Raw genomic sequence first — 57,671 nt, forward strand, 5'->3', positions numbered from 1 at the left:
GCATCCTTAACCGTACCATCGGGGTAAACTAGTTTACCATTAGGTAACTTAAAATCCAACTCTGGAATTAGTAAAAAGTCCTTGGGTTTGCAATATTCATTCAAAAGATTTTGAAAAGCCACACGAATAGAAGTTTCTTTACGGGAACCGCCAAACTGAATAATTTTGGCTACTTCTGCTTGGTACTGGCTAATCAAAAGTCTGGACATGGGAAACTAGGGGATATACAAGGGCAGAAATTTCAATATAAAGGATAGCTGTTAGTGATTTAGCAGACAGTTTATTAAAATTTATACAAGTGTAAATAACTTTAAGTTAGAATAACTGTCAGTTTGTCATCTACCCTAGGGTAGAGATAAACCCCCTTATTTACTCTCATTAAGTTTGACTAAAGTCGGATCAATCCCACTGAGTATGGAATATAACATTTTAAATAAAGTTAACAATCATTGCCTAGAGTATTATATGTAACCCACTAGTCCACTTTTAGTGGACTTTCGCTATCAGACGGGGAATAATGGCTGTTGATGCTCTCCCCAGTCAACAGCGACTTACCCTGGAAGCGGGTAAACCAATAAACATACAAAATATTTCGTCGGAAAATGTGCAAACGAGACAAAAAGGAATACCGCCCCTAAAAAAACCTCTTAATTACTTTGTTCTGCTATTACATATTCAATAGCCAAGTATGTGGTAGTTTATTTTTGCACAAGCTCCTTAATTTCCCAATCCACGGCAGCTATGACACTTAATTTATACTTACTGCGACATGGAGAAACTACTTTTAGCCAAAGTGGTAATTTTTGTGGTCAAACTGATGCAGATTTGACTACAGCAGGAATGGAAATGGCGGAGAGTTTTGCTAATGTTTATCAAAAATTGGACTGGTCAGCGGTTTATGTTAGCCCCATGAAGCGCACAATAGCAACGGCCAAGCCGTTTTGTGATGCTGTGGGTGTCAATATGCAGTTGCGTGACGGATTGAGGGAAGGTAGTTATGGCGAATGGGAAACTAAAAGTAAATCCTTTGTGCAAGAGAATTACTCAGAAAACTATGTCAAATGGTTAACAGAACCGGCCTGGAATGCGCCCCTAGGTGGAGAAACGGCGGTAGAGATTGCTAACCGTTCTATGTCGGTAATTGCTGAAATTCAAGAAAAACATCCTCAAGGTAATGTTTTAGTAGTTTCCCATAAAGCTACAATTCGGATTATGCTTTGTAGTTTACTGGGAATTGATTTAGGACGCTATCGCTATCGGGTCAATATTTTAGTTGCGTCGGTAAGTATGCTTAAATTTGATGTTAATGGTCCTTTGTTGGAAATATTAGGCGATCGCCATCACATACCCGATCATCTGCGCTCTCGTCCGGGAACTTAATCACAGGGTCTGGGTATAAGTTGACCTTGAAATCATACTCACTTACAAAGTGCGATCGCCGATCCTGTAGGGTGCGTTAATGAAATGTAACGCGCCATTTTTTTTATTGATGCAGCAAGATTGATGGCGAATCACTATGAAGTAAGAAAAATTGCATGAATGGTTTTTTCTTCGATGAAAATTTACCAGTTACAGCGCATTTTATCTGAGTAGGTACAAGGGCGGGCAGGATGCCCACCCCACAAGATTTATGATATTAAGGTGTGTACTTTATTTACTTGAAAAGTGCTGTAGATCCCCCCTAACCCCCCTTAAAAAGGGGGGAACTAGAGTCAAAGTCCCTCTTCTCAAGGGGGATTTAGGGGGATCTAAAAATATTTGATACACTAATCATGACTTTTAAAACATCCTCTTAGATATAATTGAAGCATTTAGATAATTTTTGCGATTCTTCAGTGCGATCGCCGATCATGAAATTTGTACTTATTCCTTTGTAAAAATAGAAATAAATCCTATAATTTGTCAGGTTTAATTGACAATAATATGTTATATTAAATAGCGTGATGACCGCTACATAAATATCAGTTGATATGATTGCTGAACATATCCTGGCTAAAGAATTCACAAGAGTCGTAACTCAATATTACCCAACACTTGGGGAATTACTAGACGGGTGTCATGTGAAAGTTATCACCTGTTTTTGGGGACGACCAGCTAGACGTTTGCAATATATAGGAATTTATTGCTGTGAAGAAATACTCCCTCATGTGCAAGCGCGAAAACATATACTCAGAGAACTAGCACATAATATGGGGCTAGTGGAAGTAGTCTGTATGAACGCGAAGCGACTGCTACGCGATCCCATGTCCAAGCTCAAGCAGACCAATCCCCGGTTGTGGTTGGAATTGCAATGGGTGACAACTAAATAGCGATCGCCAAAAATGAAAACCGGAATTTTTTGCAATTACGAAAACCATGATCAAAATACTAGTCACAGCATCTGGGAACAGGTAGCGCTAGTAAAAGAGGCGGAGAGTTTAGGTTTTGATTCAGCTTGGGTAAGTGAACATCATTTTAATGAGTTCAATCTCAGCTCATCTATGTTGGTGTTGATGGGACACCTTGCGGGACTAACTTCAACTATTCAATTAGGTACAGCAGCAGTATTATTACCATTTCATAACCCGATCCGAGTAGCGGAAGACATTGCTACTCTCGATAATTTGTGTAATGGTAGATTATTATTTGGCGTGGCTAAAGGTGGGCCGTTTCCCCAACATAATAAGCATTTTGGTACACCCATGGGGGAATCTCGCGCCAAAATGTTAGAGGCGATCGCCCTCATTCAAAAGCTGCTGTATGATGCTGATGTCTCATTTAACGGACAGTATTATCAATGCGATCGCTTGACAATTACCCCCAAACCCTTGCAGCATAGAATCCCAGTTTACATAGCCACTGGTGATGATCAAGGTATACAATTTGCGGCTGAAAATTCCTTTGGCTTAATGGGGGGGCCGCCATTCTCCTTAGAGAGATTAAAAAATACCGTCGCTAAATATCGATCTGTGAATCCTAGTGGTGCTGAGAAACTAGTATTAGCACGGTTCTTTTATGTTGGTAAAACAAACGATGAAGCAATCAGCGCCGCATTACCATTCATCCGTAAATTCAGCCAAAAAATGCAAGCCAACACGGCGCAAATCATCCAGAAAGGCTCAAATCCTCACCAAAAACCATTTGACCGCACAAATATTTGTTTTGATGAAGACTACTTAATTGAGAACTCAATTATTGGTGATGTGAGGACTTGTCGCGACAAAATCACCAGATTTCAGGACGAGTTAAATCTCGACACACTAGCGCTCAAACCCTCCTCCTTTGTTTTGCAAAACAACTTAGAGAGTTTGCAGCGTTACAACCAAGAGGTTCGGAATTATGTCTAAACTACACCAGCTTCCTCCTGATGATTTACCTCCCAGCGAGGTGACAAAACAAGATGGAATGCTGCATTTAGAGTTAGAGCGGTCTACTGGTATATGCTTTTTTCAGGCCTGCGATCGCATTACTCAAGTACTCTTATCTAAATGTCAATGGTATCTCACCAAGAATAGTACCACCCTCACACTAATCATTGACTGCCCTGACATAGTATCTTACTGGCATATAGTCAGTAATATTCCCCAGTTAGGAAACAGGCTAGAACGGTTTACCAGTGATGCCAAAATTCGCGTTTATCCTCCCTTTGGCAAAGGTACACCCTTTGAAATCAGGGTAAATGAGATTTCCGCTTATCGGGATTGGCTCTAATACCCAACCTGTCACATCATATTCACCCTTCCCCGCCCTCGGGGAGGGAATTTAACTGAGTTCAACAGAAACTGGGAGAAAATCAGCAACAGTTGCTGATAACCACCCATACCAACTTTCTAAACCCATACCAGTAGTAGCAGAAACCTGGAAAACCTGAATTTTAGGGTTAACCTGTCGCGCATACTCAATACATTTTTCCACATCAAACTGTACATAAGGCAATAAATCAACCTTAGTGAGAATCATAATTTCACTAGCGCGGAACATATGGGGATATTTTATTGGCTTATCTTCTCCCTCAGTCACCGAGAGAATCACTACCTTAGCTTGTTCTCCCAAATCAAATAAAGCTGGACATACTAAATTTCCCACATTTTCAATCATCACCACAGAATTGAGAGGGGGGTTTAACTGCTGTAAACCCCTAGCAATCATAGCAGCTTCTAAATGACAACCAGTACCAGTATTAATCTGCACAACCTTACAGCCTGTTTCCTGAATCTTTTGAGCATCATTAGCTGTTTCTTGGTCCCCTTCAATCACACTAATAGGTAACTGGTGTTTTAAATCTTGAATCGTCCGGGTGAGGAGAGTGGTTTTTCCAGCACCAGGAGAACTCATTAAATTTAAAGCTAAAATATTCCGTCCTTGAAACCATCCCCGATTCTGGGCTGCTAACAGATTATTTTTAGCTAATATATCTTGTTGTAAAGATATAGTTGTGCCATGAATTTTAGCATGAATTTGAGACTCTTCACCCTGATGATCATGGGAATGGGTAATTACACTACCATCAGGTAAAGTGTGAGTATGAGTGTGGTGATGATTATGTTCCACCTCACCTGTGGCTAAATTAGTGATTGTAATGTGAGCATTATCAGAGCAACCGCAGGTTACACACATAATTCCTCTATTTCTATTTCTTTAATTTTGAGTTCTTCACCGGTTATTAAATCTAATTCCACGCTACCACAGCCACATATACCAAAAGGTTTATTTAAACTTATTTCCGCTTTGCAAGTACGACAGCGTGCTAAACCAGGGATTATGTTAATTTCTAATATGGCTCCTACTAATACTGTACCTTGAGTACAGATGTCAAAACAAAACTCTATAGCTTCCGGTAAAACCGCCGAAAGTGCGCCAATTTCTAAAACTACGCGGTTAACTTTTGCCCCTTGGGCCTGTTCGCTCACAATGGCGACAATATTTTGTGTAATTCCTAATTCGTGCATATTTTGATCAGAGTTGAAACCACAGATACACACAGATAAAAATTAACAAATTCTCGGTAATTGTTCCCCCACTAACATATCAACAATTCTTTGAGTCCCAAAAGTTGTTTGTAATAAGACAACTCCCGGAGGTGAAGCAATAACCTCACCAATTATACAAGCATCTTTCCCAGCGGGGTGGGACTTCATCGCTGATAATACAGTTTCTGCGTGATTACCCCCTACCACCACAACTAATTTACCTTCATTAGCTAAATATAAAGGGTCTAAACCTAAGATTTCACAAACTCCTTGTACCTCTTCCCGTATAGGAATAGATGCTTCATGGACACGAATACCGACATGAGAACTCAGAGAAAATTCATTTAAAACCGTCGCTAAACCGCCCCGTGTAGCATCCCGCATGGCGTGAACTTCAGGACAAACATTAAGAATAGTTTCTACTAAACTGTGTAATGGTTGACAGTCACTTTCTATATTAGTTTCTAATGCTAATTCCCCACGGGCGATTAAAATCGCCGTACCATGATTTCCCAATTCACCATTAATAATTACTACATCTCCCACTTGGATATTATGGGCAGAAATGTTAATTCCTTCAGGAATTACCCCAATACCGGTAGTGTTAATAAATAGTTTATCCGCCGCGCCACGATGCACAACTTTAGTATCACCTGTGACAATTTGCACGCCAGCTTTTTGGGCGGCTAATTTCATACTCCCAACTACCCGGCGCAGGGTTTCCACAGATAGACCTTCTTCTAAAATTACGCTACAACTGAGGTATAAAGGTTTTGCACCACTAACGGCTAAGTCGTTAATGGTACCATTAACGGCTAATTCCCCAATGTCACTACCGGGAAAAAATAAAGGGTCTACTACATAGGAATCTGTGGTAAATGCCAGTCTATCACCTTGTGCTGTAAGGTTAGCTAATTTAACGCTGGCTTGGTCTTCTAGTTGTGCAAGAATTTGATTATCAAAACTGCTAACAAAAATATCTTGGATTAAATCCCGCATGGCTTTACCCCCGCTACCGTGGGCGAGGGTAATATGAGTATCTCTAAGTTTAGTTTTGGGGGGGTTTTGGGTTTTGTTGTTGGGGGAAATATTCATATTTAAATATTGAGTCAGCAGCAGTATGATGATTCTGCTATGGGGTTAAGGCGATTTTTTCGGCTTTTTTATTCATGGTAGCCAGTCTGCCATATTTGTAATAGGCTGCACAGGCTCCTTCGGAGGAAACCATACAGCTTCCTATGGGTGTTTCTGGTGTACAAGCTGTACCAAATACTTTACATTGCCAAGGTTTTAAGGTTCCTTTCAGGATTTCTCCACATTGACAGGCTTTGTGGTCCCTGACTTTTAAGTTAGGAATAGTAAATTTTAGTTCTGCGTCAAATTGGCCATATTCAGGACGGATTTTTAAGCCTGATTTAGGTATCTCCCCTAAACCCCGCCAATCAAAGTTTTCTCTGACTGCAAAAACTTGGTTTATGGCTTGTAATGCTACTAGGTTTCCCGCTGGTTCTACTAATCTGTTATATTGATTTTCAACTTCGCAACGATTTTCTACTAGTTGCTGTAGGAGCATCCAAATTGATTGGAGTATATCTAAGGGTTCAAACCCGGAAACTACTATAGGTTTATGATATTTTTGGGAAATAAATTCATAGGGTTCTGTCCCAATTACCATACTCACATGACCAGGGCCAATAAATCCATCTAGTTGTAAGTCGGGGTTATCTAGTAGGGCTTCGAGGGCGGGAATTACCAGCACATGATTAGAAAACATACTAAAATTAGTGATGTTCTCCGCTGCTGCTTGTAAGATGGTGAGGGCGGTACTGGGGGCGGTGGTTTCAAAGCCTAGGGCAAAAAAGACTATCTCTTTATCTGGGTTGTCTCTGGCGATTTGTAAACTATCTAATGGGGAGTATACCATGCGAATATCTGCGCCCCTAGCTTTGGCTTGCAATAGGCTAGTATGGGAACCAGGAACCCGCATAGTGTCGCCAAATGTGGCGAGGATAACGTTATCATGTTGGGAGATGGCGATCGCATCATCTAATCTTCCCTTTGGCATCACACACACAGGACAACCGGGGCCATGTATCAGTTCTAAGTTATGGGGAAGGATATCTTCAATACCATATTTAAATATAGAATGGGTATGTCCCCCGCATACTTCCATGATTTTAATAGGTTTTTCTAGCTGCTGACCAAGTTTAGTGATTTGCTTGGTTAAAGCTGCGGCTTTTTCAGGTTCTCGAAATTCATCAACGTATTTCATAAAAGTATTTTTGCTGATAGCGTAGCGTGGCGTAACCCGTAGACCTTTAATTACTCACTGCTTGAGCTAGTTCTGCTAGTAGTTGTAATGTTTCTTTTGCTTCCTCCTCATTAATCCGATTCATCGCGAAACCAACATGAACTAGTACCCAATCACCGATACATTTTTCCGGGGGATGTTCTTCATTAACAATACAAGCAATATTAACTTGACGTTTAACTCCACCGATATTAACGATAGCTAACTTATGGTTAATATCGCTGATTTCGATAATTTGACCGGGAATTCCTAAACACATTGTTTTTTTCTGTAACAATAACCATAGGGTAGCCGTACAACCTTACTTTGGGGGAAATTAACCTCAACAGCATTTTAAGGAACATTCATTAATTGTGCTGCTGTAATCACCCCCTGTCCCAATGATATATTGCCATCATTGGCAGGAAATAAATTATGTGTCAGTACATGGATACCTAAGTTTTCTAAACCTGCCTTTACCTGTGCTAATAAGATACAGTTTTGAAATACACCCCCTGTTAACGCCACCTGATTAATTACATTTTCGTGACACAGATGTTTAACTAAATTGACAATAGTTTGAGATAAACTTTGATGAAATTTCCTAGCTATATCTGATGGCTTAACTTGTTTGTGCAGGTCTTGAAGTAATTCTGGCCACATTGGTTTGGAGTCTATATAGTAAATACTATCGGAAAAATTCACCTCAAAAGGATAAATTAGAGTTTCTTCATAATTATTTAAACTCAGAGGATTAACTAAAGCCTCCATGGCGATCGCCGCTTGTCCTTCATAGCTGCATTTTTCGGGAAAAATACCCATAGCAGCTGCTACCCCATCGAATAACCTCCCAACGGAGGAAGCGAGAGGGGAATTAATTCCCTGTGCTAGAGCTTGATTAATCAGCTTTAAAGGCTTTTGCTGTAAAAATTTGATAATTTCCAAGTCAGAATATTCTTGTTGACAAGTCTCCCAAATATCAGCGCTGAGTAAATGGGCGTAGGTGTTACGCCAAGGTTGGTAAATAGCCTTTTCACCCCCAATCATAGCTACAGGCTTAAAAGTTGCTAATCGCTGAAATCGGCGATAGTCTGCTAACAGAAATTCTCCCCCCCAAAATGTACCATCTTCTCCATAACCCAAACCATCTAAAACAATACCTAAAACTGGGGGTGCATTTAAAGGAATACCATTTTCTGCCATACAAGCAGCAATATGGGCGTGATGATGTTGGATCTGATGCAGTTTAACTTTATTCACAGGTGCGACTTCCTTACCCAGTTTTGTCGCCAGATATTCAGGATGTTTGTCAACAGCGATCGCTTGTGGTTGATGTTCAAATAAATTTAAATAGAGATTGAGGGTATCATGATAGCTATAAAAAGCCCCTGCATTTCCTAAATCCCCCAAATGCTGAGAAACAATCGCCTCATTTTCCCGCAACAGACAAAAGGTATTTTTTAACTGACTACCCATTGCTAAAATCGGCGGTACCTGCTCAAATCCTGGGGGTAACTTCATCGGTGCTGGTGCGTATCCCCTAGCTCGGCGAATGATTTTTACTTGATCATCAACCACCCGCGCCACAGAATCATCAACTCGGTTGACAATTTCCCGATTGTGTAAGAGAAAATAATCAGCTATTTTACCTAACTTTTCCCTAGCTTCCCCATTGTCAATACATTGTGGTTCATCAGCAATATTCCCACTGGTTAACACAATGGGGCGATTCATCCGCCGTAAAATTAAATGATGTAAAGGCGTATAAGGTAACATAAAACCCAGGGTATTTTGCCCTGGTGCAACTGCAGGCGCAATGGGAAACTGAGGAATTATCTGCTCATCTTCATTTTCCCATTGTTTCTGATGTAACAAAACAATAGGCGCAGCGGGACTCTGTAATAATTCCCTTTCCCTGGGGTTGACTATACAATATTGTTCAATAATAGAAATATCCCGCGCCATTAAAGCCAAAGGCTTATGATCACGGTGTTTACGTTGACGGAGTTTTTGCACAACCCCCTCTTGAGTTGCATCACAAGCCAGATGAATACCACCCAACCCCTTAATAGCCACAATCTCCCCTTTTTGCAGCAAAGTACAAACAGCATCCACATCATCAAGCATAGAAAACATGGAAGCCGTCACAGGTTGACCATCAGCGCGTTCTAACCAAGCTGTGGGTCCGCAAGTATGACAAGCTACAGGTTGGGCATGAAAACGGCGATTTTCTACATCATTATACTCCTGCTCACATTCTGCACACATAGGAAACGCAGACATACTGGTATTGCATCTATCGTAGGGAATCCCACGAATAATACTGAACCGGGGACCGCAGTGAGTGCAATTAGTAAAAGGGTAACGAAAAAACCGACTAAAGGGGTCAAAAATTTCTTGTTGACATTGGGGACAAGTGGCCGCATCAGGAGCAATTTCAGTTTTAATAGAACTGCTGACACTGTGGGAAATCACAAAATCAGGAAAACTCCAATTACCCTCATAAGGTGTGCGAATCAACTCCTGAATTTTTGCCAAAGGAGGACATTCAATATATAACCGCTCCACAAAGTCAGCGATCGCCCCCTCACTTCCAGACACCCGAATTAAAACCCCATCACCATCATTACAAACTTCACCACACAACCCCCCAGCTTTAGCTAGACGATAAACAGTAGGGCGAAATCCCACACCCTGAACAGTACCACGAACTCTAATTTCTTCGGTTACCACATCTTCCATGGTTCTTTTTTTGTGCATGAGGATTTAAAAAACTCTTACTGTAACCGCCACAACAAAACCCGATTATTTCCAGAATCAGCAATTACCACAGTATTACCGCAAACCTTCACCCCATAACACCAATTTAAACTATCTCGCCCTGGTAAACCAAAATTACGGTTTTCACCTTTACTCTGAAAATTTCCTTGTCCGGCGATCGCATCAGCCATCGCCCCCTGCAATAATAAAGATTCCCGTCTTTTCCATCCTAACAACCGGGAATTAGCAGTATCAGCAACCAGCAACCAATCATTACCAACACCTACACCATAAGGCATACTCATACTACCAGCACTAGGAAAATAAACACCTTGATTCATTTCCACAACATCAAAGCTTTTTTGTCCCAAAACCACCGCACAAGGCGCATTATTTTCTGTAGGTATTCCGTCCCAAATCATTACCCGATGATTACCCGCATCAGCCACCACTAAATTATCATCCCAAACCGTAATATCATGACACCAGCGCATACTCGCAGCAGTAGGAGCACCCCCCCCATTTTCATGGCGTGATATCAGATCTGGTTGTCCCAAAACTAAATCAGCTGGTTGACCATTTTCTGTAGGTAATTCATGCCAAATTAATAACCGCCGATTTCCCGTATCAGCCACAAATAACTTACCTTGATGATAGAAAACACCATAGGGCCAGTGCATACTATCAGCTGCTGCTGAAGTACCTCCATTGGGTTCACAATGGCTAAAATCAGCTTGACCTAACACTAAATCTGCTGGTACATGACTATCTTCCGGGACATTATACCAAATCAATACCCGATGATTCCAAGCATCAGCCACCGCTAACCCGGTACCACAAGCACAAATTCCCGTAGGAACACTAAAAGTATTTCTCCCCGGTGAACTTTTAGCATTTTGTCCCTCATGCTCAAAATCCGGTTGTCCAATTACCCAGTCAGCTGGTTGACTATCTCTAGTGGGTAAATTTCGCCATCCTAATAAGCGGTGATGTCCTGTATCGGATACCCATAATGGACCGGTTGGAGATAATAAACAAGCACCACGGGGGCCAAACATAGATACCGGACTAGGTACTATAGGCACTGCTAATATTTCTGGTGTAATTATATCACCTAAAATCACCTCAGCACCATGAGGGGATAACAGTAATAACTGGGACGCAGGATTAATAATATTGATGGGTATATCCATTAACCACAGATCAAGATTGATAAATACAGGGTATTTTTTTTGAGGGAACAGGGAACAGGGAACAGGGAACAGGGAATAGGGAATAGGGAATAGGGAATAGGGAATAGGGAATAGGGAATTGGTGTGTACTTCATGAGAATGTAAAAACTGCTGATATTAAAGAGAATATTTAGGCAATTTTACAAACACTTTATCGGTTTTAATGTGTACTGGATAAGACTGTAATGGAATATCCGCAACAGTTAAACATTCACCAGTTTGTAAGTTATACTGAAATCCATGAGATGCACAAGTGAGAATGTGATTATCTAACTTACCTCTATCTAAAGGAGTTGCTAGGTGTGGGCAAGCATTCAGGTAACAGTTAACATTTTCACCATGACGATATAAAATCAGGGAATTCTTGCCTATTTTACCTGTCAATATTCCAGATGGGGGAATTTGATCCACTGTTGTCACTTTCACCCAAGTCGCTGTATCCTCCGGATAAAATGCACTATTGACAGCGGTAGCACTATGATTAACAGCAACAACTTTAGTAATTTCGGGACAATGATTTTTTATCGCCTGTTCCACACTTTGACTTAAGGTTAAATTGGAAGTGGGACAGCTGCTACAAGTACCAATTAATTTAACTTCTACTGTATCAGGTGCTTTCAGTGCTGAAAATTCTACATCCCCGTTATGGCTTTTTAAGCCTGGTCGAACTTCTGCAAGAGCAGCTTGAATTCTGTCTATTAAAGGTGCTTGTGGCGGTTTAATTAGTTCGTGGTACAGCAGAACTGAATATACTATGTCATCATCTACTGCCTGCCGCAAGGCCGATATTGATTCTTTTTTGACGGTTTTAATTAAACTGGTCAGTGCTGCTTTATGTAAATCTTCAATCGCTCTTTTTAGTCCTACAGCTACACACCTTTGGCTTTCATCCCATTGGGATATAATCGCTTCAAATCGGTTAATCTCTGTAACTAATTCTTCCAGCTTGGTCATGAGATATTGGTTGATAGTTGGTAGTATTTGGCTGACTTGGTGATATAATTATTAGCCAAGTTATCAATTTTATTATAGGCTCAGTATTTTCCCGCCCTCTCATTTAAATAAAATTTGCTGCAATTAACTACTAACCGCAGGGTATACAGATGAATACATATAAGTCATGATTCATCTGTATTTGATTAATTGCAGATAGTAGATTTATTTCATTTTGAAATCTTTCAATAAATATGGCATCATGGCACCTGTAATTAAACTAGATACTGTCACTGCTAGGTAAAAAGGGAGTGCAGTTTGAGATAATATCAATATGAGAGAACTAATACCTGAAGCCATAAGAATTTTTTGGAAAAAATCCCATGGGTCACGCAGAAGTTTACCTTTGAAAAATAATTTGGCAGATAGCCATCCCAGTTCTAACATTATGCCTCCTAATAACTGCTGAATAGGTTGAGTAGAGCAAAACTTAATAATATGGCGGGAATCACACCAGCAGGGGCAAATAATGCCCCTAAAGTGGCTGAAAATTGATAGCCAATATCTTTTCCAGCTAATATCATGGCACTAATAGCACCACTAAACATTGATATAGCTGTAGCTATCAATATCCAGGTAATTTCTGTGGTTAGGTTTAAGTTACCATCTGCTAAGTTGGTTAGTATTTCTGTCATGGTGATTCGGTGATAGGTGTAAGTAAATTCCCAACTAATCCATAGTTACGCGCATTTGTGCTTCTATATCTTGTATAGCTTGCGTAACAATTTCTGCTTGTTCTTGCTGTTCGTGTTTGGTGAAAATTGCCCAAGCTTCTTGATAGTAATTATATGCTTGGAGGAGGTTTTGAGGATTCCCTGATTCTGGCTTTTCTACATCGTCGGGTAAGTTGAATAAGGCGTTGGCTTTATTCGATATGGTGTTGGCGTATTCTAGGGGGGTGTCTATGGGGTTACGGACTTTGAGGGCTTCGTCATAAGCTGCGATCGCCCGTAAGTTATTATCCACAGGATGGGAACTGACTAAATATTGCAAAGCATTACCCAAATTGTTTTGCAACATGGCATATTCACGAGGATGGTCAATTAAGTTAATGTGCTTTAATGCTACTTCAAAGGATTGTACTGCTAACCCTTGGCGTAGGTATTCTTGTTGTGAAGCCATGGGCATAGACAAGTAGGCGATCGCAATATTATTGTATAAAATTGCGTATTCCTGTGGGTAATTATCCCAAGTAAACACCTGCAAAGCCTGATGATAGGCTTGGATACTGTCCGTCATCCGTGCCAGATTGAATGGTACTAACGACTGCAAAACCAGCCCCAGATTCATCTGTGCCTCTGCCACTTCTTCCGGTAATGCTAATTGCTGTAAAATTGGCAAAGCCTGCTGATAATTTGCTTTGGCTTCTAGCAGCAGTTGAGAACCGCCATCAGGTATACTTTGTAACGTCCCTGCCATCCCCACCAAAGCCCTGGCTTGCAATAGGGGGTATTCCTCACCACACATCTGATAGGCTCGGTAATATAGACCCATTGCATTGCGTAAATCTTGGGCGGTTTTGGGCTGCTTATGAAAGCCTTGAGCCATTTCAATCAGCATCTGGATTTTTTCTGCTACTGTGGCCGACTCCGAGCCAATAGCTGCGATCGCAGCTTTTACTGCTGAATCTGTAATAGTGGGGTTCATAACTGCCGTGATTTGGTCAAAGCCCATTAGTGGGTAAATTTATCAACTCGGCGGATGTACACAGGTTTAAAATCCCATAAATCAACACTTGGCAATTAAGCCCAAAATCAAATCCAAGTAGGTAAGAATGAAATCGGCGCTATAGCATTTCCCATGCTCGTGAGGTACAAAGTTTTTTAGTTTTAGGGAGCAGGTAACGAATTAGTGTGTACTTCATTAGACACATCAAAAAGCTATAGATTAGATTAATCTATCTGGAAAATTTAGAAAATCAATTCTTTTACCATAAGGCATCTGTTGAGCAAAATCAACCGGTAAATTGCCAATATTGATATCACCTTTAAACACCTGAAATATTTATAGAATTTCCCATGATCGTGAGGTACAAAGTTTTTTAGTTTGAGGGAACACCGGAACAGGGAACAAGGAATAGAGAATAGGGAATTGGTGTGTACTTCATGAGCCTGAAAAAGGCTTTAATTTACAAACCCTTTGATCTGATTTAAGCAGAAAATGACGGGCACCGATGCCCAACCCACAAGATTTATGATATTTATTTACTTAAAAACTGCTGTAAAAGGTATTTGTACGTTGGTAACTTCAAGAGTATATTATCTTTTGATGAAGAAAAAATAATCAATTCAAAAATTAAATTATAATAATAAATATTGATAAACAGGTGATACTCTACAAGTCTCATCACCTCCATCAGTGCATAATCAACAATACAAAAATGTGTAGCTAATGACTAACGTACTATGGCTGCAAGGTGGTGCGTGCTCAGGTAACACCATGTCATTTCTTAACGCCGAAGAACCGACAGTGTGCGATTTAATTGCCGACTTTGGTATTAAGGTACTTTGGCATCCCTCCTTGGGACTGGAACTAGGTAACGACTTACAAACCCTCCTCTGGGATTGCATCCTAGGCAAAATTCCCCTAGATATCTTAGTCTTTGAAGGCAGCGTTGTAAATGCCCCCAATGGTACAGGGGAATGGAACCGTTTCGCCGATCGCCCCATGAAAGACTGGTTAACCGACCTATCCCAAGCGGCTAAATACATTGTAGCAGTCGGAGACTGCGCCACATGGGGGGGAATCCCAGCCATGTCACCCAACCCCAGCGAATCAACAGGGTTGCAATTTCTCAAGCGTCAACCGGGGGGCTTTTTAGGTCAGGATTTTGTTTCTAAAGCCGGACTACCCGTAATTAATATTCCCGGATGTCCCGCCCATCCCGATTGGATTACGCAGATATTAGTGGCGATCGCCACTGGACGCATAACCGACATCGCCCTAGATGAATTACATCGTCCCCAAACCTTCTTCAACACATACACTCAAACAGGCTGTACCCGTAACGTTCACTTTGCTTACAAAGCATCCACAGGGGAATTTGGTCAACGTAAAGGTTGCCTATTTTATGATTTAGGCTGTCGTGGTCCCATGACCCACTCATCCTGTAACCGCATTTTGTGGAACCGTGTTTCCTCCAAAACTCGCGTCGGTATGCCTTGTTTAGGTTGTACAGAACCAGAATTCCCCTTCTTTGACCTCCAACCGGGAACCGTATTTAAAACCCAAACAATCATGGGAGTTCCTAAAGAACTACCCCCCGGAGTCAAACCCAAAGACTACGCCGTGTTGACCATGGCCGCTAAAGATGCAGCCCCAGCTTGGGCAGAAGAAGACTTTTTCACAGTTTAGGGAATGGGACTAGAGACCCCATTCCTTAATTAATTACAGGAGAGGAGAATGGCAATTAAAACATTAGATATTTCCCCCGTTGGTAGAGTTGAGGGGGATTTAGATGTGCGCGTTGATATTGAAAATGGGCGGGTAGTGAACGCCTGGACACACGCCGAACTGTTTCGCGGCTTTGAAATTATCTTACGCGGCAAAGACCCCCAAGCCGGATTAATTGTCACACCCCGCATCTGCGGTATCTGCGGTGGTTCCCATCTCACCAGTGCCTCTTGGGCATTAGATACACTTTGGGGTACAGAAGTACCTCGCAATGCCATATTGGCCAGAAATTTGGGTCAAATTGTGGAAACAATGCAAAGTATACCTAGATATTTTTATGGATTGTTTGCCATTGACCTCACCAATAAAAATTACCGTCGTAGTCGCTTTTATGAAGAAGCTTGTCGCCGCTTTGCAGCTTTCACTGGTAAATCTTATGAAATTGGTGTCACAATTTCCGGCAAACCTGTAGAAATCTATGCTTTATTCGGTGGTCAATGGCCGCATTCTAGTTACATGGTTCCTGGTGGTGTGATGTGCGCCCCCACCCTCACCGATATTACCCGCGCTTGGGCCATCCTGGAATACTTCCGCACCAATTGGTTAGAGCCTGTATGGTTGGGTTGTTCCCTAGAACGCTATGAACAAATCCGCACCTATGATGATTTTATGGCCTGGCTAGATGAAGACCTGAATCATCGTGAGTCTGACTTGGGTTTTTATTGGCGCATGGGTTTAGATATCGGTCTTGACAGATATGGCGCTGGTGTTGGTAAATATGTCACTTGGGGATATTTAGCCCATGAGGACAAATACCAAAAGCCCACCATTGCTGGGCGCAATGCTGCCATGATTATGAAAAGTGGTGTATATGACAGCTTCAGCGATACTCACACTTTGATGGAGCAGTCCCAAATCCGGGAAAATACCACTCATTCCTGGTATGACGAAGGTAGCGCAGATATTCACCCAACCAACCGCACTACTAAACCCACGGTAAATAACAGTAAAGACTTTGACAATGCTTACTCTTGGTCTAGTGCTGTACGTCACCAAGATTTCGGACGCTTAGAAGCTGGACCCCTAGCCCGGCAGTTAGTAGCTGGTGGTAATCATGGCGAATCCTGGCAACACCATGACGGCTTTATTCTAGATGTCTTTAAGCACATGGGTGGTGCTAGTGTTCACCTGCGTCAACTAGGACGAGTTCATGAACTTGTCAAGTTATATCGCCAAGCTGAACACTGCTTACGGGAGTTTAAATTAAATGACCCTTGGTATATTAAACCTACAGAAAAAGATGGACATGGTTGGGGCGCAACGGAAGCAGCGCGGGGAGCTTTGTCTCACTGGGTGGAGGTAGAAAAGGGTAAAATTAAGAATTACCAAGTAATTGCTCCTGGTACTTGGAATATTGGCCCCCGTGACGGTGAAGGTAAACGCGGTCCCATTGAAGAAGCTTTAATCGGGACACCCATAGAAGATTCTACCGACCCGGTGGAGGTTGGTCACGTGGCGCGATCGTTTGATTCCTGTTTAGTGTGTACTGTTCACGCTCACGATGCGAAAACTGGCGCAGAGTTGGCACGTTTTCGTACTGCTTAGGTGTAGTTTGATGTCTTGGTAGCAGCAAGTTGTTAATTGTTGCTATCAATGATTATTTGACCCACCCTACAAAATATCAGGATCAATTCCCCGGGATTGTAAATAGGCTCTGAGTTTTTCCTTTTCTTGGCGTTCTTGTTCGGCGCGTTGGCGCTCTTGTTCGGCGCGTTGGCTTTCTTGTTCGGCACGTTGGCGCTCCTGTTCGGCGCGTTGGCTTTCTTGTAAAATCTTCTCCACCGCCCAGGGTAACAAATTACCTTGATTATCCCACCATCTCAACCAATAACCACTGCGCCCTTCCTTGTCTCCCCGCCATGTTCCTAAAAATAGCCCCATACTCTCTACCCAGTGGCGGCCATTTTCATCCGCTGACTTTAACTCATACCGCCCATTTTCTAACTGATAATATTCTAATAGTCCTCCCTCTGGCTCAAAAATTACATACACTGGAACTTGTAAAATTTGTTCATAAAAAAACCATTTACCGGGTGGGTATGTACGTTTGACTGAATATTCCCCCCCCTCTTTATCTGAAAGAAACTCCATGACTATGGCGGGAATATCTCCCTCTAGGTGGGGTGTATAGCTTTTCCTATCTGGTAATATTTCCTTAACTCCCGGTACATATAACCAATCCGGGGCTTTAGCAATAAACTGGCCATCTAGGGTAGCACATAGCCCAAAGTTAGCCGCGATTAAGATTTGTGGTTGGATAAAACCAGCAATTTCTAAACTTTCTCTTAATGCACCTGCTAATAGTGGCTGTCCTGTATTATCCACCGGTTCATCCTCTAGGTCAAAGTCCTGCGGTAATGGTTCCCAAGTGATAACTATCCCTGGGGGTGATGTGGTTTGACTAACTAGGGAGGATGTTACCATAAACACTACCTGTTATTTATGACGATTATAATCCAATTTTTCAACAATGCCTATTATAAAAATATCGTAGCTTAACATACTAAAACTAATAGCGGTAATGGGTTAGGCTAGCTATGATGCACCTCAGAAAAAATAAATTTACACGGTAAGCCTGTGTCCGATATACCGCTACATAGATATCTCCCTCGCCTCCCTGAAGCCGCACTACAAGAATTCATAGAATGGTGTGTTTTAGAGCAAGCAAAAGCCGCAGAATGTAATTTTACTCCAGACCAAAGTAAGTTAAATAACTTACCACCCACAGAGTATATTTCCCAACTCATTGACCAGTTTATGAAGGTGAAACCAGACCCGATTAAAGCTGGTTTAGTAGCTGCGATCGCCGGGAAAGAAGCTGACCAACATGGTTTATCTGGATTGGCAGTTATAGCCGATTTCATAGCACTTTATGTCAAGTATTTAATCCCTAAAGATGGCAATACTCCAGAACAAGCAGAAATGATCTTAACTGACGCATCACAAAAGCAGTGTGAAAAATTTATGGAAATTGCCAAAAAATATGATGTGAAATTATAATCTTTTCCATAACTGATTATTCAGAGGTTTCGTGTATCACTCGCAGCCTCTGATTTAGCCACCAATGATGACCTAATTAAAAAACTCTTGTTAACTATTATCGGTTGCGGTAACCTCAACCGCAGTGACGACGCTGTAGGCGTAATTATTGCTCAACGCCTACAACAATATCTAGCCCAAAATCCCCATCCCCATGTGCAAGTATATGACTGTGGAACCGCCGGGATAGAAGTAATGTTTCGAGCTAGAGGTAGTCAAGAATTAATAATTATTGATGCTAGTTCTACAGGTTCAGAACCAGGTGCTGTATTTCAAGTCCCCGGACAAGAACTAGAAGCATTACCAGAACCTAGTTATAACTTACATGATTTTCGCTGGGATCATGCTTTAGCAGCTGGGAGGAAAATCTTTAATCAAGACTTTCCCCAACAGGTAACAGTTTACCTGATTGAAGCTGCCAATCTTAATCTAGGACTAGAACTAAGTCCCGTGGTGCAAAATTCTGCTGATTTAGTTTTTCAACAATTAGTCAGTAAATTGAATCACTAATTACGCCCAATCACGATAAACTGAAAGTTCATCTACCCTCATTTCAAAAGGTACACCCTGACTATCGGGGGGACAAACCCGAATTTTAGCACTGCTGATAATAGAGTGAAGTAATGTTCCCATGGGGACAATTTTTTGTAAAACCCGCCAGTTAGTAACTTGATCAGGACATTCAATTACTAGTGTCATCGCATTAGCGCGGGTTGTGACATACCAGCGACAATTAGAGAGTAGATTTTGAATGGTGCGATCGCACCCGTGATAAAAATACCTACTAATAGAATACTCTAGTTGTTGCCGTAGTATAATATCTGCCGATGTCGGCTGCATAGGATGAAAATCATCACTATCAAAATAGAAATTATTCTTAGCCATCTCTCGTTATGATCCTAGTTATTTGCCAATAGCCATTCCATAGAGAATATCTTGAGTTTCCTCATCATAAAAAGCACCAATTACAGTACAATTAATTCCCAAATAGTTGCTAACTAAATAAATTTTGTTTCCCACAAAACCAGCTAATTGCATAGCTGTTTGATAATTTGTCTATTCAGATACCAAAAACCAAGTTACAGCGCCACCTCTGACAATGAATGGCCTGATTGACGCATTAGTAACCCGTCTGTTCTCTGAAATCACCTGCTTTGAGTAAATGTGTACCTTTTAATCCAGGTAACATCCCCTCTACGCGAGGTACAACAGAGTAAATTTCGATTTTCTCAAAATCATCTGTTGGTATTGGTTGTGCGATTTGTCGCCAGAGATATAGATAATCTTCTTGAGAAATAAACTGTTTCCGGAAACGTCTCGCTCAACGTCTATTTCACACAATAGGATGAAATTTATCTCTGTCAAAGTTAAACTGTAGGTGTTGTAATGGCTGTACTGGACTCTGCTGCAAAGTGGTTGCTTGATACCTATATTGAATAAATTGATCAGCTTCAAAATAATGTGTACCCCAGACAAAAGAAACCCGCAGTCCCAAAGCTCTAATTGGCTTGTCTTGGATTTGGACTGAGATTACCCCAGCAGTGATAAGCTCTTTATTTTTCAAGCCTAACAACCTATTGACATCAAGTTTATCAAAGTCAAAAATAAGTTGTATATCTTGGTTATGGAGATCAGCTGATGTTGCAATCACCCCTAAATGATGACCGCTATCCAGAAAGCAATATCTTAGTCTCCTATCCTGATATTTCCAACTAGACCTATAATAAACACAACTAATTTAAAAAAAGCATCACTTGATACTTTTTGCTGGTATAATATAATTTTATAGTGCATCATCAATTAATTCATAGGTGAGTGCGAGAGAATTATTCTCAACTTCCAAATGATAGATACCATCCACCATTCCCCACATCCCACCAAGTAGATAAAACTCCCTAGGATATAAAGCCCTTTCCTGGGTAACTGCACTAGTTAGCCAGATAAACGAATGCAGGGGATTGTTGAGATTTAATTTCACCCCCTAAAATTTGGCATAAACTTTAAATTAATGGGGATGAGTGTAAGGATCTACATAATTTGGAGTCACCTGTACAGATAAGTAATAATGCTTACTAGACTATGGGCAAAGCCTGTCTAAATTCTTACCTTTCTGCGTTTTGAAGTAACCTTAATATCTCCATATTGCTAGCTAAATCTATAGCCCTACAATCATCAAAATTCCTTAAATTTAAGTTAGGTTTGTGTTGTATAAGTAACTTAGCCACCCCCGTCTTCCCTGCTGATGCTGCATACATTAAAACAGTTGCACCGTTATCATTTTGGTTATTAATATCAATTTCTGTAGCTAGGAGCAAGCTAATTAGCTCATAATGATTACCACAACAAGCAAACCATAAAGCATTATTGCGATCATAATTTTTGGCATTAATATTCACGCCTAAGTCAATTAGCTCTTTGACTACTGCATAGACTCCTTCTCTAGTAGCTTTTATCAAAGCTGTGTCGCCATTCTCACCTTGTCGATTTAAGTTATTGGGATTATAACCATTTGCTATCAGCCATTGCTGGGTAACTTCACTCAATTTTTGCTTTTTGATCTGATTCATAACTAATCCTTGATATCCCTAAACGGACTCATCAATTTGAATAGAGGTTTATAGCGAAGTAGAAAAAGTCTAGAATAAGATTTACGCAGATTCTCGTAATTTTTTTGTTGCATCTATCTCAGGTCATGATGAAGTTTTAGCTGCACCCAAGTTCAGAGATAAATCTTGGCAGGGTTTTTTGAGATTTAAGTTCACTAGCAACAATTTAACTTATTTATATATTATCACTCTGATAAGTTTGAATTATGAATGATTTATAAAGATCCCCATACATCTGTGGAATAATTGGCTGAAGAAAATCTAAAAATGCAGCTAAATATACAGCTAAATTACAAATCTAATAAACTAGATATTTTTTTGTATCGTTTGTATTTAGTCCATGTTGTAGCTTACTTACTGCTACTGATGCCGTAAATGCCTTATAGTTTCTCTAAACTTTCTCATTTAATGTGTGATAAATTTGACGAAAATATGCTAAATTACTATATATTCGGTTCTAATAGAAATTAACTATTAGAGGTAAGGGGGAAAGTTCGGTGTAAGTCCGGCGCTGTCCCGCAGCTGTAAACCGATTTTAGATTTTTAGTTTGAGATTTAAAACACCAAAAAACACCAAATTTAAGATTTAAAATTGCCTAAGTCAGAATACCCGCCGATATACAAGTAAATTAAGCTACAATCTACGAGGTATAGATGAGAGCAGAACATACAATATTTGTTTGTACAACCTGTGGGAGTAAGTGGGAAGGCGGTAAACGTGTAGGTGAAAGTGGCGGAGAAATACTTCTCAAGCACTTACAAGCACATTATCCCCATTGGGAATTGAACACGGAGTTTAGGATTCAACCGGTAGAATGTATGAGCGCATGCGATCGCTCTTGTGTTGTTTCCTTTGCCTCACATGATAAATATACTTATCTTTTCGGCGATCTATCTCCTGAGCTATCGCCAGCAGAAGTAGAGGGTGTATTCCAGTGTGCTGGTAAATATTATGCACACCCACAAGGTTTGTTACCCTGGGGTGAACGTCCAGAACCTCTCAAGAAAGGAATTTTAGCCCGTATTCCAGCAGTACCTACGCCCTTACAGATAAATTGTACTGAGGCAAAAATCTGTAATTAAAAAAAAGATGAAGGATATACTTCATCCTTCATCTTGATTGCAGTTAAGCAGTGGGTGTAGTAGATGAAAAGATAATGAACCACAGATAAACACAGATGAATATCAATAAATCTTGAGTTTATCTCGGTGAAAACTGCTGTAAGCAAATATTGCTGATAGTAGCGGTTTAAGCAATATTCTATACAAGATATGCTTCTTGGTGGGTCTTAATTGTGCAATTAGAGCGAGGATAGGTAACGCAAAGTAAAGCGAATCCTTTAGATACTTGCTCGTCATCTAAGAAGTTTTGATCAGATTGATCAATTTCACCTTCTACAACTTTTCCTACACAACTCGAGCAAGAACCTGAGTGACAAGAGAAAGGTAATTCAATACCATTTTCTTCTGCTGCGTCCACAATGTTAGTATCTTCATCTACTTCAATTGTGGTGTCCAGACCTTCTTTTTTGTTGATTAATCTCACTTGGTAGGTAGCCATTTTCCGATTCTCCTCAAAATTTAGACGCTTAGATGGATTTCTCGAAGTTTATCTAGTGAAATCTGCGAGTAGCAACGCGGAAGACAGCAGCACATTGATGGGGTTCAATTCCAAGTACTATTTGCAAGGTATCCCCGTAGGTGTGCCATCATCTGTTTTGAAGGATTTTCCGCAACCGCAGGTATCACTTGCATGAGGGTTAGTGAACTTAAAGCCACTTTCCATTACCCCTTCTACAAAGTCGATGATCACCCCTTCTAATAACGGCGCACTTTTGGCATCAACGTAAATCAGCACATTCCCTTGCTGAATTACCAAGTCATCTGGTTTTGGTTTGCTGGTGATCTCAAGACCATATTCATAGCCACTGCAACCACCATTTTGCACAGATACACGGATACCTTTTTTAGTGTCGTTATTATCAGAGGCTGAACTTCGTAAAAATGCCCGCAGACGAAATTCTGCTTTTTCTGTTAAGCTAACAGCCATTACCTTTCCTGCCGATTTCTAGTGTGGGGATTTGTGTCAATTATGAGTAAAAACTACGTTGTACAATTGCTGGTAGCGTCCATTGATGGGGAGTGACCATATCTCCAAGGCGCAGTGTTACCACATACGGGACAAGCGCGATCGCGCTGAGAACGGCGCTTGGCAAATTCCATGCGATTCAAGTCAATGGTCAGCAATTGCGATAACAGAGGTTGACTAAACCCAGTAATCAGCTTGATGGCTTCCAACGCTGTTAGACAAGCTAGTGTCCCAGAGACAGCGCCGAGAACTGAAAAAGCACGTCTGTCCCATTCCGGCTTTTCTGGAAACAAACAGGATAAACAAGGAGTTACACCTGGAATAATGGTAGTTAAGTAAGCCTCCATCCCGTCCATTGCTGCTTCCACCATCGGTTTACGCCAGCGTACACAAGCTTCATTGAGCAGATTGCGTTCTGTAAAATTGTGCGCGCAATCTAGCGCCATATCAGCCGATTGTACCAACGAGTCTACATTTTCTGGGGTGATGTAATCATGAACTACTTCCACCTGGACATCAGGATTAATTGCTTCCAGAGTTTCTTTAGCCTTGAATACCCTTGGCTTACCTACCCAATCATCAGTCATTAAAATCTGACGATTCATATCATCCAAGCGCAAGTCACCACCCCGGACTAGGATTAGCCGCCCAACGCCCGCTACTGCTAAGTAAAGCGCCGCCGTACCGCCTAATCCCCCCACACCCGTAACCAGAACTGTTGCAGACTTCAGGCGTTTTTGAGCTAGTTCGCCAAAATTTGGGAGCATCATTTGGCGACTATAGCGTTCCAACTCGGTAGGCGTTAGGTTGATCACTTTTTACCTCCTAATCAGAAGTGATTTCTGTCAGCGTAACTACATTCTTAGGCTTCTCATTAAACACCTTGAACAGCTTTTGTTCATGGGGGGTTGATTCCAGGAAAACATCATAAGCTTTTTGCAAAGCCAAAGAATATTGATGAAGTCTTTCTTCTGTACTCAAATCAGCAGAATTATCATCAACTTCCGCCATATATTGCGAAAATTTCTTCAAAATATGTAACCGATTTACATTGACAATTTCTTGGTCGTAGGGCAAATTAAAAAAATTAAAAAATTCCTCCGCATCTACCAGCTTTTTGAATTCATTCATAGTTCCACTCATTGAGAATTCTCCAGGATTTTGAGTTGTTGCTTAAGCTCATCTAGCTGTTGATAGATTTTATAAGTCGCAGCCGCCACATCCATAAGTGTTTTGTAATCTGTGGGCAAACCTTCAGCTAAATCATGCAGATCCATCTTCATTTGACCAGCTTTACTATTCAGCCGCTTAATTTGGTTTTTCAGTTCTGTAATACTTGTTTCGCTCACCACTACTCCTTATGATCAACACCGCAGAAAAAATCCCAATAAACACCTTGGTATCTATTTAGCAGTTTCAGATCCCGGACTTCTTTCATAAACTTCAGACTCTTGAGCATCTACACCAGAAGTCCGGGATCTCCAAAGCTGTTTTAAAGGTTCCCTACCTCGGCGAATCTTTTACCTAATTCAATACCTTTTTGCACATAGGCTTCTCCCTCCTGGGCTAATTTTTCTAGGGAGTCAAAACCAAATCTGTGCGCATCACGCAAGGTTTTTTTAGTTAGCAAAAGACGACCAGAAAAAACCAGCGCCCAGCCAAATCCTTCATGACTTAAGTCAAGCACTACCTGAGAAATTAGGCCTGTTTCCTGTTCTACACCAGCGGCTACAGCGCGGAAAAATGCCATAATCCGAGCTTGAGTAATCGGATCAACTTCACCCTCTAGAGAAATTTCCCGTTTCTTCTGTTTGGTAACTACAAAGGGTTTGAGTATTAATTCATCTGACCAGTTACGATAAACCCCATAAGTGTCTTGTCCACGGATTTGCTGGACTAATGTCTTGAGAAAAGGCGAGTTGAAGACTACTGTATCACTGCTTCCGTTTACACTATTATTTGTACTCATACCGTGGCTTAAACTTCAAGTTAATCTGCAAAGTTAGGAGTGGTTTGTCTCAATGCTTTACGCAACCAAGGGGGAGGATTACCTTTGAGGGTTTTTACTAGTTTTGTGAGAACTTCACTAATTTCTTCTGCTTCTGATTTGGCTTTGACTGGGGTGACGCCTTTCTTAATTAAACGGGCTGCGGCACTACCACCAATGGCAGCAACATAAACGATGGTACAATCGACTAAAGCATCAAGTTTAGGGGTGATTTTATCCTCGTTACCATCTTCTTTGAGATCACCCTCAAATTTGAGAGTTTCCAGAAATTGATATCCCTCGTCAGAGATTTCATAAACATCAATTTCTCTAGCCCATCCGAAGTGAGCATTAATATGAACTCGGTCACTGGTGGTAAAGGCAATTTTCATTCTCTTTTTTTGTGAATTAAGGATGGGGTATTGCGTGTTGGGTATGGGGAATTGAGAAGTAATTGATTCTTAATCCCCATTCCCTAAGTTCCATAAGTGTTTAACTCTCTCTTCTTCAGCCTCTAAAAATAGATTACCAATGCCAAATAACACCTCTATAGTGCCTCGGTAGCCCACTTTAGTAAAGTATCCATTACCCAAACGGTCGTAGATGGGAATACCTAGACGATAGAGAGGAACTGAGAGACGTTTCGCGATCGCACCTAGATTAGAATTTCCAATCAATAAATCAGACCCAAGGGCTAATTGCTCAAAATCATCTAAATCGCCGATGGTGACACTTTTTACCGGGAGTTTTTCCAACAGCGGCGATCGCGTCGTAGTCACCGCCCCATGAATTTGACTTCCCATGGATTGCAGAAAGTTAACCATTGACCATAACAAATCCGGTTCTAACGCCAAAGACACTCGCTTGGCACTAAAGTAAAAATGACTATCTAACATCGCATCTTGTAACTGGCGACGTTGACTGCGGTATTTTTCCGGTACCGGATTGCTACTGAGAATAGATAATGCTTGCAGGAACTCATCTACCGGTTCCAATCCCGTCAGTTCACCAAACACCTCATAGGGGATATTAAACCGCTCCTCCAGGATTTTAGCCGCCGGTCGCATACTCTCGCCCAAAGCGATGGTAAAGGCTGAACTACCTACATCTCGTAGTTGTTTTAAGGTAGTACCACTAGCTGTAATAGCAGTATAACCATCTTCTAAATGACCATCAAGAGAAGCCCCCAGGTCAGGAACAAAGATTGGCACTAAGCCAAAGGCTGTTACCATCTCTTTAATTTCCTGTATATCCCCCGGTGTAAACGCAGAACCCGCCAAAATAGTAACTTGTTCAGTTCTGATACCACCAGCTTGGGGGATTTCCCTGACTATACTTTCCACAGCCGCCCCAAAGCCATCTTGCAACGCCCCCTTAAAGTCTGGGGTAGTAGCATATACAATGGGCAGATAATTTAGGGACTGATGGCGATCGCGGATTTCCTTGAGAAACCGCTCTAGCTCATCTCCTCTAGTTTCCGTCAGTCCTGTACTACATAAACCAATAATTTCCGGACTGACCTTCTCCACCAAAGTGAGAATTGCTTGTTCCACATTCTCCTCACCACCCAAGATAGTAGTAACTTCTGTCATGGCTGTAGTAGCTAGGGGAATAGCTTCCCGAAAATGCCGTACAAGCACAACTTTAGCGAAGGCAGTACAACCTTGGGAACCGTGAAATAAAGGAATCATCCCCTTCAAGCCCAAAAAAGCTAAAGATGCACCCAAAGCTTGGCTTTGTTTGAGGGGATTAACTGTCAGTGGTTTATTAGGAAGATTAACAATCGCCATTGCATTTATACTTAGTCGTTGGTCTATTGGAGATCCCGGAGTTCTGGTGTAGATGCTCAAGAGTCTGGAGTTTATGAAACAAGTCCGGGATCTGAAACTGCTAGTCGTTGGTCATGAGCCTACAACCCTTCCCCTCATCCCTCAGACTCTTCCCAAGGGGCGGGTTTACGTATTTGTTCCCAAATAGGGCTATACAGAGCCTCATATAATTCCCGTGCCATCTCCACCATACCCACATAACCAGCATAGGGATGGTGACGTTCTTGGTTGATATCCAGGAAAGGAATCCGGGCTTTTAAAGCAGTGTATTGATTACGGCCCCCGGCGATCAACATATCAGCGCCGGTGTCCTTCACTAGCTTTAACAATTCCTTAGCGTTACCCTTCTCCATCATGATGCCATCATTACCAATCAACCTCTTGATCCGGGCTTTATCTTCCTCAGTACTTTTTCTAGTACTAGTAGCAACGACTTCTATACCCAAGTCCTTAGCTGCCGAGATAATCGACCAACTCTTGACACCACCGGTATATAATACAACCCGCTTCCCTTGAAGTCGAGCCCGATAGGGAGCCAAAGCCAAATCAAGATCTGCAGTTTCTTGGGCAATTAACTTTTCTGTGCGCTCCTGCAAATCAGCATCGCCCAATTGCGCCGCAATATTTCGCAGACAGCGATTCATATCATCAATGCCATAGAAAGACTCTTCAATGTAAGGAATGTTGTAACGTTCCTCCATCTTTCTAGCCATATTCAGCAACGCACGGGAACAGATCATCACATTGAGCTTGGCCCGGTGGGCGTAACGAACCTCGTCATAGCGAGCATCACCCGTTATTTTAGATAAAACACGAATGCCTAACTTTTCCAGCAGTGGTGTGACTCCCCACATTTCCCCGGCAATATTATACTCACCGATCAAGTTAATATCATAAGGTGTAGTTGTTTCCGGTTCTGCCGTACCAACTACATATTCCAGCAAGGCCTCACCACCAAAGCGGTTACCCAGGTTCTTACTACCAATAAACCCCGGAGCAATCACAGGAATCACAGGAGTGCCAGTTTTCTCAGCCGCCGTCTTGCAAACAGCATCTATATCATCGCCAATCAAAGCAGTGACACAAGTAGCGTAGACAAAAATGGCTGGGGGATTGTAGCGTTCTTTAAGTTGCAGAATCGCCTGATAGAGCTTCTTTTCACCCCCGAAAATCACATCATTCTCACTCAAATCGGTAGTAAAACCCATCTTGTAGAGTTGGGGACCAGAGGAAAGACTACCACGACTACCCCAAGAATTACCAGCACAGGCAATAGGCCCATGGACCAAATGAGCCGCATCAGTGATTGGCACCAAAGCAATCATTGCACCATCAAAAGCGCAACCTCCTTGAGCCGCACCGGGCTGGGCTTGTTGGGTACAAGACTTATTTTTCTTCTCACCCTGTTTGTGCTGATTGTGTTCACATCCCGACTCACTCAGCAGCTCATTAATTTTGCCTTGGGTAATTTTCATGTCTCTTCTCTTGCTAGATCGACGTGTTAAATAGTAACTAATAGACTGCTTGCAAAACTCCTCTCCCGACCACATTCACACCGGATAAACCATTAATAATAATCTGTGTTCATCTGGGGACTACTTATCATAAAATGTACTTTTGCAAGAGCATTAAAAAATCAATATCACTGCCTAACAAATATACTTGGTGACATCTTCCCCACGTTCATCAGCCAGAAAAGATAAAGCCCGAAAACGCATAGCCACCAACTCATCATATACAGGATTGAGTTTACACAAAGCCGGAATATGCAAAGTCCTCCCGAATAAATTAACATTACGCTCAAAGGGACAACAGCAAGGAATGACCTGGCAGATTATATGAGCAAGATGATAATTTCTCACTTCAATCCCATCTATTAAACCACGCAGAGGATTGAACATTTTCTGAAACCAACCAGACTTTTGATAGTTAGGTGGATGGTAATGATGATCAGAGTGAGTATGATGTATAGTTTCCATAATAGATACCTCCATTAAAGATGTAATTTGCTAGAAAAAGGTAAGTAGCGGCTCTAGGGGCGCTGGGGATGAGTATCACCCTTTTTGCCCCTAGCCCTTACTCCCCTTCCTTACCTTTGATTAGCACTCTGCAATTCTTAGCGAATCAAGTCGTAAGAAATATCTGTTTTAGAAGGAATATTGGTGTTGCGATCGATTTCTTCAAAGATTGTATTGACAATCCAGTTGAGCAAGTTGATCACACCTTGATAACCGATAGTGCTGTAGCGGTGTAAGTGGTGGCGATCCATGATAGGATAACCAATTCTGACGAGGGGAACCTTACAATCACGCCACAGGTACTTACCATAGGAGTTACCAATCAGCAAGTCTACAGGTTCAGTGAACAGTAAAGAACGCATATGCCATAGGTCTTTACCACCCCAGATGGTTGCGCCTTGACCAAAAGGACTAGAATCTAGTAGAGCTTGAAGTTCTTTTTCAAACACGTCATTGGAGTTGTGAACCAAGATATGCACAGGTTCAGCACCCATTTCTAACATGAAACCAACTACGCTGTATACCAAGTCTGGCTCACCGTAGATAGCGAAGCGCTTACCGTGTAACCAAGCGTGGGAGTCGGTCATGGCATCAACTGCACGACCGCGTTCGATTTCCAACTCTTGGGGAATGGGCTTACCGCTCAATTCACTGAGTTTCATCAAGAACTCGTCAGTAGCCTTAATACCCCAAGGACGGGAAACTACAACTTCTTGCTTCCATTCTTTTTCAATGTACTCACGGGTCTTAACTGTGGAGTGCGCTTGCAGAAACACTGTAGCCTTAGCGTTGATGGAGTCTGCGGCATCTTCCAACTTAGTACCACCGGGATACATATCGAATTCACCTGTGTTGGGTGAATCCAGGTAGTCACTGTTATCAGCTAGAATGGTGTAGTCAAAACCGAATAAACCTGCAATACGCTTGATTTCACGGTTGTTGCCTACGTAGGTGTCAAAACCTGGGATAAAGTTGATTTTGCCATTGCTGGTGGCTTTCTTCTGACCTGCGGTGAGGTTAGAAAGAATACCCTTCATCATGTTGTCGTAACCAGTGATGTGGGAACCAACAAAGCTAGGTGTGTGAGCATAAGGGACTGGGAAATTCTTAGGAACTGAACCAGCATCCTTAGCGTTGTTGATGAAAGCTTGTAAGTCATCACCAATAACCTCAGCCATACAGGTGGTGCAAACAGCAATCATCTTGGGCTTGTAGAGTTGGTAAGAGTTAGCCAACCCATCAATCATGTTCTGCATACCACCGAATACCGCTGCGTCTTCAGTCATGGAAGAAGACACACCAGAGAATGGTTCTTTGTAGTGACGGGTTAAGTGGGTACGGAAGTATGCAACGCAACCTTGAGAACCTTGTACAAAGGGTAAAGTGCCTTCAAAACCCACAGCAGCAAAAATTGCACCTAAAGGTTGGCAACCTTTAGCAGGGTTGATGGTTAATGCTTCACGAGCAAAGTTCTTTTCGCGATATTCCCAACCCTTGGTCCATTCTGCAACCCGTTCGATTTCTTCGGGGCTGTGACCGTTTTCAAATTCCTTCTTGTTTTGGAAGAGTTGCTTGTACTCTGGTTGGTGGAATAACTCAACGTGGTCTTGAATTTTATCTGGATTCTGAGGCATTTGCTGGTTCTCCAAGCTTACATGATTCGTTAGTAATTGGGAAATTTGGGGGGAATTTCATAGGGTGGGGGTGGGAATGTCACTCAAAATTCAGAATGCAAAAATCAAAATTAACTTTTAACTTTTGAATTTTGAACTTTGAATTCCCAACTCCTCCCCTGGGGCTAAGACCCCAGGCCATCCCTATTTATCCCTTTTCCACTGATTTAGGCGGTAGCTTTGGCTTTAGCTTTAGCGTCAGCCTTTTTGCTCCAGGGAGCGCCAATTAGTCCCCAGGTTGGGCTATTGAGTGCCAAATCCATATCGCGAGCGAAGATAGCGAAGCCATCATAACCGTGATAAGGACCGGAGTATTTCTTTTTATGGTTTAATAGCTCTAAATGTCTTAATGTTTGTGGTAAGCAATGCTATTGATAAACATTGTTTGCTGATAGCACATTTATTTTTAGGCTAAATATAGGCTAAACCATAGCGATGCATCATCAGGGTAAAGACAAGTATCAAGAAGCTTTTACAGACTTAGAACCATTTCCATCTACTGACGGCAGTTTTCTCGGCTCCAGTCTGCAAGCACAACAGCAAAGAGAACACATGAGAACAAAAGTATTAGTAGAGTTAGAACAAGTAAATCTGCGCTTGAAATCTGCAAAGGCGAAGGTAACGGTGAGAGAATCAAATGGAAGTCTGCAATTACGGGCGACCTTACCAATTAAACCTGGGGATCAGGACACAAGAGGGACTGGAAAAAAGCAATATAATCTCAGCTTGAATATTCCGGCTAACTTGGATGGACTGAAAACGGCTGAGGAAGAAGCTTATGAATTAGGTAAGTTAATCGCTAGAAAAACCTTTGAGTGGAATGATAAATATTTAGGTAATGAGGCAATTAAACAAGAATTTAAAACTATAGGTGAGTTATTAGCACAGTTTGAGGAGGAGTATTTTAAAACTCACAAACGCACTACCAAAAGTGAACATACTTTTTTTTATTATTTTTCCCGAACCAAGCGGGTTAATAATTTAGAGGATTTAGCAACACCTGAAAATTTAATTAGTGCAATTACAAAAATAGATAAGGAATGGGCAAGATATAATGCTACCAGAGCTATATCTGCATTTTGCCAAACTTTTAAAATTGAAATAGATTTATCTCCATATTCTAAAATGCCGGGGAATAATTCCCGGAATATACCCACGGATGCTGAAATAGTGGCAGGAATTATTAAGTTTGAAGATTACTTAAACCACAGAGGTAATCAAGTTAATCAAAATGTGAAAGATAGTTGGCAACTTTGGCGGTGGACTTATGGTATGTTGGCGGTGTTTGGGTTGCGCCCGCGGGAGTTATTTATTAATCCTGATATCGATTGGTGGTTAAGTCCAGAAAATATAGATTTTACTTGGAAAGTTCATAAAGATTGTAAGACTGGTGAGAGACAAGCATTACCGTTACATAAAGAATGGATTTTAGAGTTTGATTTGACAAATCCTCAATATTTAGAAATGCTCGCAAGTACCGTTAGTAAGAAAGATCAGAATAGTCATGGGGAAATAACGGCGTTAACTCAACGAGTTAGTTGGTGGTTTCGGAAAATTGGGTTAGATTTTAAGCCCTATGATTTACGTCACGCTTGGGCGATTCGGGCGCATATTTTAGGGATACCAATTAAAGCTGCTGCGGATAATTTAGGTCATAGTGTGCAAGTTCATACACAAACTTATCAGCGTTGGTTCTCTCTGGATATGCGGAAGTTGGCGATTAATCAGGCTTTGAGTAAGAGGAATGAGGTTGAGTTAATGCGGGAGGAGAATGAAAGATTGAGGTTAGAGAATCAAAGATTGAGGTTAGAGAATGAAAGCTTAAGGTCGGAAAATGCAGGGTTAAGGTTGGTTGATAAAATAATCAACACTCGATGACTTACAAAAGCGATCGCAAGCTGGTATGGCGATCGCCGTTTTGATAGTCTGTTGATGCGATCGCACTTTTACCCAATCAACTAAAAATTTTAGTCTAAAAGAAATACATGAAAAAATGTTTATCATTTGACAAATTTACCAATCAGCAAAATTTAAGAATTACCCAAATACATATAAATTAAGATATTGAATATTGACTGTCAGCAATAATCAATGTTATTGTAGAACATAATTAATTGAATTTAGGCTAAAAATTAACTTATATTAAATCTATAATTGCATAACCCTAATTTGAAGCAGCTTTGAAGCAGCGTGACCAGGTTCGGAGTAATCCCAAGAGTGCATTTGACGGAAAGGTAGACCCATCTTTTGGAAGACGTACTTCTCTTTCACACCGGAAGCAATTAAGTCTGGTTTAAGAGCCTTAACAAACTCTTCAAACTCGTAAGCAGTTACGTCATCGTAAACGATGGTGCCATTTTCGATGTAGTGAGTGGTACGTTTGTAGTCGTCGTTATGAGCGAACTCATAACCAGTACCAATCATTTTCATACCCAAGTCTTGGAAAGCTGGGACAACGTGGCGAGGACGCAGACCACCCACCATCATGGCGACAGTCTTACCTTCCAAACGGGGGCGATACTTGTTAACGATCGCATCCATGGTAGGCTGATACTTAGCGATCACCTTCTCAGCGTTTTCTTGGATCTTGGAGTCAAACTTAGAGGCAATTTCCCGTAAGGACTCAGCAATCTTGCTAGGACCAAAGAAGTTGTATTCTAACCAGGGAATACCATATTTTTCTTCCATGTGACGGCTGATGTAGTTCATCGAGCGGTAACAGTGGATGAGGTTCATCTTGACGTTGGGGGTCATCAACATTTCGTTGATGGTACCATCACCAGACCACTGAGCAACTACACGCAAGCCGATTTCTTCTAGTAAGATGCGGCTAGCCCAAGCATCACCACCAATGTTGTAGTCACCGATAATGGCTACGTCATAGGGGGTAGATTCAAAGTTAAGTGTACCGTCAGCCTTAGCCTTGTCAGCTCTGGGGAATACCCAGTCACGAATCATGTCGTTAGCGATGTGGTGACCCAAGGACTGGGAAACACCGCGGAAACCTTCGCAACGTACAGGAACAACAGGCTTATCAATCTCTTTTGCTGCTTTCTTAGCTACAGCTTCGATGTCATCCCCAATTAGACCGATGGGACATTCAGACTGAATAGAAACACCACGGTTTAGAGGGAATAATTCTTCCAACTCTTGGATTAATTTCAGTAGTTTTTTGTCACCACCGAAAACGATATCCCGTTCTTGGAAGTCAGAGGTAAAGTGCATAGTACCAAAGGTATCAACACCTGTAGTACCAATGTAGTAGTTACGACGACCAGACCAAGACCAGTAACCGCAACCTACAGGACCGTGGCTGATGTGGATCATGTCCTTAATAGGACCCCAAACCACACCCTTAGAACCTGCATAAGCACAACCACGGGCGGTCATTACACCAGGAAGAGATTTGATGTTAGACTTAACACCGCAATCGCTCTTACCTTCTTCAAATACGTTTAAGTGCTTTTCGCGTTTTTTCTTAGCTTTATCAGGGTAAGCTTCTAGAACTTCTTTAATAAGTTCTTTTCTTTCTTCAACAATCTTGTTGTTTTCTGGAGGTGTCATTTTAGCCTCTCAAGTTAGTAAGGATCTGGGGATAAGGTAGATGGAATTCCCCTAAAGGATAGGGGGGAAGGTCAAAGGTAAAAGGTCAGAGATAATTCTTTCCTTTTCCTTTTTCCCTGTGTATTATTACTTAGCTGCTGCTTTATCTGCTGCTAACAGTTTTTCTGCTTCTTCGTCGCTTTCGAGAATACCGAACTCGATCAACAGTGCTTCTAATTCATCCATCTCGATAGGAGTGGGGATGGTGAGGTTTTTGTTGTTGATGATCTTCTTAGCTAATTCACGGTATTCATGAGCTTGATTGCTGTCAGGTGCATACTCGTTAACTGTCATCCGACGCAATTCAGCGTGTTGAACGATGTTGTCGCGGGGTACGAAGTGAATCATCTGGGTGTTCAAACGTGCAGCCAGAGTTTCAATCAATTCGATTTCGCGGTCAACCTTACGGCTGTTACAAATCAAACCACCTAAGCGCACACCGCCGGTGTGAGCATATTTAAGAACACCACGAGCGATGTTGTTAGCAGCATACATCGCCATCATTTCACCGGAGGTAACGATGTAGATTTCTTGTGCTTTACCTTCACGATCAAGAGCGGTAATATTATCCTTATAGGCTGTAAATGTTCATTTTTAACAATGTTTGCTGTCATCATTGTCAATGATGAACAGTTTTTTTATCAGGGTAAATCTAGGGTATGAACAGAACACAGGAAGCATTTGCCGATTTTCACCAAACAGCCAGGAGCGATGGGGGATATATAGGTAGAATGCAAGCAGTTACAAATCAAGAAAATCACCTGATAGCAAAACTAGAAACGGAATTAAAAGCCGTAAATAATAGACTCAAAGCTGCTAGGGTGAATGTTTCCGTCAGAAAATCTGGTAAGTCACTACAACTGAGAAGCACCCTACCCATTAAACCAGGAGATTTTGACAAAAACGGTATAGGAACAAAGCAATATGATATTTCTTTGGGTATTCCCTTTAATTTTGATGGCTTACGGACTGCAGAAGAAGAAGCCTATGAGTTAGGAAAGTTAATAGCCAGAAAACAGTTTCAATGGACTGAAAAATACTTAGGTAAAACTCGCAATAAAGTTACAAACAAAACCATTGGTGATTTAATTGCAGATTTCGAGGTGAATTATTTTCAAACTAGAAAACGTAACCTGAAAAGTGAAAATACATTTAGTAGCTATTTTTATATTGCTCAAAAACACCTACCTAAAGAAAAATTAGCAATAGATATTAACTTTATTACGGCTGTAAAACTTTGTAATTCTTCAGATAGTGTGAAAAATGAGCTAATTAAAGTTATTCGGGTGCTGTGTAAATGTTCCGGTTTAGAAGTCCCAGAACTGAGTAATTTAAAAATCAAACCTACTGCTCAACGTCAGCGTGATATACCCAGCGATGTAGATATAGAGCAAGAATATCTTAAATTTGAAACCTACTCAATCAACCGCCCTAGTAAATTACTCACTAGGGAAGATAGGAATAATTGGAAACTATGGCGCTGGGTATACGGAATGTTAGCCACCTATGGATTAAGACCTAGGGAAATTTTTGTTAATCCTGATTTAGATTGGTGGTTATCTTCAGATAATATCGTCAATACTTGGCGAGTAAATCAAGAGTGCAAAACCGGTGAAAGGGAAGCTTTACCATTATATCCCCAGTGGGTAGAAACCTTTAATTTAAAGACTGACACAGAGGCTATTGAATTATTAAAAGCCAAAATTCACGGTAAAGTTACCAATAAACAAATTAACTCTGCTCGTCATGGTACGGACAGATGGTTTAGATTTGTGGGTATTCCTTTTCAACCTTATGATTTACGCCACGCTTGGGCGATTCGCGCCCATTTAATGGGGATTCCTATTAAAGCTGCTGCTGATAATTTGGGTCATTCCGTAAATATGCACACATCTATTTATCAAAGGTGGTTTAGTTTAGAAAATCGCAAGGTTGCTATTGCACAAGCTATTAGTAAAAAGTCGCAGATGGAAGAGTTGCAAGATATGGTTTTTCAGTTACAACAGGAAAATGAACGATTGAGATTTGAAAATGAACGCTTGCGTTTACGGTTGAATGTCTAGGTTGAACAGGTGTGGTTAATTACAGTATATTTCATCTGAGTAGGTACAAGGGCGGGGAAGATGCCCACCCCACAAAAGTTTTATCACTCATATCTGTATTTCAGATTCATGCAAGGTGCTGTAAATCGTTGGAGAAAATAAATTTTAGGCTGAACTACTCCGCGGATGAATCCGGGGGGGTTCCAACTTACTACGTAAGTTTCGTTCTTCTTTTGCTACCTCATGCTTAATCATTTGGTAAGCCTAAATCTGGTAATTCTTCTACAATCTTTACAGTTTCTAAACTAACGGTAATGACTTGTTTAACTAACCTGACTATATACTGCTCATCATCAAGGCGGTTAGGATCATTGGTAATTCCGCTCAGTTTATCTGTCTTAACTTGATATTGGTCTATAATCCAATCCAGGGCGGAACGGTTACCCAGACGGTAGTTAAACACTTCTGGGGGTATACCGGTTAGGGTGAGAAAATCATTATATTTGATTTGGGTTTTATCTTTGGATAGGCGCATTTTTTCCACAAGCCAATCTATGGGTAAGTCTTTATTTTCTAGATGTTTGAGGCGATATTGGGGCTGTTTTTCGTAGTTGATATGAATTTCTGCGAGTCGTTTTCCTGCGGTGACAAAGGGGTGAAAGTCAGGAGCGTAGGGAATGCGGGGGAGTTCTTTTTTGAGGTTGGCTGCGTAGCGTTCCCGGTAGTGGGGATGATGGAGGACTGCATAGATGTAGTAGAAGATGTCCCATTTTGTAATTGTGGTATCTTGGTAATGGTGACGATATGCTGATAATGCCCAGTCTGTAATGTTTTCTTGGCGGTTTGTTCCGTCTTCGTTATAGGTGTAAAATGGGAAACATTGAGCTTTTTCAAAGGCAAAGTCATAAGATAGAATAAACCTTGAGATAAAAACACCAAAATCTTTTCTATTTCCCACTCCTGGAAGACAAATCACCCGATTTTCTGCTTCAGTTTCAGGATTGGGGAATATTACAGGGAAATTCCCACGTCTATCAATTAAAACTTGATCAAAATAAACATACTGTGAACTAAATAGTCTATACAGAGCTATTCTGATTTTGGCTAAATTAAATTCTGTAGAAAGACCAGCATTTAATAATTGTTTTAATTTACTACTCCATTTGATTTTTTCGTCATCATATAAAACAAAATAGTCAATATTTTGTTCAGATTTGGCGCTGTTTTTCCACTTAAAAACCTGTTCGTTATAAGTTTCAACTAAAACATTGATGTTTTTAATTAAATCCTCAAATTGATAACTATAAACCCAATTATCCCTACTTGTACTAATACCTAAGCTGTAAAGTGAAAAAATGGCTGAAGTATTTACAGATGTATATTTTGTCTGTTTATTACCTATAGGTAAAAATTCATCATAATCTAGTTTTAACTGAGTGGTTAACCAATTATGATTTTTATCTGGTGTAATTTCTTGCCATTCTACATTACCAGTATGTTCAAGTTTTTCTAAATAGGCTAACCTTTGTTCTTTTGTCCAGGTGTCATCTATTGCGGCGTAATATATTTTGGCTTGTTTCATAAATCCTTTGGTTCTAATCCGGTTTTCTTAGCAATCTGAGCAAGCATTTTTGAGCCAATTTCATCACCATCTCTAATTCCAGTCAGAAATCACTTGCAAAGCTAACTCTTAGAGGATGTTTGAAAATTTATGATTAGTGTATCAAATATTGGAACCCCACCCTAACCCTCCCCTTGTAAGGGGAGGGGACTGGATTTTATTGTTTTTTATGTGGTCGGTGAGGGAAGTCGATATGCGGTCTGTATTGATTTCGGTGGTTGAGCGAAGTCGAAACCACGATCCCCCCAATAATCTCTAGAATCTCTTGCGGTTCTCTTAACCTCACTTCTTCCCCCTGATGTTCCCTTCGACTTCGCTGAGGGAACTTATTGATTTCGGTACGGCTGAAAACTTATCAAACCACCTCTTAGAGGATGTTTGAAAATTTATGATTAGTGTATCAAATATTTGAACCCCACCCTAACCCTCCCCTTGTCAGGGGATGGGACTGGATTTTATTGTTTTTTATGTGGTCGGTGAGCGAAGTCGATATGTGGTCTGTATTGATTTCGGTGGTTGAGCGATGTCGAAACCACGATCACCCCAATAATCTCTAAAATCTCTTGCGGTTCTCTTAACCTCACTTCTTCCCCCTGATGTTCCCTTCGACTTCGCTCAGGGAACTTATTGATTTCGGTACGGCTGAAAACTTATCAAACAACCTCTTAGATAACCTCCATCACTTTTTCTTCACAAAGATATTCACACTCACACCTACCTGAATACCAAAGACATTATGAGTTGTCCCAGACAGCTTGGGATTTTTGCGAACATTTCCACCTAAATCAAATACATAAATTTGATCAAAAGCTTTTTCTAGCTGGTGTCTCATCCCATCAAAAGATAGCGCATCAATAAAACTATTATTAGTGACAAAAGCAATAATCCCCTCCTCCCCAATTCTATCACTCGCCCAGCGAACCGCTTTGACATAGGTATCTGAAAGTTTATTTTTTAATGTCGCCTTTGAGGCTTTGGCGTAGGTTGCAGCTACCCGGTCATCTATACCAGTTTTATCTTTATTACTATATTTCCTATTTTTATTATTATCATTTTCATTCATCTGACCGACATTATAAGGAGGATTCCCAATAATCACAAAAATATCTGATTGTCTTTGTCTTTTCACCCGTTGCATATTTTCCGGGCTAAATAAATCTAACTGTGTAATATTTTGGTCTTCAAAGGTATCAACTAAACATATTCCTGGAAAAGGTTTATATTCTCCCACCTGCTCAAAATATTCATGTTCAATATTGAGGGAGGCAATATAATAAGGTAATAACATCACCTCATTACAATGTAACTCATGGTCATATTTGTGAGGTAAAGCGGATTTTTGGATCTCAACAATTTCCCGCATTACCCGGATGATAAAGTTACCAGTCCCCACAAAGGGGTCAAGGATATGTACACCTGGGTCAACTAAGGACTTATTAAACTCTTTTTGTAAAATCTCTTCTACACTCCTGACCATAAAATTCACAATGGGTTGGGGAGTATATACAATCCCGTGGGTATCTGCAACTTTGACGGAAAAACCTTGAAAAAATCGCTCATAAATTTTATTGAGAAAGTCTTGCTTGCGAGAAAAATCATCAATGGTGGCGGCGGTTTCTTCAATTGCACCATAAAATCTATCTAAACTACTTAAAAAATGACTCCTACTAAAAGACCTGGAAGTTAATGCATTAATTACCTTCTCAATTTCTGCTGCAATAATATTACGTTGGGTAAAGTCAGGATTGTTAAAGACACTTCTAAAAATTCGCTCGGTTAATAAATGTTGAATTAACATTTCTTCTACCGCTGCTTCTGACAAGTTCGGGTTAATTGACTGGCGACAAAGTTGGAAGAAATCACCAAAAGCATCAATAAACTTTTTATTCTTCTTTTTTTGTTCCCGAATTAATTCTAGTAAAGCCGTTGCGTGTTCCTTCACCCTCACACCAAACTCTTCGACTGCTTTATCCCATTGTTCAATAGCTGGGGGGCGATATTCAAATAAATGTCGGACTACATCGACTAAATTTTGGGGGTTGGTGATGTCTTCATCTAGAATACATTTACCATCTTGGTAGAGAATGGCTCGATCTGGTTGCTGAAAAATAATATTATCTTTGGGGTAACCCTTAGCAAATTTTTTCTGTAGTTCTTTTTTTAGGTCGTCTTTCGTGTCTTTAGCTTCCCAGTAAGCACGGGGTAAATTATAGTCATCTACTAAAGCTCCATCTATTCTTAGCTGTTGTTTTTTTTCTCTTTTTAGGCCATATTCTTGGATGAGAGTCCATTGGAACTGTTGAGCGCAGGATTCGAGTAACTTTTGAAAAGCAGCTTTAACGGCGGTTTCGTGGACAACGCCCAATTTTTTAAACTGTTCTAATTCTTGATAATACTGCTTAACGGGTTTGTGGTTTGTTTTGAGATTAAGAGTAAGCATATAAACCCTGATATTTAAATGATCAAAAAATCCAGATTGTCAAAATACTATACTGTAAATTTTTAGTGTAATTACTGTATTTGTAAAAGTGGTAAACTTCTCAAACAAAAGTATTATTTTTTAAAAGTCTGTAACCCGTTTATCAAAATTTATGTATACCTCTTGACACTAGGAGGTAAATAGGGTAGAAAGATGAATTAAAAGCCAACAAAACGCCTCTTTTAGAAAATTTCCCTGGATAAAATTAGGGCAAGGTTAGGGCAAGATTAAATCATCATCTGATTCCAAATAATAGGAGAAACCCTACAAATCAGGGCTTAATCTTCACGGATAGGCATAGCAAAACCACCACATACAACGTCACCCAATACGTCGTAAGATACGAAATCAACGTCTTGGTAAGCGCCGTTTTCTTCTAAGAAGTTGATGGCGGTGATAATACCACGACCTGCACAACCTACACCGGGTTCTGGACCGCCGGATTCCACGCAGCGAACGCCACGGAAACCGGTTAACATTACTTCTTCAAGTTCCAAGTCTTCAACTGCACCACGTTCAGCAGCCAAGTGAAGAACGGTGGTTTGAGCTTTACTGTGGAGCATCAAACGGGTGGAGTCAGCTTTGGGATCACAACCAACGATGAGGATGCGCTGACCCATTTCTGCCATAGCCGCCAGGGTGTTTTGAGAAGTGGTAGATTTACCGATACCACCTTTACCGTAGAAAGCTATCTGTCTAATTTTCTCGTCAACTGACATGATGATTTTTCTCCTGCGATTTGTTGGTTTGTGTGGTTCTGTGTGTTGACGTTCACGCCTGTTGAGCTACAGCAGTGAGCGCGTGTTGTAGAACGTCGCGGGGGCGATCGCTCCACAGCATAATTGAAGGGTTTTGGTGTCATAATAGTTCGGGGTTAAGTTTTTGTTTAGTTGGTTTCCCGTGTCATTTGTCCAATGGAGGCTGGACAAATGACAGAGAAATTACACACATTAGAATAGGTAGAGAAAACAAGTAGGATGTGAAGGAGTGATACGCCAATCAATGCAGATTTCTTACTTGTTCAAAATAGCGGCTTTGAGGCTAGAGACTTTAGCCATTGCAGCGCTAGCGTCTTCTGCTGACACTCCACTAGCGGTCATGGCTGCAGTCAGGTGCTTGCTCACAGCTTCAAAGTGTTGCTCACTGAGCTTCATCCCTGAGTGGGTTTTGTCCATAGCACGGCCAGAGTATTGCTTTGGACCTTCGAGAATTTGAGAGAAGAAAGCAATTTGATGAGCGCGTTGTTTCGCCATATCGGTTTTAGCGAAGAAGCCTTTGAGGCTGTTGTCTGCCATAATGCTGTTGTGAAAGGCATCAACTACTTTCTCAATTGTTGGCTGTCCACCAATTTTGTCGTACAATGTACTCATGTCCTGCTCCTTTCGGTGTGAGTTGGATAATGCTATCGGCAATGAGGTGTGAAATACTTTCACCTATGTGCTGTTGCTGTCCTTGTTCAGTAGGAATGAATTGATGTGGCGATATCTATCTGCTTCAACTCCTACTTGCCGAATATTCAATGGTTAACAGGTTGTATTTCCGCTGTGTGTAAGTCTCAAAGTTATGGTTCCACTGCTTCTACTACCAAGTTTTGGCTCACACGTTCTTTTAACCTAGCTTCAATAGCAATCTTGAGAGTAGCTGTGCTGCTAGAACAAGAACCACAAGCGCCTTGGAGTAGTACCTTGACTTTATTGCCTTCTACGTCGTAGAGTTCCACATCTCCACCATCAGCAATCAGTACGGGTCTAACTTCTTCATCGAGAACTTTTTGAATGAGTGCAATTCTTTGCACATTGGTTAAAGGTTTTGATGATGGCTGGGGAGAGTGAGCAACTGCGACTTTATGCTTACTGTCAGCGGTTAAAGCGGCTTCTTCCTTTACATCTCTTATAATATCATCAATATTCGCTAAACAGGAACCGCATCCGCCACCAGCTTTTACATAATTTGTTACTTGTTCGGCTTCCGTAAGATGATTTTCTACAATCACACGGCGAATTTTGGCTTCTGTAATCCCAAAGCAGCTACAAATCAATGCACCTTCTTCATCGTCATCATGGGTAGGGAGGGCTATACCTCGATAATTATAAATAGCCGCTTCTAAAGCTTCCTGTCCCATGACAGAACAGTGCATCTTAGCTTCTGGTAAGCCACCGAGGTAATCTGCAATCTCTTTATTAGAGATTTTCAAAGCTTCATCGAGGGTTAAACCCTTGACCATTTCAGTTAAAGCACTCGAAGATGCGATCGCACTAGTACAGCCAAAGGTTTGAAAGCGAGCATCTAATATTTTATCAGATTCGACCTCAACTTTGAGGTGTAGTCGCAGAGCATCACCACAAGCAATACTCCCAACTTCACCGGTGGCCACCTTAACACCAGGTTCGCTGGTTTCTTCAATAGCTCCCTGATTTTTGGGATTGTAAAACAAGTCTAATACTTTATCTGTGTAGTCCCACATGGTCAATTTTGGATTTTAGATTTTGGATTTTAGATAAGGGACTAGGAACTAGGGATGAGGAAAAATTTTACATACCCCATACCCAGCAGTCCCTAGCTATGAATGAGTGCTTGTTCTTGCAGCCAACCGGCATTATCATTCTGGAAAGGGGACATAGCCCGTAAACGTTGGACAATATCAGGCATTACCTCTATAACCCTGTCAATTTCAGACTCTGTAGTGTAGCGAGACAGACTAAAACGAATAGAGCCATGTAAAGTAGTATAGGGTAAACCCATTGCCCGCAAAACGTGGGAAGGTTCTAAAGACCCAGAAGTACAAGCAGAACCAGAGGAAGCACAGATACCATGCTTGTTGAGGGAGAGCAGAATTGCTTCACCTTCAATATATTTGAAACCAATATTAGTGGTGTTAGGTAATCTCTGCGTTACGTCGCCATTGACTTCACAGTCAGGGATTTTGGCCAGTAAGGTTTGCTCTAAGCGATCGCGCAATTTTCTTTCTCTGGCGGTAGCCTCTTCTAAATGTAATAATTCTAACTCTGCGGCTTTACCTAAAGCAATAATACCCGGAACGTTTTCTGTTCCCGCCCGACGGCCACGTTCTTGGTGTCCACCAATCAGCAAAGGACGGAACCGCACACCGCGCCGGACATACAAAGCGCCAATTCCCTTAGGAGCATGGATCTTGTGACCAGACAGAGTTAACATATCTATGGTACTAGTCTTCATGTTCATGGGAATTTTGCCCACAGCTTGCACCGCATCCACATGAAAGATAGCGCCAGACTGTTTGACTCTTAACCCAACTTGCTCAATAGGAAACACCGTACCTGTTTCATTATTGGCATACATGATTGTAACCAAGGCGGTGTTCCCAGTCAGAGAAGCTTCTAACTCATCTAAATCTAACTGTCCCTGAGAATTAACCGAAAGATAGGTAACAGTATAACCTTGAGTTTCCAGTTGTTTGCAGACATTCAAAACTGCTGCGTGTTCAACCTGGGTAGTAATGATATGTCGCTTTTGGGGTTGTGCTAACAATGCAGCCCGAATAGCGGCGTTATCTCCCTCTGTACCACAACTAGTGTAGACAATTTCCGACTCATCAGCACCAATCAGGGCGGCTAATTGTTGGCGTGCTGTTTTCACAGCTTTGCCCAGTTGTCCACCAAAGGTGTGCATACTAGAAGGATTACCGTAGTAGTCCCGTAGATAAGGCAACATCACCTCTAAAACTTCCGGGTCTACTTTTGTTGTAGCATTATTGTCTAGATAAATGATGCTCATCCTGATACACCTACTACTTCGCTCTGATGTCGAGATAATTGCTCGGAGAATTTTTGGGAGTAATAATTAAACCAACGCTCCCAATAATCTTGTTTTTTGGTTAATTTTGCTAAAGAGCGATTGTAATTAGCAAACCAGCTTTCCCAATAATCGTGGGGTTGTTTCACACAACCATTAGAAGTCGGACAAATAGCTTGACACTGAGGGACAGAGTAAATACTACCGGCGCAGTTTGTGCAAAGTGCAGCATCAATTACATGATGACCGTCAATTACTTTAACTGCGTCATTGGGACATACAGACAGACAACGATTACAGGAAATACATTGGCTAGTGATTTGATAAGCCATGATTATTCTCCTTTGTGATTACTGAGTATGGGGTACTGGGTATGGGGAAATATATCCCCTATTCCCTACTCCCTAATCCTGATTGCCTAATTCCTGGATATATTGCTCGTAAAATTCCAAAGCAACTTTTGAAATCACGTCGTAAGCTTCAACAGTCTGTATTCCCGCTGCTTGCAATTTCTCTTGAGGACAGTTACCAATCTTAGAGACTAAAATTGCTTTGCAATCTGCGATCGCTGCCATAATATGCTCAAAAGTGGCTTCTTCTCCAAATCCACCTTGACAATATTGGTCAATTCTACGATGACCGACAAAGCTAACTTGATTACCATCCACCTCATAAATCTGGAATTCCTTCGCATGACCGAAGTGTTGGTTAACCAACCCACCGCCCTTGGTAGCTACTGCAACCAAGATTTTAGGATTATTGGCAAATTTCTTGCCCTTCTGCGCCTTTTCCTTGGCTATTTTTAGTTCTTGTTTAAACTTCTCAATCCCTTCATGAACAACAGTCCGTTGTTCTAGGTCATATTCTGGAGACATTTCCAAGAACTTATCCTTAGTAAATTCCTGGCTGCGGTCTTCTCCTAATAATCCTACCGCATCGGCTCGGCATTGACGACAATGGCGCATCATTTTCATATTACCGGCGCAATTGTCTTGTAGTGCCTTCACTTCCTTAGGTGTAGGTCCACGTTGACCTGTTAAGCCAAAATGTGTACCATGTTCCGGTGCTGAAATCAAAGGCATAATGTTGTGCAAGAATGCACCATTTTCACGAATCATTTTATTGACTTCGATCAGGTGCTGATCATTAATCCCCGGAATCATCACGGAGTTAACTTTGCACAAAATATCAGCTTCTTTGAGTGCTTGTAATCCTTCCATCTGCTTCTCTAGCAGAATTTTAGCACCTTCAACACCTCTATAACGCTTGCGCTTGTAGTGAACCCAAGAATAAATCTGAGCGCCGATTTCTGGGTCTATGGTATTCAGGGTAATAGTAACGTGATCTATATTTAGTTGTTTGATGCGGTCAATGTATTCTGGTAACATTAAACCATTAGTTGAAAGGCAAAGCTTAATATCTGGTGCCTTGTCTGCAATCAATTCAAATGTACGGAAAGTCTTTTCAGGATTCGCCAATGGGTCACCAGGTCCGGCAATTCCCACCACTGTCATTTGGGGAATTTTACCTGCAATTACCAAAGCCTTGTGTGCAGCTTCTTCTGGTGTCAGCAGTTCGCTCACCACTCCAGGACGACTTTCGTTAGCACAATCGTATTTACGGTTACAATAGTTGCATTGAATATTACAGGCTGGTGCAACTGCAACGTGCATTCTGGCGTAGTGGTGATGAGCGTCTTCGCTATAACAGGGATGTTTGGCGATACGTTCTTGAAGCTTTTGATCCATTTCTCCGGTGGTGCTGCTGTCGCATCCACAACCACCTGATTTTGCTGGGTTTGATGCTGGTTCCTGATGCTCGGAGGTGAGGAGTCCGCTAGACGGTAGTGTCATTGAATTTCGCAAGGGTTCAGTGGGCTAAAGGCCACAGTGGGAGATGCCGTTGCTACTGTCTTTACCTAGGAAATGAAGTCGCGTCTTCTCATCGCTCTAGTTAACAGTTTGATAACTATTGACTAAGGTGTGGCTGGTGTGTGTCAACTTTTTGATCTGGGGTCGAAGTTATTGAGTACAGCCGCGACTTCTATTCACAAAGGCATGGTGCTATCTCATCCCTCCACTCACTCTTCGCTGTTCCTTGTGTTTAGGGCGTTGAGTGATTGGCGATATAAGATTTATAGCAGTACTTCTCAAATACTTGCCGAGCCTATGGAGGATAGAATTTATTGGATTTATTACCCTTGTACTCAAATTTTCCCACCCCGACTGTGTGGGTTTTACAAAGATTAATAATTTTTTTTTCGGTTAGGGGTTCTAGTATTTTTCAATTGGGGTACGAGAATTTATAAATAGGGGTTCAGGATTTCTTAGTACTCAGTTCAAACCCATTTATAGTTAGGGTTTTAGCCTATTATTTATCGACTTTAAGGTACATAAATCTGTACTCAAAACCGCCTTAAGTCCTATTTCTCATTACCAGGAATAGCGGCTCAATGGGTGAAAAACACAGAGCAGGTTTATGTCGTACCACTCCAAATACATGGGAAATTTCATTCTGTATCTAACCTATCATTTTTTTTGACGTAAAAATGCAGTTCATCTTTATTTAATTTTTACTGACAATTGACCTCAAGTCCTAGCACCTGGCTAAATCAGGCGGTTTGTTGAGAAAAAATAAAACTTAAACTCTTAATTTTCCCTGGCACAACCGCTGTTAATCAGGTGCTTTTGAGAATGATGCAATATCTGAAAACTCTGGATAAATTGCATAATCAACACTCAACAAACAACTACATTAACTCTGATCATACAGCTATTGAGAATTAATGGCTATAAGCAAAAATGATAAGTTCATAGTGAGCATATATCCCTAAACAGGCAGAAGTTGAGGATTTTGCAAAGTCAAAATTGAGAAATGGCGACAGTTTAATTATGTATCTAACATATCATTTTTTCTGGCGCAAAAGTTGCCTTTTATATTTATTTAATTTTTTCCTGATAAAAATACCTAAAAAATGCTCAAGAGGTTTGAGAAATCTTAATTCCAACAAGTTTAGAGATGGTAAACTTAATCCGCTGAAAAGTAGCTTGAATCATACAACAGATTTCCAGCAAATCAAACCAACATAAATCTTCTGGGGTGGGTATCTTACCCCCGTCTGTATACCGGTCAGTTCAGGAATTGGGCGCTTAAACAACCCGGAAGAAACGGCAATTTCTCATGTCCGAGGAATCACTTTTCTGATACCACTTTTACCAACAGTATCACCTTTGTAACGAGGGATAACATGAATACTGGCGTGCATAATATTTTGACCCCCCGCTCTATTGACGTTCATACCGACATTAAAACCATCAGGCGCAAATTCTGTTTTGAGAATTTCCTGGACTTTATTCACCATCAACCAGCAAGCAGACTGTTCTTTGAGTGGTAGGTCAAAATAATTACTAATATGACGTTTAGGAATAACTAAAGTGTGACCTTTACTGATGGGATAACCATCAAACATAGCATAGGCGGTCGCTGATTCTGTCACTAATCTGAGATGTTTATGAGGATTACAAAATATACAATAATTGGTAGAATTTCGCTGTTGATTATAATGAACATATTCATATATTTCGCGCATTTCATCTGAGTACAATGAATTAAAGGGAAGTCTAGCTAAACATTGATATGTAGGCTTTTTGTGGACATAATGTTCTCTAAATCCTTCCCTTTTGATATCTCTCCTCACGGTATAATAAGCTTTACCTCCTGGTTTTAACAGATGAGATATTTCCATGAGGATATTAGCTTGTTCTTCAGGGAACACAACATTTAAAACATAAAAACAAATTATTGTGTCAAACTTGACTTGAGGATATTGGGGAAAATAATGAGGGTCATAGCCTGTAATATCAAAGCCTTTTTGACTGATAATCTTGACATCATTACCAAAACCGCAACCAAAATCTAATATTTGGCCTTTTAACAGGTTTTGATTTAATAAAAACTCTGCTGGAAATGATAAGGAAGTTCTTTCAATGGCGGTGAGATGGCTGAATAGATTTTTTTGCTGTTTCATAGAATTTGGCAATGCACACTATCGGTGTATTAGCACAAGTAAACTTGCGCAAATAAATTACACTCTAGCATTCCCCTGAGTATCTTCTGGAAATAAGTAAAGTTTGACAAAGTTTATATTAAGAAACGTATACATATACACAGACAAAAAAACCTAAAACAAAATAAAGAAACCTGTTTTTTCCCTGGGCAAATCCTAGAATAGGAATCGTAGCTGGGTATACAGATATAGCATTTACCATGCTCGTGAGGTACAATTTTTTTTAGTTTTAGGGAACAGGGAACAGGGAACAGGGAACAGGGAATAGGGAATTGGTGTGTACTTCATGAGCCTGAAAAAGGCTTTATATGACTTATCATCCTGTTTACCTCATCTTGACGTGCCAGTGAGTACAACTTAATAAATTGCAAAATAACTTGCCTAATTCACTGCAAACTCTTACAGGTGAAGTATTTTGTATTGAGTAGAAAAATGCTTAACCCCCTCACCTCAAAAAACTAGAACCCCCATTATTCAATACTAGTACCCTACCCCCAGGAAAATTTTAAATTTCCCTGAAATCACCCTTGAAGATACTTGAGTACAAATGTAATTAATCCAATAAATCCAATCAGCATTGGTTGTAGTGTCCTGTTGGGAGTCACCTGATATAAGCAGAAAATAGCACAAGGCTTTTTGATGTAAACCCAGGACGAAGAACTATTGACAACTTATTCATCATGTTTACACCTCATAGTTCTGATTTCCCAGACGAGCAAGTTTTGCAGATTTCCTTATGCGATGGAGCAAGCGCTGTTTTTGGGATGCGCGGAAAGCTCTTGTCACTTCGCTGGATCATTGCTCAACGTTTGCAAGAATTAATGATTCCCTGCTGTTGTCACAGTGATGGTTCCTTAACAGTCCAAGTCAATAACGTGCTAGAAGCCATCTTGATTCGCAGTATCCTGATGCAATTTCTCGCTTCTCGCCAGGAATTAGTAGATTGGCTAGAACGTTGCTCGGATGCAGACAACTCCTAAATGTCCTCTCTTATTTGTTCATTTTCCTATCAACTTATGACTACCTGTAACAATGAAAGAAAATTCATCAACTTTTTACATCAGGAGATAGAACTGACAAATGCAGATATTGCTGTAGCCTTACGACACCGTCAGTTTGATAATGGTCCGTTACCAATGCTCCTGTGGCAATATGGACTGGTTAACTTAGAGCAATTAGAGCAGATTCTAGATTGGCTAGATAACCATCGTTAACAGATGTCATCTCTAATTTTCATCGGTTGACCTCAGCTAACTGACCAAATGATTATTTTTCTCAGCTTTATGCTCTAATTTACTAATAGTTAAATAAAGCAATCCTAAATGATTCATGAACAATTTCTGTTCCCTGTTCCCTGTTCCCTGTTCCCTTTCCTCACTGATAATTTCTCAAGTCAAATAGGATGACTATAAATTAATCGCTATTACAAAATAGATGATTTAGCAATAGTGAAAATAATTCTAAAATATACCTATATTTGGTTTTATGTCATACAGATATCATGTGTTAATTTAGTTATGATTTAATAATCATGAAGATGAAATATTAAATCTGATAGTTTATAGCATTTACCATTCATCCTATGGTTACGCCACGCCGGGTATCAGCATTTGCATTAGGCATTTACTAAACTTTTCAGGGAAATAAGCTGCCAAAACACAAGGAATATTAAGAATGGTTCCTAAGAGGGATGTTTGAGATGAATGAAATCTTAATTAATGACACTACATTACGTGATGGTGAACAAGCAGCAGGTGTTGCTTTCACTTTTGAAGAAAAAGTCGCGATCGCCAAATTTCTTGACGCCATTGGTATTCCCGAGTTAGAAGTGGGAATTCCAGCCATGGGAGATGCAGAGACACACGCCATTATAGCAATTTCCCAGTTAGGTTTGCAAGCCAGGCTTCTGGGCTGGAACCGGGCTGTAATTTCAGATATCAAAGCCTCCATGACCTGTGGTTTACAGCGAGTACATATTGCTATTCCGGTTTCTGGAATCCAAATCGCTGCTAAATTTCATGGTCAATGGCGGGTAAGTTTACAAAAACTCAAAGACTGTATCAGCTTTGCAGTAGATAAAGGTCTTTGGGTAGCAGTAGGCGGTGAAGATTCTTCTAGAGCTGACCCCAACTTCCTGTTAGATGTAGCACTTAATGCCCAAGAATGGGGCGCGTCACGTTTTCGCTTCTGCGATACTGTGGGCGTTCTCGACCCCTTCAGCACCTACGCCAAAGTTAAACAATTGGTTTCGGCTTTGTCCATTCCTGTAGAAATTCACACTCATAATGATTTTGGCTTGGCCACTGCTAACGCCCTAGCTGGTATCAAAGCTGGAGCTACATCTGTAAATACCACGGTTAACGGCGTAGGGGAAAGGGCGGGAAATGCAGCTTTAGAAGAAGTGGTCATGTCCATTAAACGCATTTACGGCATTAATTTGGGTGTTGATACTCGCCGTTTGTTGGAACTATCACAACTGGTTGCTTCAGCATCCAATTCTCATGTTCCACCCTGGAAAGCAATTGTGGGCGAAAATACCTTCGCTCATGAGTCGGGAATTCATGCTCACGGCGTATTGCAAAACCCCCTCACCTACGAACCATTCGCACCGGAAGAGGTAGGTTGGGAAAGGCGTTTGGTAGTGGGTAAGCATTCTGGTAGACATCACATTAATAGTTTGTTACAGCAAAACGACATTTTTCTTGACCCGGAGGAAACCCAGTCTGTATTGGATGCAGTTCGCCAGCAGTCAATTAAGCAAAAACGCAATCTGACTGTAGAAGAACTTTTGAGCTTGGTAAGAGAACAGAGGTACTCTCATGCAACGTGATGAATTAGAACTAAACTTACCGCCTGTTTTTGAAATTGGTCAAAAAGTCAGACTTCGTAAACTAATCAAAAACGATGGTACATTTCCCGGTCAAGAAATCGGGGCTGTTTTAGGTAATATAGGGGATATTGGCTACATAGCGAGTATAGGTACTTATCTACAAACTTCCTATATTTATGCGGTGCATTTTCTAGAGACGGGGTTCGTTGTCGGTTGTCGGAAAAGAGAACTAGAATCGGTTGAGGAGAACTCATGAAAGTAATGCTACGGATGAACGATGCAGGCCATTTAGTTGCTTACGTTGCTAAAAAAGACCTTGAGGAAGAAGTAGTTAAACAAACAGATGGTAATGATGGGATAGTTCTCACTTTAGCCAATGGCTGGGAATTAGAATTTGCTCAATTACCAGATGCGGCTAGTTTACCGCTAACTGTGGAAGCTAAACGCCTGGCTTAAAACGGTGATCGCCTGGGGAGGCTCCGGCGCACAACTCACTGTAGCATATTCATCTCTTGTGAGGTACAATAATAGCGGGCAAGATGCCCGCGGCACAAGAGTTTTACCATGTTACAAATTACGTGGTAATTCTAAGGGGATTGTACCCAATAAGCCCTTACGAAAATCTGTTAACAGATGTCTAGCTGTGCGTTCTACGTCCCCTTGATAACGATGTTCTGCTAAGGCGTGTAAATAGCTTTCGCCTGTGTACAGCACCGGGTCAAGTTGGTAGCGGGTATATAAGGGTGAGGGTGGTAATAAGTTTCCTGCTGTCTCTTGGAGTTGGTTGAGTAAGTCGATCAAAGTAGATGCTACTAGTTGATTATCATAAGATGCTTGACCAATGTCATCACAAATTGCTAACTTTGTGGCCGCTTCTTGATTTCCCATTTTTAAGGGAATAACCCCGGGAGCATCTAGTAATTCTAAGTGTTCAGAAATTCTCACCCAGCGTAAGGAGCGAGTGACCCCTGGACGCGCAGCACTTTCTACCACTCGCTTTCCTAAAAGACGGTTAATTAAGGCTGATTTCCCGACGTTGGGAAATCCAATCACTACTGCTCGCACTGGACGAGGTAACATCCCGCGATCGCGTCTTCTTTGATTGAGTTTTACCCCTGCTGCTTGGGCGGCCTTGGCGATCGCCACCACACCTTGACCTTGTTTAGCATTGGTAAAATAGGCAACTTGACCTTGATGTTTAAACCAATCTACCCAAAGCGATCGCACTTGGGGGGAAATCATATCTAATCGGTTTAATACCAATATCCGCGCCTTATCCCCCACCCATTCATCTATTTGGGGGTGGTGTGTTGCTAAAGGAATCCGCGCGTCTCGTACTTCCAACACCACATCTACCCGGGTCAGCTGTTCTTTGAGCTGCTTTTCCGCCTTAGCAATATGACCTGGATACCATTGGATCAGGTTTAATTTATAGTTTTGAGTTAAAGACATAATTAATGGCCAATAGGTAGTGATTATAGCACTCTTTTGTACAAAAGCGATGGATCAGGTGTATTTTTGATGTAAAATTAAGCGATTGCCATCGGGGTCATAAGCATAAATTTCTCTCCCATGGGAAGGTGTGGAGATTTTACCGGGGGGTGGGTAGCCTAAGTTTGTCAGGTGAGCGATCGCTGCTTCTAAATTACTCACTTCTAAACATAAACTGATCTTACTCTTAGCTGAGGTGGCAAATTCCCATGTGTGGTTCTTGTCAGGTTGAAAAATACCCAATGTTAACCCCGGAAGTTGAAACTCTGCATAGATACTGGGGATGAGAGAAGATGGTTGTGCCTCAAGTAGCTGAGTATAGAAATTAACTAATTTTTCCCAGTTAACAGATGCTATAGTCACCAGGGCTTGGGTATATGCAAAAACCATATTTTCTTCAAAACATCCGGCTAAACAAACTTGGACAATTTCAGTGTACTATAATTAGTAATATTTATTACGTCCGTGACACCCACCACGAAGCTATCTTAACCATTGTGAAAATGGGTGTTTAACCAAATAGCTGTTAAAATATCTGTGATCGTGAGATACTTCTTCCCCAATCCAAGGCGGTAGTTCAATTTCTTGATTTGCATCCTTGAGTTCAACTTCTGCTAGAATTAGCCCTTTGTTTAAACCATCAAACTCGTCTATTTCCCATGTCAACCCTCCCCATTCTACTTTGTATCTAATCTTTTCAATCCAAGGCTGTTCACACAATGTATTCAGCATTTCTTGAGCATCTTCCACAGGGATGGGATACTCAAACTCTAACCTTGAGCATTCAACACTAGGGCCTTTAATCGTTAAATAACCTTGTTGTCCTACTATACGCACACGTACAGTAACTTGATTTTTTGTCGCAATATATCCTTGACAATATACACTTCCTATGGATAATTCGCGCCAACTATCCCCTTGGAGCAAATATTTACGCTCTATTTCTTGAGCCATTTTGTTACAATATGCTGTTTTTACTAAATATCTCGAATATTTTTAATATTCAACTGTAGAAATTTTATAATATTTCGGGCTTTGGTGTCTATTCACAGAAATTTAAGAGAAAATAACAGGTCATCAACTAAATGACCTGGGGGTAATAGTATTTTATGGCGATAGCTTGGCCAAGTTCTGGATTATGGTATAATATCCAGAATAAAGGATTAGCGACAGGTTCGCTACCCAAGCTATCTACGTCTTAATTTCCTCCATGAATATTTCAGTAATCACTCAAATGAGGGAATACTTCATTTAATGAAGGCGAATTTAGTAACCCGTGGCAATGCGTCCAGATCCACGGTCTAAGTTAAGTCCAGTGTCATACATCATAAATTTACACTCAGGTAGGTGTTTAGTACTATTGTTTCTTAGGGAAATAGGCAGAGAGAAGATAGCAGCCTTCAAACCTACAAACAAGCGATAGGTGAAGCAGTGCATAATCTTAGGTCGGTAAGTTAATCGTAATTTCTACAAGCACAGGAAGTTTACGAAGAGAAGATTCCACAAAGCCTTGAATATACTCTAGCAAAATTATTGTTTAGGCAACAGTATTACCGGTCACATTAACATAATTTGAGAAAAAGAAACATAAAACTATACAATTTCGTACAGTTATTTTCTAAATATCTGGTAACAAAAATGTGGAGGTGCTGCATAGAAGTTTTATACGAAGATTAGAGACACTCAAGCTGTGCGATCGCTTCGAGAATTGGTTGATAATACTCCATATTTCCTTCTTGATAATAGATATCAGCACATTTTTGAAAATCCCCAACTGCACCTTCATAGTCTTGTAGACGACGCCGGATATCAGCTCTGAGCATATAAGCTGAAGCCCAATAAGGTTGACGTTCTAAAGCTTGGTTTAAATCAGCCAACCCAGCGGTTAGGTCTCCCAACATAGAAAGGGCGCGACCTCGATTGTACCAGTCTTCCACTATACTAGACTCCATAGAAATAACTTGACTATAATCTTCTATTGCTCCTTGATAGTCCTCCAGAGCATAGCGAGCATTGGCGCGATAGCGAAGCGCATGTGCAAGCAGATCGCGGTAAAAAGCAGATAGAGGATCCCTTTTAAGTGCTATGGCTGCGCCACGCAAGCTATTGGTGTAGTCTGCAGCTGCACTCTCATAGTCTTGGAGCTTGTAACACACAGAGGCTCGATTGTAGTAAGCTTCTATCAAATCGGGATTGATTTCTAATGCTTGATTATAATCTGCTATGGCCTTATCTTCCTCGCCTAAAAGACGATAAGCATTACCCCGATTACAGTAAGCTTGGGAAAAGTTAGGAAGTAACTCTATGGCTTGAGTATTATCTGCAACTGCGGCGAAGAAATATTCCAAATTATGGTGAGCAATACCTCGACCATAATAAGCTGCAACTAAATCAGGAGTAATCTTTAATGCCGTGGTATAATCATCAATAGCTCCTTGATAATCTCCCCAACTAGACAAAGTTGCAGCACGATGGTAGTACCCTGTGGCCAAATGCGGCTCAAGTTGTATAAGTCGATTACTATCATCAACGGCTCCTTGAAAATCTCCCACAAGGCGACGTACATTCGCGCGCAAACCGTATACTAAAGCTAGAGTCGGGTTTTTTTGCAGTGCTTGGCTATAGTCCTCCAGGGCTTGGCGGTAATCTCTTAAAGTTTCTCTAATCAAACCCAGTTCAGTGTATGCTTGCACATCATCAGGGTTCAACTTCAGTGCTTGGTTAAAGTCAGCAATTGCCTGCGTAAAATCTTCCAGGCGAGAATACACAAGACCCCGATTGTAGTAAGCTTCAGCAAAGCCAGAGTCAATTTTCAAAGCCCGATTGTAATCCTCTATCGCGGCCTGATTTTCTCCCAGGGCATAGCGGGCATTACCTCGATTATGATAAGCTACAGCCAAATTGGCATCTATTTGTAAAGCCCGCTCATGGTCAGCGATCGCTTCAGCATACTTCCCTAAAATATAGTAGATATTACCTCTAGCGATGTGAGCGGCAGCAAAATCAGGATACCATTGTAAAGCTTGCTGCAAATCGGCAAGCGCTCCTTGATAATCACTGCGATGACAACGCTCTACACCCCGATTATGTAAAGCCTTAGCAACATCAAAGTGGATATCAGTAGCTAAGTCAGGATTTTTTTCTATCGCTTGTTGATAATCCGCGATCGCTTGGTTATAATTTTGTAACCCAAGGTAGGCATTACCCCGACCGTGGTATGACCCCGCAAAATTTGGGTCAATTTCTATAGCTTGCTCAAAATCGGCAATAGACCCCTGATAATCCCCTAGGAAGTAAAGGGCATTACCACGATTGTAATATGCTGCGGACAGGTTTGGATTAATTTCTATAACTTGATTAAAGTCGGCGATCGCCCCATAATAATCTTTGAGTTGACTGCTGAGAATCAGACCCCTATTATAGTACGCCTCGGCCTGGCCTGGCCGAGCCGCAATAACTTGAGTATAATCTGCTAAGGCTTCTAGATAGTCACCTTGCAAATGTTTATTGAATCCCTCTTGGAACAACTCGTCAGCATTCATCTCATTTCTCTGGGTGATTACGCTCCCGTCACTCATTGTAATCTAGAGGTACTTTCACATCAATTTATTCATGCTGACTTGCACCAGAGTATTTATACTCCCTCGCCTCAATCACCGTTATGTTTAAACTAGATATTTGTGAAAAAATCACAAATATAGCATTTACCATGCTCGTGAGGTACATTTTTTTTTAGTTTGAGGGAACAGGGAACAGGGAACAGGGAACAGGGAATAGGGAATTGGTGTGTACTTCATGAGCCTGAAAAAGGCTATATGTCCTTTAGCAATAAAAATTGACTATGCTCATAGAGTTTAGTATTGGTAATTACAGATCATTTAAAGATAAAGTCACCTTTAGCATGAAGGCGGCTAATATTGTCGCCCAAGACACAAAAACTGATGAACACAATACTTTTGTTGTAGATGATAAACTGACATTACTTAAAAGTGCTGCCATTTATGGTGCTAATGCTAGCGGTAAAAGTAATCTAGCAAAAGCCATCAACTTTATGAAATGGTTTATGATTAACTCCTCTAAAGAAACTCAGAGTACGGAACCAATAAATGTGGAACCATTTGCACTTAGTACCGAAACTCAGACCCAACCATCTTTATTTGAGATGGTATTTATTTTAGATGATAAAACCTATCGATATTGTTTTAAAGCAACTGAAAAAAATATTGTTTCAGAATGGTTATTTTATGTACCTAAAAAAAGACAAACTCGACTTTTTGAACGCAAGGATCAAGAGTTCAATATATCTAAAAATTTTCAAGGAGAAGACGTTCAATCAAAAACTAGAGAAAATGCACTATTTATATCAGTAGCTGCTCAATTTAATGTTGAAATAGCTAAGAAAATACTAGATTGGCTCACCACAAAAATACAAATAATTTCCGGGTTAAATAGTTATTTAAGTTACACAGTTAAGTTTTTAGAACCGGGTCATGATAATAGAGAAGAAATTATTCAATTAATCAAAAATCTAGATTTAGATATCAGAGACATCAGGGTTACAGAAAGAGAGATTACACTTAACCCTTTGTTAATACCAGAAGAACTATTAAAAGAACTTAAGAGCGGAACTGTAAAAGCAACATCACAAACTATAATGACCATGCATAAAAAATTTGATCCTCAAGGTAATTTTATATCTCTGGAGTCATTTTATTTAGACAATCAAGAATCGGAAGGAACGAAAAAAATATTTTCTATAGCGGGACTTTTAATAGATACCCTTAAAAAAGGTAATACTTTAATATTTGATGAATTTGATGCAAGACTTCATCCTTTGATGAGTAAAGCAA

The 57,671-nt window shown here is 40.9% G+C and carries 60 protein-coding genes, 4 pseudogenes and 1 riboswitch (1 of these 65 running past the window's edge); of the genes and pseudogenes, 17 read left to right on the forward strand and 47 right to left on the reverse strand.

What is annotated here, in order from left to right; genetic code table 11:
- Positions 1-209 (reverse strand): hypothetical protein (locus tag PN447_RS03570; RefSeq protein WP_271760885.1); only part of this gene is annotated, 209 nt, incomplete at its 3' end.
- 532 nt (positions 210-741) lie between these two features.
- Here PN447_RS03570 and PN447_RS03575 point away from each other — a divergent pair.
- The 4 genes from PN447_RS03575 (at position 742) to PN447_RS03590 (ending at position 3,690) form a co-directional block, all read left to right on the forward strand.
- Positions 742-1,380 (forward strand): histidine phosphatase family protein, encoded by a 639-nt coding sequence (locus tag PN447_RS03575; protein ID WP_200988015.1) that lies wholly within the window; start codon positions 742-744, stop codon positions 1,378-1,380.
- Between the two features lie 590 nt (positions 1,381-1,970).
- On the forward strand, positions 1,971-2,309 hold the full coding sequence (locus tag PN447_RS03580; protein ID WP_271760887.1) for a hypothetical protein: 339 nt from the start codon (positions 1,971-1,973) through the stop codon (positions 2,307-2,309).
- Positions 2,310-2,321: 12 nt separating this feature from the next.
- On the forward strand, positions 2,322-3,326 hold the full coding sequence (locus tag PN447_RS03585; protein ID WP_271760888.1) for an LLM class flavin-dependent oxidoreductase: 1,005 nt from the start codon (positions 2,322-2,324) through the stop codon (positions 3,324-3,326).
- Positions 3,319-3,690, forward strand: coding sequence for a hypothetical protein (locus PN447_RS03590; protein ID WP_271760889.1), 372 nt, complete (start codon positions 3,319-3,321; stop codon positions 3,688-3,690). The genes PN447_RS03585 and PN447_RS03590 overlap by 8 nt, the downstream gene beginning before the upstream one ends.
- 51 nt (positions 3,691-3,741) lie before the next feature.
- Here PN447_RS03590 and hypB read toward each other — a convergent pair whose 3' ends face one another.
- The 11 genes from hypB to PN447_RS03645 all read right to left on the reverse strand — a co-directional run bounded on the left by hypB (position 3,742) and on the right by PN447_RS03645 (position 13,871).
- On the reverse strand, positions 3,742-4,596 hold the full coding sequence (gene hypB / locus PN447_RS03595) for a hydrogenase nickel incorporation protein HypB (protein WP_271760890.1): 855 nt from the start codon (positions 4,594-4,596) through the stop codon (positions 3,742-3,744).
- A complete protein-coding gene (gene hypA / locus PN447_RS03600; RefSeq protein ID WP_271760892.1) occupies positions 4,587-4,928 on the reverse strand; it encodes a hydrogenase maturation nickel metallochaperone HypA in 342 nt (113 codons plus the stop codon). The genes hypB and hypA overlap by 10 nt, the downstream gene beginning before the upstream one ends.
- 42 nt (positions 4,929-4,970) lie before the next feature.
- Complete coding sequence (gene hypE / locus PN447_RS03605) at positions 4,971-6,044, reverse strand: hydrogenase expression/formation protein HypE (protein WP_271760894.1); 1,074 nt, start codon at positions 6,042-6,044, stop codon at positions 4,971-4,973.
- A gap of 37 nt (positions 6,045-6,081) precedes the next feature.
- On the reverse strand, positions 6,082-7,221 hold the full coding sequence (hypD, locus tag PN447_RS03610; RefSeq protein WP_271760895.1) for a hydrogenase formation protein HypD: 1,140 nt from the start codon (positions 7,219-7,221) through the stop codon (positions 6,082-6,084).
- 46 nt (positions 7,222-7,267) lie between these two features.
- Positions 7,268-7,519, reverse strand: a complete 252-nt coding sequence (locus PN447_RS03615) for a HypC/HybG/HupF family hydrogenase formation chaperone (RefSeq protein WP_271731954.1) — start codon at positions 7,517-7,519, stop codon at positions 7,268-7,270.
- Positions 7,520-7,593: 74 nt separating this feature from the next.
- Complete coding sequence (hypF, locus tag PN447_RS03620) at positions 7,594-9,972, reverse strand: carbamoyltransferase HypF (RefSeq protein WP_271760970.1); 2,379 nt, start codon at positions 9,970-9,972, stop codon at positions 7,594-7,596.
- Between the two features lie 44 nt (positions 9,973-10,016).
- Positions 10,017-11,192 (reverse strand): hypothetical protein, encoded by a 1,176-nt coding sequence (locus tag PN447_RS03625; protein ID WP_271760897.1) that lies wholly within the window; start codon positions 11,190-11,192, stop codon positions 10,017-10,019.
- Positions 11,193-11,348: 156 nt separating this feature from the next.
- Positions 11,349-12,185, reverse strand: coding sequence for a NifU family protein (locus tag PN447_RS03630; protein ID WP_271760898.1), 837 nt, complete (start codon positions 12,183-12,185; stop codon positions 11,349-11,351).
- Positions 12,186-12,389: 204 nt separating this feature from the next.
- Positions 12,390-12,611, reverse strand: coding sequence for a hypothetical protein (locus PN447_RS03635; RefSeq protein WP_271731960.1), 222 nt, complete (start codon positions 12,609-12,611; stop codon positions 12,390-12,392).
- An 8-nt stretch (positions 12,612-12,619) separates the two neighbouring features.
- Positions 12,620-12,859 (reverse strand): hypothetical protein, encoded by a 240-nt coding sequence (locus PN447_RS03640; protein ID WP_271760900.1) that lies wholly within the window; start codon positions 12,857-12,859, stop codon positions 12,620-12,622.
- A 34-nt stretch (positions 12,860-12,893) separates the two neighbouring features.
- Complete coding sequence (locus PN447_RS03645) at positions 12,894-13,871, reverse strand: hypothetical protein (protein WP_271760902.1); 978 nt, start codon at positions 13,869-13,871, stop codon at positions 12,894-12,896.
- Between the two features lie 744 nt (positions 13,872-14,615).
- Here PN447_RS03645 and PN447_RS03650 point away from each other — a divergent pair.
- Positions 14,616-15,578 carry a hydrogenase small subunit gene (locus PN447_RS03650; RefSeq protein ID WP_271760904.1) on the forward strand — a complete coding sequence of 321 codons (963 nt, stop codon included), beginning with the start codon at positions 14,616-14,618 and terminating at the stop codon, positions 15,576-15,578.
- 48 nt (positions 15,579-15,626) lie between these two features.
- Positions 15,627-17,222, forward strand: a complete 1,596-nt coding sequence (locus PN447_RS03655; RefSeq protein ID WP_271760906.1) for a nickel-dependent hydrogenase large subunit — start codon at positions 15,627-15,629, stop codon at positions 17,220-17,222.
- Positions 17,223-17,288: 66 nt separating this feature from the next.
- Here the strand turns inward: PN447_RS03655 and PN447_RS03660 are convergent, their stop codons facing one another.
- Positions 17,289-18,101: a Uma2 family endonuclease gene (locus PN447_RS03660; protein ID WP_271760908.1), complete on the reverse strand. Its 813-nt coding sequence runs from the start codon at positions 18,099-18,101 to the stop codon at positions 17,289-17,291.
- A gap of 153 nt (positions 18,102-18,254) precedes the next feature.
- On the opposite strand from PN447_RS03660, the gene PN447_RS03665 reads away from it, so the two are divergent.
- Positions 18,255-18,677 carry a hypothetical protein gene (locus PN447_RS03665; protein ID WP_271760909.1) on the forward strand — a complete coding sequence of 141 codons (423 nt, stop codon included), beginning with the start codon at positions 18,255-18,257 and terminating at the stop codon, positions 18,675-18,677.
- An 87-nt stretch (positions 18,678-18,764) separates the two neighbouring features.
- Positions 18,765-19,226: a hydrogenase maturation protease gene (locus PN447_RS03670; protein WP_271760910.1), complete on the forward strand. Its 462-nt coding sequence runs from the start codon at positions 18,765-18,767 to the stop codon at positions 19,224-19,226.
- Here PN447_RS03670 and PN447_RS03675 read toward each other — a convergent pair whose 3' ends face one another.
- The 5 genes from PN447_RS03675 to PN447_RS03685 all read right to left on the reverse strand — a co-directional run bounded on the left by PN447_RS03675 (position 19,227) and on the right by PN447_RS03685 (position 21,283).
- Positions 19,227-19,601 carry a hypothetical protein gene (locus PN447_RS03675; protein ID WP_271760912.1) on the reverse strand — a complete coding sequence of 125 codons (375 nt, stop codon included), beginning with the start codon at positions 19,599-19,601 and terminating at the stop codon, positions 19,227-19,229.
- Between the two features lie 18 nt (positions 19,602-19,619).
- A complete protein-coding gene (locus PN447_RS18595) occupies positions 19,620-19,754 on the reverse strand; it encodes a hypothetical protein (RefSeq protein ID WP_334311075.1) in 135 nt (44 codons plus the stop codon).
- A gap of 295 nt (positions 19,755-20,049) precedes the next feature.
- Complete coding sequence (locus tag PN447_RS18600; RefSeq protein WP_334311076.1) at positions 20,050-20,367, reverse strand: hypothetical protein; 318 nt, start codon at positions 20,365-20,367, stop codon at positions 20,050-20,052.
- A gap of 132 nt (positions 20,368-20,499) precedes the next feature.
- Positions 20,500-20,694 (reverse strand): hypothetical protein, encoded by a 195-nt coding sequence (locus tag PN447_RS18605; RefSeq protein ID WP_334311077.1) that lies wholly within the window; start codon positions 20,692-20,694, stop codon positions 20,500-20,502.
- Between the two features lie 124 nt (positions 20,695-20,818).
- Positions 20,819-21,283 carry an ankyrin repeat domain-containing protein gene (locus PN447_RS03685; protein WP_271760914.1) on the reverse strand — a complete coding sequence of 155 codons (465 nt, stop codon included), beginning with the start codon at positions 21,281-21,283 and terminating at the stop codon, positions 20,819-20,821.
- A gap of 474 nt (positions 21,284-21,757) precedes the next feature.
- Positions 21,758-21,954, forward strand: a riboswitch (cobalamin riboswitch).
- A gap of 22 nt (positions 21,955-21,976) precedes the next feature.
- Here PN447_RS03685 and PN447_RS03690 point away from each other — a divergent pair.
- Positions 21,977-22,405, forward strand: a complete 429-nt coding sequence (locus PN447_RS03690; RefSeq protein WP_271760915.1) for a DUF1636 domain-containing protein — start codon at positions 21,977-21,979, stop codon at positions 22,403-22,405.
- 178 nt (positions 22,406-22,583) lie between these two features.
- On the opposite strand, the gene PN447_RS03695 is transcribed toward PN447_RS03690, so the two are convergent.
- The 12 genes and pseudogenes from PN447_RS03695 to PN447_RS18690 form a co-directional block, all read right to left on the reverse strand.
- Entirely contained in the window at positions 22,584-22,883 is a 300-nt protein-coding gene (locus tag PN447_RS03695) for a 2Fe-2S iron-sulfur cluster-binding protein (protein WP_200987994.1), read from the reverse strand.
- 117 nt (positions 22,884-23,000) lie between these two features.
- Positions 23,001-23,372, reverse strand: coding sequence for a HesB/IscA family protein (locus PN447_RS03700; protein ID WP_271760917.1), 372 nt, complete (start codon positions 23,370-23,372; stop codon positions 23,001-23,003).
- A gap of 53 nt (positions 23,373-23,425) precedes the next feature.
- The gene (locus tag PN447_RS03705) at positions 23,426-24,226 is read right to left on the reverse strand and encodes a HesA/MoeB/ThiF family protein (RefSeq protein ID WP_271760919.1); all 801 of its coding nucleotides are present in this window, start codon (positions 24,224-24,226) and stop codon (positions 23,426-23,428) included.
- Positions 24,227-24,236: 10 nt separating this feature from the next.
- Positions 24,237-24,554 carry a nitrogenase-stabilizing/protective protein NifW gene (gene nifW, locus PN447_RS03710; protein WP_271760920.1) on the reverse strand — a complete coding sequence of 106 codons (318 nt, stop codon included), beginning with the start codon at positions 24,552-24,554 and terminating at the stop codon, positions 24,237-24,239.
- On the reverse strand, positions 24,551-24,760 hold the full coding sequence (locus tag PN447_RS03715; protein WP_271731988.1) for a CCE_0567 family metalloprotein: 210 nt from the start codon (positions 24,758-24,760) through the stop codon (positions 24,551-24,553). Before PN447_RS03715 ends, nifW begins: the two co-directional genes overlap by 4 nt.
- 143 nt (positions 24,761-24,903) lie before the next feature.
- Positions 24,904-25,380 (reverse strand): NifX-associated nitrogen fixation protein, encoded by a 477-nt coding sequence (locus tag PN447_RS03720; protein ID WP_271731989.1) that lies wholly within the window; start codon positions 25,378-25,380, stop codon positions 24,904-24,906.
- Positions 25,381-25,400: 20 nt separating this feature from the next.
- On the reverse strand, positions 25,401-25,790 hold the full coding sequence (gene nifX / locus PN447_RS03725) for a nitrogen fixation protein NifX (RefSeq protein ID WP_271731992.1): 390 nt from the start codon (positions 25,788-25,790) through the stop codon (positions 25,401-25,403).
- Positions 25,791-25,859: 69 nt separating this feature from the next.
- The gene (gene nifN, locus PN447_RS03730) at positions 25,860-27,188 is read right to left on the reverse strand and encodes a nitrogenase iron-molybdenum cofactor biosynthesis protein NifN (protein ID WP_271760924.1); all 1,329 of its coding nucleotides are present in this window, start codon (positions 27,186-27,188) and stop codon (positions 25,860-25,862) included.
- Positions 27,189-27,322: 134 nt separating this feature from the next.
- Positions 27,323-28,702, reverse strand: coding sequence for a nitrogenase iron-molybdenum cofactor biosynthesis protein NifE (gene nifE / locus PN447_RS03735; RefSeq protein ID WP_271760926.1), 1,380 nt, complete (start codon positions 28,700-28,702; stop codon positions 27,323-27,325).
- A gap of 174 nt (positions 28,703-28,876) precedes the next feature.
- Positions 28,877-29,206: a Mo-dependent nitrogenase C-terminal domain-containing protein gene (locus tag PN447_RS03740; RefSeq protein WP_271760927.1), complete on the reverse strand. Its 330-nt coding sequence runs from the start codon at positions 29,204-29,206 to the stop codon at positions 28,877-28,879.
- A gap of 137 nt (positions 29,207-29,343) precedes the next feature.
- Positions 29,344-30,879: a nitrogenase molybdenum-iron protein subunit beta gene (gene nifK / locus PN447_RS03745; RefSeq protein WP_271731999.1), complete on the reverse strand. Its 1,536-nt coding sequence runs from the start codon at positions 30,877-30,879 to the stop codon at positions 29,344-29,346.
- A gap of 206 nt (positions 30,880-31,085) precedes the next feature.
- Positions 31,086-31,244, reverse strand: a pseudogene (locus tag PN447_RS18690) (nitrogenase molybdenum-iron protein alpha chain); the annotation flags it as partial.
- A gap of 109 nt (positions 31,245-31,353) precedes the next feature.
- Here PN447_RS18690 and PN447_RS03755 point away from each other — a divergent pair.
- Entirely contained in the window at positions 31,354-32,796 is a 1,443-nt protein-coding gene (locus PN447_RS03755) for a site-specific integrase (protein WP_271760931.1), read from the forward strand.
- Here PN447_RS03755 and PN447_RS03760 read toward each other — a convergent pair.
- The 3 genes and pseudogenes from PN447_RS03760 to nifH form a co-directional block, all read right to left on the reverse strand.
- Positions 32,761-32,922: a hypothetical protein gene (locus PN447_RS03760; RefSeq protein ID WP_271760933.1), complete on the reverse strand. Its 162-nt coding sequence runs from the start codon at positions 32,920-32,922 to the stop codon at positions 32,761-32,763. The genes PN447_RS03755 and PN447_RS03760 overlap by 36 nt on opposite strands.
- 144 nt (positions 32,923-33,066) lie before the next feature.
- Positions 33,067-34,482, reverse strand: coding sequence for a nitrogenase molybdenum-iron protein alpha chain (gene nifD, locus PN447_RS03765; RefSeq protein WP_271760935.1), 1,416 nt, complete (start codon positions 34,480-34,482; stop codon positions 33,067-33,069).
- Between the two features lie 126 nt (positions 34,483-34,608).
- Positions 34,609-35,070, reverse strand: a pseudogene (gene nifH, locus PN447_RS03770) (nitrogenase reductase); the annotation flags it as partial.
- A 110-nt stretch (positions 35,071-35,180) separates the two neighbouring features.
- Here nifH and PN447_RS03775 point away from each other — a divergent pair.
- A complete protein-coding gene (locus PN447_RS03775; protein WP_271760936.1) occupies positions 35,181-36,584 on the forward strand; it encodes an integrase in 1,404 nt (467 codons plus the stop codon).
- 226 nt (positions 36,585-36,810) lie between these two features.
- Here PN447_RS03775 and PN447_RS03780 read toward each other — a convergent pair whose 3' ends face one another.
- The 10 genes and pseudogenes from PN447_RS03780 to PN447_RS03825 all read right to left on the reverse strand — a co-directional run bounded on the left by PN447_RS03780 (position 36,811) and on the right by PN447_RS03825 (position 48,461).
- Positions 36,811-38,145 (reverse strand): type ISP restriction/modification enzyme, encoded by a 1,335-nt coding sequence (locus PN447_RS03780; protein WP_271760939.1) that lies wholly within the window; start codon positions 38,143-38,145, stop codon positions 36,811-36,813.
- Positions 38,146-38,863: 718 nt separating this feature from the next.
- Entirely contained in the window at positions 38,864-40,624 is a 1,761-nt protein-coding gene (locus tag PN447_RS03785) for an N-6 DNA methylase (protein ID WP_271760941.1), read from the reverse strand.
- Between the two features lie 323 nt (positions 40,625-40,947).
- A pseudogene (locus PN447_RS03790) lies at positions 40,948-41,382 on the reverse strand (AAA family ATPase); the annotation flags it as partial.
- A complete protein-coding gene (locus PN447_RS03795; RefSeq protein ID WP_271760943.1) occupies positions 41,352-41,525 on the reverse strand; it encodes a hypothetical protein in 174 nt (57 codons plus the stop codon). The gene PN447_RS03795 and the pseudogene PN447_RS03790, both read right to left, overlap by 31 nt.
- 151 nt (positions 41,526-41,676) lie before the next feature.
- On the reverse strand, positions 41,677-42,033 hold the full coding sequence (locus tag PN447_RS03800; protein ID WP_271731348.1) for a group I truncated hemoglobin: 357 nt from the start codon (positions 42,031-42,033) through the stop codon (positions 41,677-41,679).
- A gap of 191 nt (positions 42,034-42,224) precedes the next feature.
- Positions 42,225-43,127 carry a Fe-S cluster assembly protein NifU gene (gene nifU, locus PN447_RS03805; protein ID WP_271760945.1) on the reverse strand — a complete coding sequence of 301 codons (903 nt, stop codon included), beginning with the start codon at positions 43,125-43,127 and terminating at the stop codon, positions 42,225-42,227.
- Positions 43,128-43,219: 92 nt separating this feature from the next.
- The gene (gene nifS, locus PN447_RS03810; protein ID WP_271760947.1) at positions 43,220-44,416 is read right to left on the reverse strand and encodes a cysteine desulfurase NifS; all 1,197 of its coding nucleotides are present in this window, start codon (positions 44,414-44,416) and stop codon (positions 43,220-43,222) included.
- Positions 44,413-44,766 (reverse strand): DUF362 domain-containing protein, encoded by a 354-nt coding sequence (locus PN447_RS03815; RefSeq protein WP_271731345.1) that lies wholly within the window; start codon positions 44,764-44,766, stop codon positions 44,413-44,415. Before PN447_RS03815 ends, nifS begins: the two co-directional genes overlap by 4 nt.
- 72 nt (positions 44,767-44,838) lie before the next feature.
- Complete coding sequence (gene nifB / locus PN447_RS03820; protein ID WP_271760949.1) at positions 44,839-46,287, reverse strand: nitrogenase cofactor biosynthesis protein NifB; 1,449 nt, start codon at positions 46,285-46,287, stop codon at positions 44,839-44,841.
- Positions 46,288-47,612: 1,325 nt separating this feature from the next.
- Entirely contained in the window at positions 47,613-48,461 is an 849-nt protein-coding gene (locus tag PN447_RS03825; protein ID WP_271760951.1) for an HIT domain-containing protein, read from the reverse strand.
- Between the two features lie 719 nt (positions 48,462-49,180).
- Here PN447_RS03825 and PN447_RS03830 point away from each other — a divergent pair.
- The 5 genes and pseudogenes from PN447_RS03830 to nifT all read left to right on the forward strand — a co-directional run bounded on the left by PN447_RS03830 (position 49,181) and on the right by nifT (position 51,786).
- The gene (locus PN447_RS03830) at positions 49,181-49,480 is read left to right on the forward strand and encodes an Asr1405/Asl0597 family protein (protein WP_271760953.1); all 300 of its coding nucleotides are present in this window, start codon (positions 49,181-49,183) and stop codon (positions 49,478-49,480) included.
- Positions 49,481-49,516: 36 nt separating this feature from the next.
- A complete protein-coding gene (locus PN447_RS03835) occupies positions 49,517-49,714 on the forward strand; it encodes a DUF2949 domain-containing protein (RefSeq protein ID WP_271760954.1) in 198 nt (65 codons plus the stop codon).
- 485 nt (positions 49,715-50,199) lie between these two features.
- Complete coding sequence (gene nifV / locus PN447_RS03840) at positions 50,200-51,330, forward strand: homocitrate synthase (RefSeq protein ID WP_271760956.1); 1,131 nt, start codon at positions 50,200-50,202, stop codon at positions 51,328-51,330.
- A pseudogene (locus PN447_RS03845) lies at positions 51,320-51,638 on the forward strand (nitrogen fixation protein NifZ). Before nifV ends, PN447_RS03845 begins: the two are co-directional and overlap by 11 nt.
- Positions 51,583-51,786 (forward strand): putative nitrogen fixation protein NifT, encoded by a 204-nt coding sequence (gene nifT / locus PN447_RS03850; RefSeq protein ID WP_271731339.1) that lies wholly within the window; start codon positions 51,583-51,585, stop codon positions 51,784-51,786. The pseudogene PN447_RS03845 and the gene nifT overlap by 56 nt, the downstream one beginning before the upstream one ends.
- Before the next feature lie 111 nt (positions 51,787-51,897).
- On the opposite strand, the gene ylqF is transcribed toward nifT, so the two are convergent.
- The 4 genes from ylqF to PN447_RS03870 form a co-directional block, all read right to left on the reverse strand.
- Positions 51,898-52,782 (reverse strand): ribosome biogenesis GTPase YlqF, encoded by an 885-nt coding sequence (gene ylqF, locus PN447_RS03855; RefSeq protein WP_271760958.1) that lies wholly within the window; start codon positions 52,780-52,782, stop codon positions 51,898-51,900.
- Positions 52,783-52,836: 54 nt separating this feature from the next.
- Positions 52,837-53,211 (reverse strand): VOC family protein, encoded by a 375-nt coding sequence (locus tag PN447_RS03860; protein WP_271760960.1) that lies wholly within the window; start codon positions 53,209-53,211, stop codon positions 52,837-52,839.
- Between the two features lie 93 nt (positions 53,212-53,304).
- On the reverse strand, positions 53,305-53,775 hold the full coding sequence (locus tag PN447_RS03865; protein ID WP_271760962.1) for a CYTH domain-containing protein: 471 nt from the start codon (positions 53,773-53,775) through the stop codon (positions 53,305-53,307).
- A 719-nt stretch (positions 53,776-54,494) separates the two neighbouring features.
- Positions 54,495-56,363, reverse strand: a complete 1,869-nt coding sequence (locus PN447_RS03870; protein WP_271760964.1) for a tetratricopeptide repeat protein — start codon at positions 56,361-56,363, stop codon at positions 54,495-54,497.
- Between the two features lie 299 nt (positions 56,364-56,662).
- Between PN447_RS03870 and PN447_RS03875 the strand changes: the two genes are divergently transcribed.
- On the forward strand, positions 56,663-57,671 hold the 5' portion of the coding sequence (locus tag PN447_RS03875; protein ID WP_271760965.1) for an AAA family ATPase. It continues 275 nt past the right edge of the window; the window shows 1,009 of its 1,284 coding nt (coding positions 1-1,009); it begins with the start codon at positions 56,663-56,665; the stop codon falls past the right edge of the window.

Source organism: Anabaena sp. CS-542/02 (assembly GCF_028331085.1).
Taxonomy (GTDB): Bacteria; Cyanobacteriota; Cyanobacteriia; order Cyanobacteriales; family Nostocaceae; genus Anabaenopsis; species Anabaenopsis arnoldii.

Coding starts and splice junctions, on each gene's coding strand:
- PN447_RS03575 (WP_200988015.1), top strand. CDS start 742: ATGACACTTAATTTATACTTACTGCGACATGGAGAAACTACTTTTAGC.
- PN447_RS03580 (WP_271760887.1), top strand. CDS start 1,971: ATGATTGCTGAACATATCCTGGCTAAAGAATTCACAAGAGTCGTAACT.
- PN447_RS03585 (WP_271760888.1), top strand. CDS start 2,322: ATGAAAACCGGAATTTTTTGCAATTACGAAAACCATGATCAAAATACT.
- PN447_RS03590 (WP_271760889.1), top strand. CDS start 3,319: ATGTCTAAACTACACCAGCTTCCTCCTGATGATTTACCTCCCAGCGAG.
- hypB (WP_271760890.1), bottom strand. CDS start 4,596: ATGTGTGTAACCTGCGGTTGCTCTGATAATGCTCACATTACAATCACT.
- hypA (WP_271760892.1), bottom strand. CDS start 4,928: ATGCACGAATTAGGAATTACACAAAATATTGTCGCCATTGTGAGCGAA.
- hypE (WP_271760894.1), bottom strand. CDS start 6,044: ATGAATATTTCCCCCAACAACAAAACCCAAAACCCCCCCAAAACTAAA.
- hypD (WP_271760895.1), bottom strand. CDS start 7,221: ATGAAATACGTTGATGAATTTCGAGAACCTGAAAAAGCCGCAGCTTTA.
- PN447_RS03615 (WP_271731954.1), bottom strand. CDS start 7,519: ATGTGTTTAGGAATTCCCGGTCAAATTATCGAAATCAGCGATATTAAC.
- PN447_RS03625 (WP_271760897.1), bottom strand. CDS start 11,192: ATGGATATACCCATCAATATTATTAATCCTGCGTCCCAGTTATTACTG.
- PN447_RS03630 (WP_271760898.1), bottom strand. CDS start 12,185: ATGACCAAGCTGGAAGAATTAGTTACAGAGATTAACCGATTTGAAGCG.
- PN447_RS03635 (WP_271731960.1), bottom strand. CDS start 12,611: ATGTTAGAACTGGGATGGCTATCTGCCAAATTATTTTTCAAAGGTAAA.
- PN447_RS03640 (WP_271760900.1), bottom strand. CDS start 12,859: ATGACAGAAATACTAACCAACTTAGCAGATGGTAACTTAAACCTAACC.
- PN447_RS03645 (WP_271760902.1), bottom strand. CDS start 13,871: ATGAACCCCACTATTACAGATTCAGCAGTAAAAGCTGCGATCGCAGCT.
- PN447_RS03650 (WP_271760904.1), top strand. CDS start 14,616: ATGACTAACGTACTATGGCTGCAAGGTGGTGCGTGCTCAGGTAACACC.
- PN447_RS03655 (WP_271760906.1), top strand. CDS start 15,627: ATGGCAATTAAAACATTAGATATTTCCCCCGTTGGTAGAGTTGAGGGG.
- PN447_RS03660 (WP_271760908.1), bottom strand. CDS start 18,101: ATGGTAACATCCTCCCTAGTTAGTCAAACCACATCACCCCCAGGGATA.
- PN447_RS03675 (WP_271760912.1), bottom strand. CDS start 19,601: ATGGCTAAGAATAATTTCTATTTTGATAGTGATGATTTTCATCCTATG.
- PN447_RS18595 (WP_334311075.1), bottom strand. CDS start 19,754: ATGCAATTAGCTGGTTTTGTGGGAAACAAAATTTATTTAGTTAGCAAC.
- PN447_RS03685 (WP_271760914.1), bottom strand. CDS start 21,283: ATGAATCAGATCAAAAAGCAAAAATTGAGTGAAGTTACCCAGCAATGG.
- PN447_RS03690 (WP_271760915.1), top strand. CDS start 21,977: ATGAGAGCAGAACATACAATATTTGTTTGTACAACCTGTGGGAGTAAG.
- PN447_RS03695 (WP_200987994.1), bottom strand. CDS start 22,883: ATGGCTACCTACCAAGTGAGATTAATCAACAAAAAAGAAGGTCTGGAC.
- PN447_RS03700 (WP_271760917.1), bottom strand. CDS start 23,372: ATGGCTGTTAGCTTAACAGAAAAAGCAGAATTTCGTCTGCGGGCATTT.
- nifW (WP_271760920.1), bottom strand. CDS start 24,554: ATGAGTGGAACTATGAATGAATTCAAAAAGCTGGTAGATGCGGAGGAA.
- PN447_RS03720 (WP_271731989.1), bottom strand. CDS start 25,380: ATGAGTACAAATAATAGTGTAAACGGAAGCAGTGATACAGTAGTCTTC.
- nifX (WP_271731992.1), bottom strand. CDS start 25,790: ATGAAAATTGCCTTTACCACCAGTGACCGAGTTCATATTAATGCTCAC.
- nifN (WP_271760924.1), bottom strand. CDS start 27,188: ATGGCGATTGTTAATCTTCCTAATAAACCACTGACAGTTAATCCCCTC.
- nifE (WP_271760926.1), bottom strand. CDS start 28,702: ATGAAAATTACCCAAGGCAAAATTAATGAGCTGCTGAGTGAGTCGGGA.
- PN447_RS03740 (WP_271760927.1), bottom strand. CDS start 29,206: ATGGAAACTATACATCATACTCACTCTGATCATCATTACCATCCACCT.
- nifK (WP_271731999.1), bottom strand. CDS start 30,879: ATGCCTCAGAATCCAGATAAAATTCAAGACCACGTTGAGTTATTCCAC.
- PN447_RS03755 (WP_271760931.1), top strand. CDS start 31,354: ATGCATCATCAGGGTAAAGACAAGTATCAAGAAGCTTTTACAGACTTA.
- PN447_RS03760 (WP_271760933.1), bottom strand. CDS start 32,922: ATGATAAACATTTTTTCATGTATTTCTTTTAGACTAAAATTTTTAGTT.
- nifD (WP_271760935.1), bottom strand. CDS start 34,482: ATGACACCTCCAGAAAACAACAAGATTGTTGAAGAAAGAAAAGAACTT.
- PN447_RS03775 (WP_271760936.1), top strand. CDS start 35,181: ATGAACAGAACACAGGAAGCATTTGCCGATTTTCACCAAACAGCCAGG.
- PN447_RS03780 (WP_271760939.1), bottom strand. CDS start 38,145: ATGAAACAAGCCAAAATATATTACGCCGCAATAGATGACACCTGGACA.
- PN447_RS03785 (WP_271760941.1), bottom strand. CDS start 40,624: ATGCTTACTCTTAATCTCAAAACAAACCACAAACCCGTTAAGCAGTAT.
- PN447_RS03795 (WP_271760943.1), bottom strand. CDS start 41,525: ATGACACCAAAACCCTTCAATTATGCTGTGGAGCGATCGCCCCCGCGA.
- PN447_RS03800 (WP_271731348.1), bottom strand. CDS start 42,033: ATGAGTACATTGTACGACAAAATTGGTGGACAGCCAACAATTGAGAAA.
- nifU (WP_271760945.1), bottom strand. CDS start 43,127: ATGTGGGACTACACAGATAAAGTATTAGACTTGTTTTACAATCCCAAA.
- nifS (WP_271760947.1), bottom strand. CDS start 44,416: ATGAGCATCATTTATCTAGACAATAATGCTACAACAAAAGTAGACCCG.
- PN447_RS03815 (WP_271731345.1), bottom strand. CDS start 44,766: ATGGCTTATCAAATCACTAGCCAATGTATTTCCTGTAATCGTTGTCTG.
- nifB (WP_271760949.1), bottom strand. CDS start 46,287: ATGACACTACCGTCTAGCGGACTCCTCACCTCCGAGCATCAGGAACCA.
- PN447_RS03825 (WP_271760951.1), bottom strand. CDS start 48,461: ATGAAACAGCAAAAAAATCTATTCAGCCATCTCACCGCCATTGAAAGA.
- PN447_RS03830 (WP_271760953.1), top strand. CDS start 49,181: ATGTTTACACCTCATAGTTCTGATTTCCCAGACGAGCAAGTTTTGCAG.
- PN447_RS03835 (WP_271760954.1), top strand. CDS start 49,517: ATGACTACCTGTAACAATGAAAGAAAATTCATCAACTTTTTACATCAG.
- nifV (WP_271760956.1), top strand. CDS start 50,200: ATGAATGAAATCTTAATTAATGACACTACATTACGTGATGGTGAACAA.
- nifT (WP_271731339.1), top strand. CDS start 51,583: ATGAAAGTAATGCTACGGATGAACGATGCAGGCCATTTAGTTGCTTAC.
- ylqF (WP_271760958.1), bottom strand. CDS start 52,782: ATGTCTTTAACTCAAAACTATAAATTAAACCTGATCCAATGGTATCCA.
- PN447_RS03860 (WP_271760960.1), bottom strand. CDS start 53,211: ATGGTTTTTGCATATACCCAAGCCCTGGTGACTATAGCATCTGTTAAC.
- PN447_RS03865 (WP_271760962.1), bottom strand. CDS start 53,775: ATGGCTCAAGAAATAGAGCGTAAATATTTGCTCCAAGGGGATAGTTGG.
- PN447_RS03870 (WP_271760964.1), bottom strand. CDS start 56,363: ATGAATGCTGACGAGTTGTTCCAAGAGGGATTCAATAAACATTTGCAA.